The organism is Nonomuraea sp. NPDC049637 (genome assembly GCF_040675235.1).
In the GTDB taxonomy this organism is placed as follows: Bacteria; Actinomycetota; Actinomycetes; order Streptosporangiales; family Streptosporangiaceae; genus Nonomuraea.
The window spans coordinates 1-40516 of record NZ_JBFAOM010000066.1; the positions used below are offsets into that span (position 1 = coordinate 1).

Below are 40516 nucleotides of genomic sequence, written 5' to 3' on the forward strand. Positions count from 1 at the left end.
CCCGCGCGGGCGGGGTCACGGGCGGGGTCACGGGCGGGGTCACGGGCGGGGTCACGGGCGGGGTCACGGGCGGGGTCACGGGCGGGGTCACGGGCGGGGTCACAGCGGGCCGTCGGGCACCGAACGGGGCCAGACGGAGCCGTACCACCACATGATCCCGCCCATCACCACGAGCCCGGCCGCCGTGGCCAGCTTGCCCCACAGGTCGGACGGCGGCCCGGTGTACGGCAGCCGGCTGTGCCGCCGCTCCCGCCCCCAGGTGCAGTCGTTGCGCACCCGGGTGGAGTCGATCAGCGTGTCGGGATGGGTGTCGGTGACCGAGAACGCCTCGATCTCGCGGGTGGTGCCCCGGTCGATGCGGACCGTCCTGACCACCTGCTTGCGGGCCGGGATCGAGCCGGTCGCCACGCTCCTCGCGTCCACCCGCAGGTCGAACCGGGCGAGCTGGGGCGTCTGGTTGCGCAGCGTGACCCGTACGGACCCCGAACCGCACGCGAGCCGGTCGGTCGTCATCGTGAACGGATCACCCCGGTCCGGCAGTGGCCACGCCTGCGCGGACGACGGAAGCAGCAGGGCCGCGCCCACGGGAAGGGCGGCCAGGACGAGGCGTGTACCGATGCGCATGTGCTCCTCCCGAGCCCCGCAAGCGTGATCTTTGCCACAGATCGTGCCCATAAGTGCACAGAAAGTAACATGGCCGAGCCGGGGGAGCGGAAGCCCGTCACACCCATCATGATGGAGGTATGGCGGAAGCGATCTACGTCGGCGGTTTGTTGGTGGCGACGCCGCTTCTTGACGACCCCAACTTCCGGCGTAGCGTCGTGCTCATCCTGGAACACGACCACGACGGCGGCACGCTCGGCGTGGTGCTCAACCGGCCGAGCGACATCTCCGTCACACAGGTGCTGCCGGTCTGGGACCCGCTGGTGACCGGGCCGCCGGTGCTGTTCGAGGGCGGCCCCGTGCAGACCGACAGCGCCCTCGCCCTCGCGGCGGTCCCGAGCGGGGAGGAGCCGCTCGGCTGGCGCAGGCTGCACGCGGGCACCCCGGCCGTCTCCCGCCTGGGCACGGTCGACCTCGACGCGCCCCCCGAGATCCTCCAGGGCGAGATCGCGCAGATGCGGATCTTCGCCGGGTACGCCGGCTGGACCTCCGGCCAGCTGGAGAGCGAGATCGCCGAGGGCGCCTGGTACGTCGTCGACTCCGAGGCCGGCGACACCTTCCACGGCGACCCCGGCTCGCTCTGGCGGCACGTGCTGCGCCGCCAGCCGGGCGAGCTGGCCTTCGTGGCGACCTGCCCCGACGACCCCACGATGAACTAGGCCGCCGGGCGGGTGTCCCAGCCCGGCCGCAGCGACGCCTCGGCCAGCGCGACCGCCTCGGAGATGCGCGAGACGATCTCCGGCATGGTGGTCTCCCTGCGGGGGCACTCGAAGCCGATGCGCATGGTGGACATCGCGAACGCCACGATCAGGTACGTCAGCTGATCGTCCTCGGGGGCGACGCCCCTGCGGGCGGCGACGGCCTCGGCCAGCCGCATCTCCGTGACGGCGCCCCGGGCCACCGACTGTCCCACCAGATGTGGATATTTATCGAATAGTTGCCGCAGCTTCAGGAACCTCTCGGTGTCCTCCGGCGTTGACCCCTGCATGTCGTCCACCATGGCCCGCAGGCCGTGCATGAGCGACGTGAACGGGGGCTCGTCCGCGGGACGAGCGGCGAACTCCTCCAGCAGGATCTCCTCGCCGTGGTCGTGGAACCACAGCACGAGATGGTCCTTGCTGGTGAAGTAGCGGAAGAAGGTGCGGGGAGAGACTTCGACGACCCCCGCTATCTGCTCGATCGTGGTGGACTCGTATCCTTGTTCGAGGAACAGGTCGAGCGCCGCGTCGAGGAGCGCGAGGCGCGTCTTCTCCTTCTTGCGTTCCCGTAGACCCACAGCGGACACCCCTTCGCCACCTTTCTGTCACAGTGTGCCAGAAGTCATGCAGCGTCTTTTTAAAATCGTTTGTCATAAGTCATCGCCTGACATACCCTACCTGAGGCTTACGAGACCTATGCCGCAGTTGAGCGGTATGTGACTGAGGGGGACCTTATGGCTAACGCGAAGGCGGTCGTCGAACCGTCGTCGCCCGGCCTCGGTAAGACGGGGACAGGTGGCGGAAACCCGTGGCTGGTGCTGCTGGCGGTCAGCCTCGGCGTCATCATGGTGATGCTGGACGGCACGGTGGTGGGCATCGCCAACCCCGTCATCCAGGTGGAGTTGAAGGCGTCGCTGTCCGACCTGCAGTGGGTGACCAGCGGTTACCTGCTCGCGCTGGCGGTGTTCCTGATCACGGCGGGCAAGCTCGGCGACCTGTTCGGGCACAAGCGCGTCTTCCTGATCGGCGTGACCGGCTTCGCTCTGTCCTCGGTCGGCATCGGTCTCAGCCAGGAACTGGCCGACATCGTTCCCGGCATTTCGCCGGTCGGCGCGCTGATCGGCCTTCGGGTGCTGCAGGGCCTCTTCGGCGCGCTGCTCCAGCCGGCCGCCCTGGCCCTGCTGCGCGGCGCCTTCCCCGGTGAGAAGCTGAACCAGGCCATGGGGGCCTGGGGTGCGATCATCGGCCTGTCCAGCGCCGCCGGCCCGATCGTGGGCGGCGTGCTGGTGGAGAAGGTGAGCTGGGAGTCGGTCTTCTTCATCAACGCCCCGGTGGGCATCGTCGCGCTGATCATGGGCATCTTCCTGATCAAGGAGAACCGCGTCCAGACGTTCGCCAGGATCGACTGGCTCGGCGTGCTGCTGCTGTCCGGCGCGATGTTCTCGCTGGTCTGGACGATCATCAAGGCCCCCGAGTGGGGCTGGGGCGACTCGACGACGCTGACCTTCATCGGCGCCTTCGTGGTGCTCATCGCCGGGTTCATCTTCTGGCAGAGCAGGGCCAAGCAGCCGCTCGTGCCGCTGTCGCTGTTCAAGAACGCCTCGATCTCGATCGGCACCCTGCTGATGATGATGGTCGCGTTCGCCATGTTCGGCGCGATGTTCTTCCTGGGCTTCTTCTTCCAGGGCGTGCACGGCCTGACCCCGCTGGAGGCCGGTCTGCGCATGTTGCCGATGAGCGCGGGCATGATCGTGGCCTCGCCGCTGGCCGGCATGGCGATCGGCAAGCTCGGGCCGAAGATCACGATGGCCGCCGGTCTGCTGATCACCGCGTGCTCGATGTTCCTCATGTCGCGTCTCAGCATCGACGCCTCGTTCATCGAGAGCGGCCTGCCGTTCGTGCTGCTGGCCTTCGGTCTCTCGCCGGTGTTCGTCGGCGCGACCGAGATCATCGTGGGCAACGCGCCGGTCGAGCTGAGCGGCGTCGCGGGTGGCGTGCAGCAGTCGGCCATGCAGGTCGGCGGCGCGCTCGGCACCGCGATCCTGGGCGCCGTGATGGCCGGCGAGATCGCCGACACCCTGCCCGGCTACCTCGGCCCGGCGGCGCAGGCGATCCCGCCCGCGCAGCTCCCGCTGCTGGAGAAGGCCGCCGCGTTCGGCGCGGCGCCTCCCGGGCTGCCGCAGGTGGTCACCGACGCCGTGCACCACTCGTTCATGGACGGCATGCACCTCGCCTTCCTGGTCAGCACCGGTGTCGCGGTGCTGACGGCCCTGCTGACGCTGTTCGTCAAGGCCGGGCGGAAGAGCGAGGGCGCGCCGGTCCACATGGGCTGACCGCGTCCCGCCGGAACGGCCCCCGCCCAAGCGTGGCGGGGGCCGTTCCGCTGTCCGGGCCCGCGTGTGCGGGGGTGACGAATTGTCCGGGCCCGGTCATGCGGGGGTGACGGTCAGGACGACGCGGCCCGAGGTCTTGGTGGTGACCGTCAGGATGCGCCGCGCGGCGTTCCAGGCGGCGGTGCCGCCGTCCACCCGGGCGCCGTTCGGGAAGCCGCGTTCGGGCAGGTAGATCTCGGTGGGGCCGGTCTCGTTGGCGTCGAAGGTCACCTGGAGGCGGTTCTCGCCGTACGTGACGCTGACCGGGACGCCGCCGATCGCCCTCGGGTACGCCCGGACGTACGCGCCCGGCAACGCGGTGGCCTTGCCCTTCACGTCGTACGGCCCCCACGCGTCGGCGTCCCGCGACCAGTAGGCCATGCCGGTGCCCACCTCGTCGCTCACCCCCTGGACCTTCCGCACCAGGTCGGACGCGCCGGGCCGGGTCATGTCCAGCCCGAACTCGCCCAGCAGGACGGGCGCCTTCATACGCTCGGCCGTCCGTGCGACGTTGTCGCGCCACCAGCCCAGCGTGCGGTCGGTCCACTCCTTGGAGCCCGCGGCGTAGTCGTCCCCGAGGTCCAGCGGCAGCGGGTAGACGTGCGGGGCGAAGGCGATGCGCGGCGGCCCGCCGCGCGGGTCGTCGAAGCGCGGCAGCGACGACGGCAGCCCCCAGTTGACGCCCACGGCCTGCGGCTCCAGGAAGATCCAGCTGTCCTGGTCGACCGCCCTGATCCGGTCGATGCTCTTGCGGTAGAGGGTGGCCAGGGGGCCGGTCTCGAACGCCGCGCCCTGGACCGAGCCGCCCCACGGCTCGTTCATCAGGTCGTACCCGAGGACGCCCGGCACGTCCTTGAAGCGGGCCGCGACCGCCGCCCACGCCCTGGCGTAGTGGTCCATCAGCTCGGGGTGCTCGCCGGTGGTGTTCCAGAAGTGGTCGAAGGCCCGGATGACGCCGGGCTCCAGGTAGTACATCTCCCAGGTGAAGTGGTCGGTGGCCACCGGCAGGCCGTCGGTGTGGGTGGCCCAGCCGGGCGCGCCGTTGCCGGCGACGCCGGTGGGGGTGATGCCGTTGCCCCACAGGTCCTGGTGCATGTCGAGCATGACCTGGTAGCCGCGGTCGGAGTACCACCGCACCCGCTCACCCACCTTGTCCAGATATTTCGTGTCATAGGTGCCGGGGGAGGGCTCCACGGCCCGCCACTGGATGAGGAACCGCACGAAATTCGTGCCCATGTCCCGGTACTCGCGGTCGATGTCGTCCGGGGTCAGCTCGGGCAGGGCGTCGGGGGCGCCCTTGGCGCTGCCCGCCGTGTTGAAGCCGTGCAGGATCAGCGCCCGTCCCCGGTCGTCGGTGACATAGCGGGGCGTGGAGGGGGGAGCGTCCCTGGTCGCGGCGGCGACGGCGCCTCCGGCCAGCAGGACGAGCACGGCTGCCGTCGCGAGCAACCTGGCACGCTTCATCTGATCTCCGCGGATGCCGGGAAATGGGGTCTTCCATCAGAATCATGGACGCGGCTAGCCTGCCGAACATGAGCCTTGTTCGCAATAGCCTGCCGGCGATCGTCGCCTTCTTGATCGTCCTGGGGTTCGGTCTGTTCGGCTCGACCCTGGTCACGCGGGTCGGCTACCTGGCCGTGCCGTCCGCGGTCGGGGCCCCGTACGCGCTGCCGGGCCTGCGCGTCGTCCCCCTCGGCGAGACGACGTGGCTGCTCACGCTCGCCGACACGGTCCTGGCGCTCGCCCTGGTCGGCGCGGTCGCGGCCACGCGCGGCGGCTTCTGGCGCACCTGGGGCAGGTTCCTCGTCGCCGCGGTCGCGGTGAACCTGCTGCGCGCGGCGCTGCTCGCCACGGTCGCGCAGGCCGGGATCGGCGCCTATCTGGGCTATCTCGGCGGCGGCCTGGCCGTGGGGCTGATCTGGGGAATCGTGCTCGGCTGGCTTCCCGGGCTCGCCGCGCTGCCACGCCGGCGCGGAACGCGGGACCGCTCGCCGGCGGGCATAAACTCGATGGGGTGAGCACGAAGATCCTCCCAGAGCAGGAGACCACGCCGCGCACCTCGCACGGTGACGGCGACCACGAGCGCTTCGCCCACTACGCGGACAAGCACAAGATCACCGAGAGCATGGTGACGGGCACACCCATCCGCGCCCTGTGCGGCAAGATCTGGGTGCCCAGCCGGGACCCGAAGAAATACCCGGTCTGCCCGGAGTGCAAGGAGATCTACGAAGGTCTCCCGTCGGGCGGCGACGGGGGCGACGACAAGAAGCAGTGAGTGTTGCTGAAGCCCAATCCCCTCGGGTAAGGCTACGGTCGGTAATCTGACCAGCCCATAGCGTCACAGGGGGATTGCATGGCCCGGCGCGCGACCGCCGTCTCGTTGGCATGCCTGCTGGCGGCCGGGCTCGTCCCGCCGCCCCCGCTCGACGCCACGCCGACGTCGCGCTGCCCGTCGTCGGCCGCGCGCCTGACCGAGCATCTGACCGGGCGCCCGGCCCTGGGCCTGACCGCGCGCCCGGCTCCTGGTCCGACACCTCGCCTGTCCCCGGGCGAGCCGAGGGCGACCGGCCCGCGCTCGCCGCTCCCCGAGGACGTCGCCAAGGTCATGGCCGAGCTGAAGGTCCGGCTGCGCGGGGTGACCGTGCCCGCGCGCATCACCGTGCCGACCCGGGTGGTCGTCCTCACCGACGGCCGCCGCAAGGTCTCCGAGCAGGCGGTCAAGGCCCAGATCGACGTGCTCAACGCCGCCTACGCCGGCCGCAACGGAGGCGTCGACACCGGCGTGCGCTTCAGGCTGGAGTCCGTGTCCGTCAAGGAGAACGCCGGCTGGTTCACCGACCCCGTCGGCGCCGAGAAGGACATGAAGACCCGCCTGCACCAGGGCGGCGCCCAGACGCTCAACCTCTACATCGCCCAGCTCAGCGAGCTCATGCTGGGCTTCGCCAGCTACCCCTACTGGTACGCCGGCGCCCCCGCCCTCGACGGCGTCGTGATCGACTGGCGCAGCCTGCCCGGCGGCCCGATGACCAACTACGACAAGGGCTACACCGGCGTCCACGAGATCGGCCACTGGCTCGGCCTGTTCCACACCTTCGAGAACGGCTGCGACGAACCCGGCGACGGCATCGCCGACACCGCCCCCGAGGCCCGCGCGACCGAAGGCTGCCCCGAGGGCAAGGACACCTGCCCCCACGCCGGTTCGGACCCGATGCGCAACTACATGGACTACACCCACGACCGCTGCATGTCGGAGTTCACCCGGGGCCAGGCCGACCGCATGCACGAGATGTGGACGGCCTACCGACGCAGCGCAGATGCGTAGTTTGAGGCCAATTACGATGTGCAGGTGACAGCACCGAAGGCAATTGACGCTCCCGACACCTCACCTCCGATCCTCGGCCCCCAGTACCGCACCGCCACCTTGGGGATCCTTCTGGTGGTCACCCTGATCGCCTTCGAGGGCATGTCGGTCGGCGTCGTCATGCCGGCGGTCTCGCAGGACCTCGACGCGCTCAACCTCTACGGCATCAGCTTCTCGGCCTTCCTCATCGCCAGCCTGTTCGCCAACGTGGTCGCCGGGCTCTGGTCGGACCGGCGCGGCTACCCGCTGCCGTTCCTCGTCGGGGTGGTGCTGTTCGTCGCCGGGATGGCGCTGGCCGGCGCGGCCGGCGCCAAGGAGCTGTTCCTGGTGGCGCGGGCCGTCCAGGGGCTGGGGGCCGGTTGCTCGATCGTGGCGCTGTACGTGATGATCGCGCGGGTCTACCCGGCGGTCGTGCGGCCCAAGGTCTTCGCGGCGCTGTCGGCCGCCTGGGTCGTGCCCTCGATGGTCGGGCCGGCCGTGGCGGGGGCCGTCGCGAAGGAGTGGGGCTGGCGTTTCGTCTTCTACGGGATCATCCCGCTGGTGGTGCCCGCGCTGGTGATGCTCGTCCCCGCGCTCCGGATGGCCTCGCCGGGGGAGGCCGACGAGAGCCCGCGCGGGCCGCGTTCGCAGCCGCTGGCGATGACGCTGGCCGCCACCTCCGCCGCGGGCGGCGCGGGCGTGCTGCTGTGGGGCGTGGACGAGCTGCACAAGCAGCCGGTGATCGGCACGGCCGCCACGCTCGGCGGGCTGTGCTTCCTCGTCTACGGCCTCTACCGGCTGCTGCCGCCGGGCGCGCTGCGGTTCGGCCGCGGGCTGCCCACGACTGTGCTGCTGCGCGGGTTCTTCTCGGCCGCCTTCTTCGGGGTGAACTCCTTCATCCCGCTGGTGCTCACGTCGGTCAAGCTCTTCGACGCCAGGGCCGCCGGGATCGCGCTGACCACGGGCGCGCTCGGCTGGTCGGCGGGCTCGTTCCTGCAGAGCAGGCGGACCGCCGAGCCGCACCGGCGGATCAGGCTCGGGGCGGTGTGCGTCACGGCCGGGATCGTGATCGCGCTGTTCGCGGCGCTGCCCGCGGTGAGCGGCTGGATCGCGGTGCCGGCCTGGATCGCGGCCGGGTTCGGCATGGGCCTCGGCATGACCACGGTCAGCGTCACCGCGCTCAGGCAGTCGCCGGTCAGCGAGCAGGGCGCCAACTCCGCCGCGCTGTCGGTCACCGACATGCTGGGCTCGGCCCTGACCGTCGGCCTGGGCGGCGCGGTGATCAACTTCATCGGGCACGGCTCCGGGCAGATCGCCACCGGGTTCGTGGTGATCTCGGTCCTCATGGCGCTCATCGGGCTGGCCGCCACGTTCCTGGCCGCCCGCACCCGCTGATCGTGTGATTCTGCCCCTCCCGCCACAACGATCACGGATCGCCAGATCTTCGTCCCGAGGAGTGATAGGACAACGGGACGAGGAGGTGTCATGGAGGATGATCACCGGGTCTGGCCCCCCGCTTCCGGGCCCCGGCACCGCCGCACTCCTCCCCAGGACGCGGACTTCCCGGACGACCCCGACAGCGACGACGACCTCGACGACGGCAGCGCCGACGACGAGGAGGCCCCCTGGCCGCCGCGCCGGGGGCGCGACCCGTACGAGCGGCCGGCGTGGAACCCGCGGATCCGCAGGACCGTCCCGCCCGTCCCGCCGGCCGCCGACCCGCTGCCGCCCTCGGCCCGCCGCCACGCCACCCCCTCCGAGCCGCTGCCGCCCTCGGCCCGCCTCTACGGCACCCCCGCCGACCCCGGGCCGCTGGAGCAGGCGCCGCGGCGCGGACGGCGTCCGGCGGGCGTCCTGGTCGCCCTGGTGGCGGCGGCGGGGCTGGTCGCCGGGGTGAGCGCGGTGGCGTCCCGGCTCGGCGCGCCGCCGCCGGCGCCCGACCGGCTGAGCGACGCCGTGGCCGGCGTGACGCTGCGGCTGCCGCCCGGCTGGAGCGCCGGGACGGTCCCGCCCGTCACCGGCTTCACCTCGGTCGCCAGGGACGGCAACGGCGCGCTGGTCATGGCCAGGCGGGTCGCCGAGCCCGTGCCGAACGCCAGGAAGGCCGCGGGGGAGGCCGCCGAGCTGTACTCCAGGCTGCTGCTCAAGGGCGACAAGGTCACGGTCGTCGACGACCGCGACATCCCCCAGGGACACACCCGTGCCCTGCGCGCCGAGTACCAGGACGTCGTGAACCGGCCCGCGTTCCTGCGCGTGATGCTTCTCACTCGCGCGGGCCGCGCCGTGCTGCTCGTCGGCCTGCTCCAGCCCGAGGCGGCCACCGGCAGACAGGCGCTCGACGCGGTGATGACGAGCTTCAGATAAGCCACATAGCACGTAGGGAAGACCTTGGCCAGAATCCTCGGTGCACGGCACGTCTTGTCGGTGAGCCCGATTACTCTTGGGTCACTGTGAGAGAGCGAAGCACACGAACCCCAGAGGTGATGCGGTGAGCACCTTCGCCGCGTCCCACCTTTCGCCTTCCTATCCAGACCGCGCCGCGTGGGGCACCGCGCCCAAACTGCGCGCCTGGCAGCAGCAGGCGTTCGACCTGTACTTCAGGCGCGAGCCGCGTGACTTCCTCACCGTGGCCACCCCCGGCGCGGGCAAGACGACCTACGCCCTGCGCATCGCCAGCGAGCTGCTGGCCAACGGGGTGATCAGGGCCGTCACCATCGTCACGCCCACCGAGCACCTCAAGCGCCAGTGGGCCGACGCCGCCGCCCGGGTCGGCATCGGCATCGACCCGGAGTTCAAGAACAGCCAGGGCACCACCTCGCGCGACTACACCGGGGTGGCGGTGACCTACGCGCAGGTCGCGATGCACCCCGCGCTCCACCGCGCGCGCACCGAGGCCCGCAAGACGCTGGTCATCTTCGACGAGATCCACCACGCGGGCGACGCCAAGTCGTGGGGCGACGGCGTGCGCGAGGCGTTCGAGCCCGCCACCCGCCGGCTCCAGCTCACCGGCACGCCGTTCAGGTCCGACGACAACCCGATCCCGTTCGTCGGCTACGAGGAGGACGCCGAGGGCGTCAAGCGCAGCGTCTCCGACTTCTCCTACGGCTACGGCCCCGCGCTCGACGACGGCGTCGTCCGTCCGGTGATCTTCCTGGCCTACTCGGGCGAGATGAAGTGGCGCACCCGCGCGGGCGACGAGATCGCCGCGACGCTCGGCACCCCGCTCACCAAGGATCAGCTGTCCCAGGCGTGGCGGGCCGCGCTCGACCCCAAGGGCGACTGGATCCGCCAGGTCATGCAGGCCGCCGACCGCCGCCTGACCGAGGTCCGCCGGGGCGTGCCCGACGCGGGCGGCCTGGTGATCGCCACCGACCACGAGACCGCCCGCGCCTACGCCCGCCACCTGCGCAACATCACCGGCGAGGGCGCGACGGTGGTCCTGTCCGACGACCCGGGGGCGTCCAAGAAGATCAAGCAGTTCGCCGCCTCCCACGACCGGTGGCTGGTGGCCGTCCGCATGGTCTCCGAGGGGGTCGACATCCCGCGCCTGTGCGTGGGCGTCTACGCCACCTCGACTTCCACCCCGCTCTTCTTCGCCCAGGCCGTGGGCCGGTTCGTGCGCGCCCGCAAGCGCGGCGAGACCGCCTCGGTCTTCCTCCCCTCGGTGCCCACCCTCATGGGGCTGGCCAACGAGATGGAGGTCGAGCGCGACCACGTGCTCAACAAGAAGCCTCCGGAGGACGGCCTCGACGACAGCCTGCTGGAGCAGGCCAACCGGCAGAAGGACAACCCCGACGTCCTGGGCGACGAGCTGCCGTTCGAGACGATGGAGACCTCGGCCACCTTCGACCGCGTGCTCTTCGACGGCGGCGAGTTCGGCACCGGCGCGGAGATCGGCTCGGCCGAGGAGGAGGACTTCCTCGGCCTGCCCGGCCTCCTGGAGCCCGACCAGGTGGCCACCCTGCTCCGCAAGCGCCAGTCCGACCAGCAGGCCGCCAGGCGCAAGCAGGGCCCGGCCGAGCAGCCCAAGGAGACGCTCGCCCCGCACGAGCAGATCGCCGAGCTCAGGCGCGAGCTCAACGGCCTGGTCGGCGCCTGGAACCACCGCACGGGCCAGCCCCACGGCGTCATCCACGCCGAGCTGCGCCGCACGTGCGGCGGCCCGCCGATCGCGCAGGCCACGGCCGAGCAGATCCAGGAGCGCATCGACGCCATCCGCCGCTGGGCCACCCAGCGGCGCTAGCCGTGCCCCCTTCGCCGGTTCCCCGCGAACCGGCGAAGGGGCCCGGCGCGGGTCAGGCAGGGGACCCTGCACATTTGGACACAGAGCAGTGACCTTCCGTTAGAAGGCCGGCCAGAACGGCAACAACCCTCTTGGCCGTCTTGGGACACAAGAAGGATCTCGCCCATGTCGTCTGAGGCCCCCGGCAGGCCGACCCTCACCGTCGCTTCCGGCCTCTCCCGAAACGCCGTCATCATCCGGCTCGAAGGCGAGCTCGACGTCCACGCGATCCCGATCCTGCGCGAGCACCTGCGGCGCGTGTGGGAGCTTCCGGCCGAGCCGTTCCTGATCCTCGACCTCGGCGCGGTCGCCTTCTGCGACTCGATGGGCATGAACGAGCTCGTCGAGGTCATGCAGCGGTGCGAGTCGAGGGGCACCAGGCTGCTGCTCGCGGGGGTGCACGGGGTGATGGCGCGGGTGTTGTCGATCACGGGGCTGCGGCACGCGTTCGAGGTGTTCGCCCGGTTCGACGAGGCCCTGCGGCTGGCCGTGGCGACCCTCTAGGGCGCTCTAGAGGCCGGCGGGGGCCGGGATCCTCCTGCCGGAGCGGCCGTCCACCGGGATGTAGCGCTCCTTGCCCGGCAGCGGGACGGTCAGCGCGGCCCGGCCGTCCTTGACGCGGACGGGGAGGGTGCGCACGCCCTGATGGTCGCCGCTCAGCGGCCCCTCGTGCACCCACACCAGCAGCCGGCGGCCCTCGGGACGGGCGATCACCTTGGCCGTCGCGCACTCGCGCGGCGCCGCCGACCACGACAGCACGAGCTGCCGGCCCACCCTGGCCCACTGGGGGATCGGGGTGCGCTCGTCGCAGGCGGGCAGCGCGGGCACCGGCGGCATGTCGTGGGCCACGACGGCGGGGCCGCGGCCGGAGGGCACGTCGCCCATCGCGACCGTCGCGACCTCCAGCAACGCCAGCGTCACGACCGCCCCCACCCGCGCCCCCGGACGGCCCTTGACGAGCACCCAGAGGGCGAGAGGGGCGAGCAGCAGCCAGGCCACGCCCAGGGAGATGGCAAGCATGAGGAACCTCGCACAGGATGAAGAGATATGACTCTACGTACTACTTCGACTGCGGAGAGGTTAGGTCATCCTTGAATATCACATGACCGCAGGGTTGCGCACTGTGTACCGTCCGTGATCAGGTCCGGTCGCGTGCATCCCCAGGTCGTCCCGGGCGGGGCCGGTCAGCCCGCCTTGGGCGTGCCCTCCAGCGTGACGCCCGCAGCCTCCATCTGGGCCATGGCCGACTGCGTGGTCGCCGGGGAGACGCCCGCGGTGAGGTCGAGCAGCACCCGCACGGCCAGGCCGTTGGCCGCCGCGTCGAGCGCCGTCGCGCGCACGCAGTGGTCGGTGGCGATGCCCACCACGTCGACCTCGGTCACCCCGCGCTCGCGCAGCCAGTCGGCCAGCGGCGCGCCGTCGCCCGAGGCGCCCTCGAAGCCGCTGTAGGCCGCCGCGTGGGCGCCCTTGCTGAAGACCTCCTCCACCTCCGACACGTCGAAGGAGGGGTGGAAGTCGGCGCCGGGGGTGCCGGCCACGCAGTGGGCGGGCCAGGACGTGACGTAGTCGGGGGTGTCCGAGAAGTGGGTGCCGGGGTCGACGTGGTGGTCACGGGTGGCCACGACGTGGTCGTAGCCGTGCTCGCCGAGATGGCGGGTGATCGCGGCGGCCACCTCCGAGCCGCCTGCCACGGCCAGGCTGCCACCCTCGCAGAAGTCGTTCTGCACGTCGACGATGATCAACGCGGTGCCCATAAGAGCACGATACGTCAGACGAACTCCGTGGGGATCGCCGCGTACCCCCTCCCGAGGTGCAGCGCCTCCTGGGGGAGCAGCGCGACGGCCGCGGCGTGGCGGTCACGGGCGGCCGACAGGGGCTCCCGGCCGACGACCTCGCCGTCGCGCACCAGCTCGTGCAGCAGGGGGATGCCGCCGTCGGGGACGACGCCGCCGGTCGTGATCAGCTCGGTCTCGACGTGCCCGGCGTCGTCCAGCAGCCGGTACGCCTCCTTGCGCCCCCCGCGCGACGGCTTGCCCACCGACCGCTTGGCCACGGCCTCCAGGCGGCCCGCCCCGGTCTCCCGCGCCACCAGCTTGTACACCAGGGCCGCCGTGGGGACGCCGGACCCGGTCACCAGGGAGGTGCCCACGCCGTAGCCGTCCACCGGGGCGGCGGCGAGCGCGGCGATGGCGTACTCGTCGAGGTCGGAGGTGACCACGATGCGGGTGTCGAAGGCGCCGAGCGAGTCGAGCAGCTCGCGCACCTCCTGCGCGGCGGCGGCCAGGTCGCCGGAGTCGATGCGGACCGCGCCCAGCTTGTTGCCGGCCAGCTCGACCGCCGTGCGCACCGCCTGCGCCACGTCGTAGGTGTCCACCAGCAGGGTCGTGCCCACGCCGAGGGAGGCGATCTGGGCCTCGAACGCGTCCCGCTCGGAGTCGTGCAGCAGGGTGAAGGCGTGCGCGGCCGTGCCCGCCGTGGGGACGCCGTACACGTGGCCGGCCATGAGGTTGGAGGTGGAGGCGAACCCGGCGATGTAGGCGGCGCGGGCGGCGGCGACGGCGGCGTACTCGTGCGTGCGGCGCGAGCCCATCTCGATGAGCGGGCGGTTGCCGGCGGCGTTGGTCATGCGGGAGGCGGCCGAGGCGATGGCGCAGTCGTGGTTGAGTATCGACAGCGTCAGCGTCTCCAGCAGCACGGCCTCGGCGAAGGTGCCCTCGACGATCATGATCGGGGAGGCGGGGAAGTACAGGTCGCCCTCGCGGTAGCCGTAGACGTTCCCGGAAAACCGGTAATCGGCGAGAAACGCCAGAGTCGATTCGTCGACCACCTCCTGCTCGCGGAGAAAGGTGAGTTCTTCGTCACCGAAACGGAAGCGTTCGAGCTCGTCCAGGACGCGTCCGGTGCCGGCCACGACCCCGTACCGGCGGCCGCCCGGCAGGTGCCTGGCGAACACCTCGAAGACCGCCCGCCGGTGCGCCGCGCCGCTGCGCAGCGCCGCCTGGAGCATCGTCAGCTCATAGTGATCTGTGAGCAACGCAGTGCTCATGGTCATTCTCACGACTCGAAGACTACGACCCAGATAGGGCAGACTCGGGGATGTGGGTAGCACCGCTCCAATCACCGTCGAGCGTCCGTCATCGGACGTCCGGCCCGATCTGCCATGGGTGACCATCGTCTGGAACGACCCGGTCAACCTCATGTCCTACGTGACCTATGTCTTCCAAACCGTCTTCGGCTACACCAAGGAGAAGGCGGAGAGACTGATGCTGGACGTCCACCAAAAGGGCAAGGCGGTCGTGTCCAGTGGCACGCGCGAAGAGATGGAACGCGATGTGCAGATTCTTCACTCCTACGGCCTGTGGGCGACGGTCCAGCCGGATTCGGTCAAGTGAGGCGGCGGCGGTGAGTTCGGGGTTCTCGGCCGGGCGCGACGGCTCGGTCATCGCGCAGTTCGAGTCCGCGGAGGTCTCGCTGCTGCGCTCGCTCGTCTCGATGCTGCTCGGCCTGGTCGCGCCGGGGGAGACCAGCGACGATCCGCTGGAGCGGGCGCTCGGCATCGGGGCGGCCCAGGCGCCCACCGATCCGGTGCTGGCCCGGCTGTTCCCCTCGGCCTACGAGGACGAGCAGGAGGCCTCGGAGTTCCGCCGCTACACCGAGGCCACGCTGCGCGACGGCAAGCGCGCCGACGCCCAGACCGTCCTGGACACCGCCCGGCCGGGCGCCGCCGAGCTGACGCCGGAGCAGGCCCAGGCGTGGCTGCGCTCGCTCAACGACGTGCGCCTGACGCTCGGCACCAAGCTCGACGTGACCGAGGAGATCCACGACGAGATCGCCATGATGTCCGAGGACGACCCCCGCTACCCGGCCTACGTCACCTACGACTGGCTGACCTACCTCCAAGACAGCCTGGTCCGCGCCCTCTGGTAGCTTCCGGGCATGCTCACGATCTCGCAGGAACTGGTGGACAAGATCGTCGCGCACGCCCGGGCCGACCATCCCGACGAGGCGTGCGGGGTGATCGCCGGCCGCGACGGCGTGCCCGAGCGGTTCGTCCCGATGGAGAACGCCGAGCGTTCGCCCACCTTCTACCGGTTCGACTCCATGGAGCAACTGCGCGTCTGGCGGGAGATGGACGACCGCGACGAGGAGCCCGTCGTGATCTACCACTCCCACACCGCCACCGAGGCGTACCCGTCGCGCACCGACGTGTCCTACGCCTCCGAGCCGCAGGCCCACTACGTCCTGGTCTCGACCAGGGACGAGAACGAGGTCGAGTTCCGCTCCTACCGGATCCTCGACGGAGTGATCGAGGAGGAAGAGGTAAGATTCCTCCCATGATGGTCCGGCCGGTGCAGAGCTACCTCTTCGCGCACACCCCGGCCGTCGTCGTCTACGACTGTCGCTGATCTGGAATCCGTACCAAGCCATCGGTGTTGCCGCCGATGGGACGACGACCAGATAAGAGGAGAATGACCGCGATGGCCATCGAGGTTCGCATTCCCACCATCCTGCGCAACTACACCGACGGCGCCAAGGCCGTCGACGCCGAGGGCGCCACCCTCGACGAGCTGATCAGCAACCTTGAGTCGCGCCACCCCGGCATCAAGGACCGCCTGGTCGACCAGGGCAGCCTGCGCCGCTTCGTCAACGTCTACCTCAACGACGAAGACGTGCGCTTCCTCGGCGGCCTCGGCACCCCGGTGTCCGACGGCGACACCGTGACCGTGCTGCCCGCCGTCGCCGGCGGGTGACATGCGGTTCGACTCGCTGATCGACTCGGTCGGGCGCACGCCGCTCGTCGGGCTGCCCCGGCTGTCGCCCTCGCCCGAGGTGCGCGTCTGGGCCAAGCTCGAGGACCGCAACCCGACCGGGTCGATCAAGGACCGGCCCGCGCTGTGGATGATCGAGCAGGCCGAGAAGGACGGCCTGCTCACGCCCGGCTGCACGATCCTGGAGCCCACCAGCGGCAACACCGGCATCTCGCTGGCGATGTCGGCCAGGCTCAAGGGCTACCGGCTGGTCTGCGTGATGCCGGAGAACACCTCCGAGGAACGCCGTCAGCTCCTGCGCATGTGGGGCGCGGAGATCATCTCCTCGCCCGCCGCGGGCGGCTCCAACGAGGCCGTCCGGGTGGCCAAGGGCCTGGCCGCGGAGAACCCGTCCTGGGTGATGCTCTACCAGTACGGAAACCCGGCCAACTGGCGCTCCCACTACGAGACCACCGGCCCGGAGATCCTGGCCGACCTGCCCACGGTCACCCACTTCGTGGCCGGGCTCGGCACGACGGGCACGCTCATGGGCGTCGGCCGGTTCCTGCGGGAACGGGTGCCCGGCGTGCAGATCGTCGCCGCCGAGCCGCGCTACGGCGAGCTGGTCTACGGCCTGCGCAACGTCGACGAGGGCTTCATCCCCGAGCTGTACGACGAGTCGGTGCTGACCACCCGCTTCTCCGTCGGCTCGGCCGACGCGCTGCGGCGCACCCGCGAGCTGCTGGCCGCCGAGGGCATCTTCGCGGGCGTCTCGACCGGCGCCGCGCTGCACGCCGCGCTGGGCGTGGCCGCGAAGGCCGTCAAGGCGGGCGAGCGGGCCGACGTCGTCTTCGTGGTGGCCGACGGCGGCTGGAAGTACCTGTCCACGGGCGCCTACGACGGCACCCTGGAGGAGGCGGAAGAGCGCCTCGAAGGCCAGCTCTGGGCCTGAGGACATGAGGGAGGGGGGCGGCCGGAACGGCCGCCCCCCTTCTTTCGTGGTCAGTTGAACAGCACCCGCAGCGAGAAGTCCGCCTCGGTGGCGCTCTGCTTGCCGCTCAGCCCGACGGCCCGCAGGACCTGCACGTTGGCCTTCTCGTCGCCCTCCATGCTCTGCAGGTACAGGTGCTCGACCTTGTCGAGGTCCACGAAGAGCGCGAAGGTGGCCTCGCCGGCGTCGGGGATCGCGGTCTGGAACGTCTCGGAGTCGCCCAGCGTGCCCTCCTCGGCCAGCTTCTTGGCGTACTCCTCGCTCGTCGCCGCCGTGAAGACGCCGTCACCGGGCACCTTGGCGAGCTGCGGAGCGGGCTGCCCGCTGTCCGCCAGCGCCTTCTCGATCTTGCCGAGGACCGCCTGGGCCTTGGCCGGGTCGGTGACCACGCGCACGCCCGCCTTGATCTGGTCGCCGTCCAGGCCCTGGCTGTCCACCGCGACCGTGAAGTTCTTGCCGAGCACCGTGGCGAGGTCGCCGGGCAGGTCGAGGCCGAACTTGGTCTTGGCCTGGTCGAGCAGCTGCTGGACCTCGGCGCCGCCACTGGCCGCGGCCGACTTCTGGATCTGGGCCCACTGCTTGGTGATCATCTGGTCCAGGCCGGAGACCGACAGGGCCCCGGCGGTGCCGGCGGGCAGCGTGCCCAGTGCGGCGGGCTGGAGGTCGTCCGCGGTGACGCCCTTGGCGCCCCTGACCAGGCCGGCCAGCTCGACGTAGGCGCTGTCGAAGCGCAGCGCGCCGGCGAACCGGGCGTCCTTGATGGGCTCGATGCTCGCGGCCTGCTCGGCGGGGATGGGGGTGAGCTTGGCCAGCGCGCCCATGTCCGCCCAGAACGACAACACGCCCTGCTCGCCGACGTCGCCCATGTCGTCGTTGAACTCGCTGTTGTCGGCGAGGGTGGCCTCGCCCTTCGCGAACTTGTCGGCCAGCGCCTGGGTCGAGGACAGCAGCGCGTAGTCGTCGCGGAAGGCGATGCCGTACTTGTCGCCGTCCATGAGCTTGGCGATGCCCGCCTTGGCCTGCGCCTGGTCCTTGACCTGCACGGCGACCGCGAAGTCGGGCTCGGACCGGCCGGAGGGCACAGCGGCGAAACCGACCCTGCTGCCCAGCCACGGGTCCACGTCCTTGGCGAAGTCGACCTTCTTCTCGCCGGTTTCGTTGACCAGGTTGAACAGGGCCTGGCGCGGGTCCTCGCCGGTGAAGGAGCCCTTGGTGACCGTGAACTTCCTGGCGAGCTGGAACAGCGCCAGCTTCTGGTTCGCGGCCGGGTCGAGGTCGAGGCGGGCGTAGGCGATCGCGTTGGCGGGCAGGACCTCGTTCGGCTGCGTGCCGCCGCCGCCGATCGCGCCCACGGCCCACACCGCGCCGCCGCCGAGCAGCACCACCGCGAGCGCCGCCGCGCCGGCGATCAGCCAGCCCTTGCGGCTGCCCTTCTTCGCCGGTTGGGGCGGGCCGAATCCCTCGGGGCCCTGCTGCTGCCAACCTTGCTGCGCGTACTGGTCCTGCTGCTGCCAGCCCTGCTGGTGCTGCTGGGCGTAAGGGTCCTGCGGCGGCCAGGTCTGCTGCTGCTGTGGTTGCTGTTGCTGTTGCCAGCCCTGCTGGGCCTGGCCGCCGTACGGGGCGCCGTAGGCGGGTTGCTGGCCGTAGGCGGATTGAGGGCTGTAAGCCGGCTGCCCGTACGAAGCCCCCTGCCCCGGCTGGGGGGCCTGCTGACCATAGGGCTGCTGGTACGGCTGCTGCGGCTGGTACGGCTGCTCCTGCGGCTGGTCCCAGCCTCCTCGGTACGCCGTGGTGCGCTCAGGATCCTGGCCAGGTGGGGGATTATTCGCAGACATCACTCAACTCACAATGTGGACTTTTGACCACAGAGAAGGTAGCTGATGTTGCTAGATGGCCGCTTGCAATGTGCTGAAGTCGGGATTAGGCCCGGTTCAGCTCTTTTTTCAGCACATCGAGGTGGACTTCGCCGCCTGTCCAGTCCGTCACGCAGGCCCAGGGAACGAACGTGCACCCGGCGTACACCGTGCGTGCCAGCGTCTTGGACAGCCAGGGGGAGCGGCCCTGGCGGTCACGGGTGAGCCCGAGCAGGACGGGCGCCCGCCGTCCCGAGACGACCAGCCCGTAGACCGTCTGGCTCTGCTGGAGCCCGCCCCTGTGCTTGTGGGCGCGGATGTCGACGACGTGACCGACCCAGATCCCGTTGGAGTCCCACACCGACTGACCGATGAGTTCGGTGACAGTTGCCATGATCGAACTGTCCCATCCGGATGATGTTTCCGCAGGTAGGCGCGCTGATCTGGGAACGGCGTGGTGCGAACGCCGCAGCCCCGCGTAAAGTGGGGGACTACTAGAATATAGTTCCGTACGGTGAAGGCAGGGCGGGATGACCAAGTTCGACGAGGCCACACAGGCGATCAGGGTCGACGAGACCACCTATGACGTGTGCCTCGACCCCGGATACTCCATCGGCGGCCCGCTCAACGGCGGCTACCTGATGGCCGTGGTCCTGCGCGCCGCCGTGGACGCCTCGCCGTTCGAGCACCCGGTGAGCACCACCTCGCAGTTCCTCAGATCACCGGTCGCCGGCCCCGCCCAGGTCCGGGTCGAGCCGCTGAAGTCGGGCCGCACGGCCGCGTTCGCCCGGGCCACCCTCGTCCAGGACGGCGTGCCGAAGATCGAGAGCCTGATCACCACCGCCACCCTGACCGGCGCCGACCCCGTCTACACCGACGCGCCCTCGGTCGTCATGCCGTCCGTCGAGGAGTGCGTCAAGCTGCCCGACCCCAAGCCCGAGAACAACATGACCCTCAACGCCCAGATGGACATGCGCTTCGACCCGCCCACCATCGCCTGGCTGGCCGGCGAGCCGACGGGCAGGCCGGAGTCGCGGGCGTACTTCAGGATGGCCGAGCCGCAGGACGCCGACCCGTACGTGCTGGCCCTGGCCGTGGACGCGCTGCCGCCCGTGGTGTTCTCCGCCGGCGCCCGCGGCTGGGCGCCCACCGTCGAGCTCACCTGGCACCTGCGCGCCCTGCCCGCCCCCGGCTGGCTCACCCTGATCGGCAGCGGCCGGCTCATTTCGGACGGCTGGTTCGACGAGGAGGTCGAGGTCTGGGACTCCGCGGGCCGGCTCGTGGCCCAGTCGCGCCAGCTCGCCAGGGTCGGCAGGGGCTGATGTGAGCAACACGACAGTCGCGCCTTCATCAGGTGTGAGCATTCTTACGCGGTGTTGATCGAGCAGGTCGCCTACCCTCTAGAACGTGCCGGACGAGAGTATTGGGATCTTCGACAGCGGGGTGGGCGGCCTGACGGTCGCGCGCGCGATCATCGACCAGCTGCCCCACGAGTCGATCACCTACGTGGCCGACACGGCCCGCCAGCCGTACGGGCCGAAACCCATCGCGGAGCTGCGCGCCTACGCCCTTGAGGTGATGGACCACCTCGTCGAGCAGGACGTCAAGATGCTCGTCATCGCGTGCAACAGCGCCAGCGCCGCCGTCCTGCGCGACGCCCGCGAGCGCTACGACGTGCCGGTCGTCGAGGTGATCCAGCCCGCCACCAGGCGGGCGGTGCGCGCCACCCGCACCGGCCGGGTCGGCGTGATCGCCACCCAGGCCACCATCACGTCGCTGGCCTACCACGACGCCTTCACCGCGGCCCCCGACGTGCAGCTCACCGGCGTGGCCGCGCCCCGGCTGGTGGAGTACGTCGAGCGCGGGGAGACGATGAGCAAGGAGCTCATCGACGTCCTGCGCGACTACCTGGAGCCGATCAGGGCGGCCGGCTGCGACACGCTCATCCTCGGCTGCACCCACTACCCGCTGCTCACCGGCGCGATCTCCTACGTCGTCGGCGACGGGGTCACGCTGGTCTCCAGCGCCGACGAGACGGCCAAGGACGTCTACCGGATCCTGCACGACCGCGGACTGGCGGCGGGAGGCGAGGCCACCCCCCGGCACCGCTTCCGCGCCACCGGCGACTCCCACCTCTTCGCCCGCCTCGGCAGGCGGTTCCTGGGCCCGGAGATCGACGTGGTCGAAGTCGCGCCAGTGGGGGGTACTACCTTTAGCGGGAGGCCCACATGAAGGTGACCATCGTCGGCTGCTCGGGCAGCTACCCCGGCCCCGACAGCCCAGCGTCCTGCTACCTCGTCGAGGCCGAGGGGTTCAGGATGCTGCTCGACCTCGGCAACGGGTCGCTCGGCGCGCTCCAGCGCCATATCGGCCTCTACGACGTGGACGCCATCTGCCTGTCCCATCTGCACGCCGACCACTGCCTCGACGTCTGCGGTTACCACGTGGCCCGCACGTACGGGCCCGACGCGCCGTACCCGCCCGTGCCGGTCTACGCGCCGGAGGGGGCGCCGGCCCGGCTCGCGGCCGCGTACGGGATGCCGGACGAGCCCGGCCTGGAGACCGCCTTCGACTTCACGCCGCTGTCGCCCGGCTCGTTCGAGGTGGGGCCGTTCATCGTCACCGCCGGCCTGGTCAACCATCCGGTCGAGGCGTACGGGTTCCGGGTGGCCAGCGACGACGTGTGCGTGGCGTACTCGGGGGACACCGGGGAGTCGGCGGAGCTGGTCAAGCTGGCCGCGGGGGCCGACCTCTTGTTGTGCGAGGCTTCGTTCGTCGAGGGGCCCGACCTGCCGCCCGACCTGCACCTGACCGGCCGTCAGGCGGCCGAGCACGCGGCCAAGGCCAACGCGGGCAGGCTCGTGCTCACCCATCTGGTGCCGTGGAACGACAACGCCAGAGTGCTGCAGGACGCGTCGAGGGGCGGCTACGCCGGGCCGATCGAGCTGGCCCGCAGCGGCGCGGTCTACGACCTGGCCTGAGCGTCGTCGAAGTCGCGTAATCGGGGCAGCGGCGAGAACAGCAGCGGCACGAACGACACGACCCGGCCGATCATGAACACCCACAAGGCCGTCCGCACGCCGAACTGCTGGGCGACGATCCCGCCGAGCAGCGCGCCCAGCGGGACCGAGGCCCACGTCAACGACCGGAACGAGGCGTTGACCCGGCCCAGCAGCTGCTCGGGAACCGTCGTCTGCCGGTAGGTGACCTGGCCGACCGTGCCCAGCGTCGAGCTCCACGACAACGCGACCGAGGTGACGGCGAAGAACGCCACCCGCCAGTCGGCCTGGGTCATCGGCAGCAGCAGAGCGAAGGGCGCCGGCACAGTGAGGGAGAGCCAGGTGATCCTGGCCGTGCCGACCTTCCTGGCCAGCAGCGCGCCGAGCAGGCCCGCGGCCACGCCGCCGAACCCGCCGGACATGAGCAGCACGCCGATGAGAGCCGGCGCCAGGCCCACCTCCTCGGCCAGGAACAACACCGACAGGCCGAGCACGGCGCCGACCGTCAGGTTCGCCATCACCGAGGACGCGGCGAACATGCGCAGCAGGCGGTCGCGCCACACGTAGCGCAGGCCCACGCCGATGCCGCGCAGCAACGGCTCGGGCTCGCCCGTCGCCGGCGGCTTGTCCGGGGTCTTGATGCTGCTGAGGAACAGCGCCGACGTCAGCGAGCCCAGCGCGGTGGCGAGCATTGTGAACGGCGCGCCGACGAGCTGCACCAGCAGGCCGCCGACGCCCGGCCCGGCCAGGAAGCCGCCGGAGCGCACCACCTCCAGCTTGGAGTTGCCGTCGCCGAGCTGCCGCGCGCTCACCAGGCTGGGCAGGTACGTCTGGTCCGCGACGTCGTTGAACACCTGCGCCGCGCCCGCCAGGAAGGCGACCGCGAACATCATCCCGATCGACAGCACGCCCAGTTGCGCCGCCAGCGGAATGCTCGCCAGCAGCACGAACCTGGCCAGATCGGTGACCATCATCACGCGGCGCCGGCGCATCCGGTCGACCCACACCCCCGCGGGCAGGCCGAGGACGAGGAACGCGGCGGTCTGCAGCGCGGACAGCAGAGCCACCTGGGCCGGCTGCGCGTGCAGCGTGACGACCGCCACCAGCGGGAGGGCCACGCGCGAGATATTCGCTCCCAGTTCGTTCCCCACGTGCGACGTCAGGAACCGGAGGAAGTCAGGGTTTCGCAACACCCCCGTTGTCATTGCGTAAGGATCCATGTGTCGGACACATTTGGTCAAGAGTGTCGTGCCGCGGAGATAGGGTGATCTGCATGTCCCGACAGGATGGCCGCAACCCCGACCAGCTACGCCCCATCACCATCACCCGGCAGTGGCTGGCGCATGCCGAGGGTTCGGTCCTCGTCGAGTTCGGCGGCACGAGGGTGCTCTGCGCGGCGTCGGTGCAGGACAGCGTGCCGCGCTGGCGCAGAGGCAGCGGGCAGGGCTGGGTCACGGCCGAATACGCGATGCTGCCGCGGGCGACCAATACCCGTAATGATCGGGAATCGGTCCGCGGCAAAATCGGCGGGCGCACGCACGAGATTTCCCGGTTGATCGGAAGATCACTTCGCGCGTGCGTCGATTACAAGGCGCTGGGCGAAAACTCCATTGTGCTCGACTGCGACGTTCTGCAGGCCGACGGCGGTACCAGGACCGCCGCGATCACCGGCGCTTATGTAGCGCTCGCCGACGCCGTCGCCTGGATGAAGGCGCGCAAGATGTGCCCCGGAGACCCGCTGATCGGCTCGGTCGCGGCCGTCTCCGTCGGGGTCGTCGGCTCGGTCCCCATGCTCGACCTGTGCTACACCGAAGACGTCGCCGCCGAGACCGACATGAACGTCGTGATGACCGGCGAGGGCGCCTTCGTCGAGGTGCAGGGCACCGCCGAGGGCGTGCCCTTCGACCGCGCGGCCCTCGACCAGCTGCTCGACCTGGCCGCCGCCGGGTGCGAGGAGCTCACCCTGATCCAGCAGGAGGCGCTGGGCGCATGAAGATCGTGCTCGCCACCCGCAACCCGGGCAAGATCGCGGAGCTGCGGCGCATCCTCGCCGGGTTCGAGATCGTCGGCCTGGAGGAGTTCCCCGAGATCGGCGAGGTCGCCGAGACCGGCGTCACCTTCGAGGAGAACGCGCTGCTCAAGGCGCACGCCGTCGCCAAGGGCTCCGGGCTGCCGGCCGTGGCCGACGACTCCGGGCTCTGCGTCGACGTGCTCAACGGCATGCCCGGCGTCTTCTCGGCCCGCTGGTCCGGCCGTCACGGCGACGACCAGGCCAACCTCGACCTGCTGCTCGCCCAGCTCTCCGACGTGCCCGCCGAGAAGCTGTCGGCGCACTTCGCCTGCGCCGCGGCGCTCGCGCTGCCGTCCGGGGAGCACCGGGTGGTGGAGGGCACGCTGCCCGGCCACCTGATCACCACCCCGCGGGGCACCAACGGCTTCGGCTACGACCCGATCCTGGTCCCGCTCGGCCACGACCGCACCACCGCCGAGCTGTCTCCCGACGAGAAGGACGCCATCAGCCACCGGGGCCGCGCCTTCCGCGCGCTGGCGCCGATCGTGCGCGACATCGTCGGCTCGTAACCACCGCGTAAGAACCTGCTGACCGCGGGCGACGTAACGTCGTACCGTGCAGAAGAACGAGACCATGCCCGCCTGGGCCGGCGCCCTGGCGGGGCTCACGGCGGGCGCGCTGGCGCTGGGGATCGCGCAGCTCGTCGCCGGGTTCGCCGGTCCTGAGACCTTCCCGGTGGTCGCGGTGGGGGACGCCGCCGTCGACCTGACGCCGGCGCCGGTGAAGGACTTCGCGATCAACACGTTCGGGGAGAACGACAAGACCGTCCTCGTCGGGGGCGTGCTCGTGGTGCTCGCCGGGATCGCGGCCGTCATCGGGGTGCTGGCGCGGCGGCGGCTCGCGTACGGGTACGCGGGGCTGGCCCTGTTCGGGGTGGTGGGGGTGGCCGCGGTGCTCACCCGACCGGGGGCGGGGGCGGCGGACGTGCTGCCCACGGTGGCCGGGGTGTTGTGCGGGGGGCTGGCGCTGGGGTGGCTGCTCCGGCGCGCGGGCGGCGGCCAGGGTACGGCCGTGGCGGGTCCCGAGGTCGGCGGCACGGTCGCGGCCGGTGAGGCCGGTGGCGAGGCGGCGCCTTGGGGCGGCGGTGAGAGGGCCGTGTCCGAGGTCGGCGGGGGCAGCGGGGCGGGCTCCGAGGTCGGCCCGGATGGTGCGGGGGCCGTGGAGCGGCCTGCTGTGATGCGGGCCGGGGCGGGGGAGCGGGGCTTCGACCGGCGGCGGCTGATCACCGGGGTGGCGGGCGGGATCGTGGTGGCGGGGGCGTCGGCCGCGCTGGGCCGGCAGCTCGGCGGGCGGCGGGAGCTGGCCGCGACGCGGGTGAACCTGGCGCTGCCCAGGCCGGCGACGCCCGCCCGGCCCCTGCCCGCCGGTACGGACTTCCGCATCCCCGGCCTGTCCTCCTTCATCACGAAAAATCAGGACTTCTATAGGGTTGATACGGCGCTCGTCGTCCCCCAGGTGGACCCGCGTGCCTGGAAGCTTCGTATCCACGGCATGGTGGACAGACCGGTGGAGATCACCTACGCCGAGCTGCTGAACCTGCCGCTCACCGAGGCAGACATCACCCTCACCTGCGTCTCCAACGAGGTCGGCGGCCCGTACGTCGGCAACGCCCGCTGGCTGGGCGTACGCATGGCCGACCTGCTGCGCCGTGCCGGGCTCCAGCCGGGCGCCGACATGCTGCTGTCCACCTCCGACGACGGCTTCACCTGCGGCACACCCGTGGACGTCGTGATGGACGGCCGCGACGCCCTCTTCGCCGTCGCCATGAACGGCGAGGCGCTGCCGTTCGAGCACGGTTTCCCCGTACGCCAGGTCGTGCCCGGCCTGTACGGGTACGTGTCGGCCACCAAGTGGGTGGTGGACGTGAAGGTGACCCGGTTCGACCGGGACCAGGCGTACTGGACGCCACGCGGGTGGGCCGCCAAGGGGCCGATCAAGACCGAGTCGCGCATCGACGTCCCGAAGAGCGGCGCCTCGCTGAAGGCCGGGCGCACGACCATCGCCGGGGTGGCGTGGGCCCAGCACACCGGCGTGGACGCCGTCGAGGTGCGGGTCGATCGCGGCGAGTGGCGGCAGGCGCGGCTGGCCGCCGTGCCGGGGCCCGACACCTGGCGGCAGTGGGCGCTCGACTGGGACGCCACGCCCGGGGAGCACACGATCGAGGCGCGGGCCACGGACGCGGCGGGTCGCACCCAGACCGAACGGCAGGCGCCGCCCGCCCCCGACGGCGCCAGCGGGTGGCCGGCCGTGACCGTCCAGGTGGCCTGATTCGCGGACGTTTGCGCAGGTAAAGCCGTTCCCCCAGACGGATAATCTTCCCCACTTCCCCCTCTCGGACGCGACGGCGGCCCTACGATCGGTCGTCCAAGCAGGACAGGAGGCAGGACGTGGTCCGCGAACGCAAGTCGAGCGTCCGAGGGGTCCTTCCGGAGGGGCAGTACAACCCGGTGGTGGGGGAGGGGGTCCGGTGGCTCGACTACGAACGCGCCGCCGAGGACGTCCCCGGCGAAGAGCCCGCCACGACCGAGGCGTCCTCCTCCCGTGAGGGCTCGGCCCCCTTAACGCCCGCCGCCTCCAGCGTCCGCGACGAGGGGCCGCCGCCGCCCGGCCTCCGTACGCGGGCCCCTGCCCCTTCCCAGCCATCCCCCCAGCCCGCCGCAGCCCCCGCCGCTGGTGTGGCCTCCGCTCTCGACGTGCTCACCGGTCTCGCCACCCGCCCGGCCCCGGCCCGCACCGACACGCCGTACGGCCTGACGTTCAGCCTGAACACCGTCAACCGCCTCGCCGCCGCCCTCCCGGACGAACGGGAGGACGCACGTCCCGGCCTGCCGATCGACCGGAAGGCGCCGACGGGCGTGCCGGACGGCCCGGCGCCGCCTCCCGCCGAGCCGCCCGGCTCCGCCTCCGGCTCCGGCTCCGGCTCCGGCTCCGGCTCCGGTGGCGGTGGCGGTGGCGGTGGCGCTGGTGGTGGCGCGGCGACCGGCGGGCAGATCGCCGCAGAAGCGCCGAACGCCGACGTGCCGAACGCCGGGGAGGCGCACACCGGCACGTCCGGCCCCCCTGAGGGGCGTCCTGCCGCGCCCGACGACTGGCAGCTCCGGGAGCGGGAGGCCTCGCGCACGACGGCTCACCCGGCCCGCGATCCGCACGGAACCGCGCCCACGCCGGCCGCCCCGCGCGAGATCGGCCTGAACGGAACCGCCCCGCAAGCGGGCCCGGCACGCGGGAGCACCCTCCGGGCCCCGGACACGGGAAGCCTGCGTGCGTCCGGTTCGGACCAGGGGGGCCTGCGTGGGGCCGGTTCGGACCAGGGGGGTCTGCGTGGGGCCGGTTCGGACCAGGGGGGTCTGCGTGGGGCCGGTTCGGACGAGGGGAGCCTGCGTGGGGCCGGTTCGGACGAGGGGAGCCTGCGTGCGGTCGGTCCGGACAAGGGGAGCCTGACTGAGGTCCGTCCGGACAAGGGGAGCCTGAGTGAGGCCCGTCCGGGCAAGGGCAGGTCGCCTGGGGCCGGGCCGGACGCGCGGGAGCCCGGGGAGTTCCCGGGGGGCCCGGCCGGTGGGCCGGAGAGACCCGGGGGCGCGGTGACGCTCGGTTTCGGGGCGGCGGTCAGCGGGATGCGACGGCTGGAGTTCGGGGAGCGGGACGGGGCCCGCGGCGCGGACGGACGCCACCCGCTGGAGGCCCGGATCGACCGGGCGAGGAACCGTACCGCCGTCGACTGGTTCGAGGGCGAGCGGCGGCCGCCGAGGCTGGCCGACAGCCGGCCGTACGGGCTGCCCGGCGGGCTGGCACAGCCCGACCCGCAGGTGGAACGGGAGCTGAGGCAGGCGCTGGAGCCCGGCGCCCGGTTCCCCGACCCGCGCGGCACCTGGGTCCGGCTGATCAACGGCGGCGGCCCGGCGGACGACCCCTTCCGGGCCTCCAACGCCGCCGACTGCGCCCTGGCCGTGTTGTCCACCTGGCACGGCGAGCCCGCCACCGCCGCCCCCCGGCTCCCCGAGTACGACGGGATCGGCCGGCCGCTGCTCACCGGCGAGAGGGGCGGAGCGGCCCGGATCGAGCGGTGGACCGGCCAGCGGTTCCAGTACGCGGGCCAGGGGCGGCACGCCTATCCGATGATCGCCCGGCGGCTGCTGGAGGCCGGGCACGGCGCGAGCGCGGTCATCGTGGTGCGCTGGCCGGGCGGCGGGTCGCACGTCTGGAACGCGGTCAACTCCGGCAGCGAGGTGATCTGGATCGACGCCCAGCGCGGGCACATGTCGGTCGAGCCGCCGTACGCGACGGTGACGGGGGTGTTCTGCATGATCCTCGACCGGCAGGGGCGGCCGCGATGAACATGGACCAGGCCAGGGCGCTGGCGGAGGAGTACGTCAACGGGACGCGCCCGCCGGACGAGCCGCTGTCGGTGGGCCTGTACGGCTTCCACGACGGGTACGTCGCCTGGATCAGGGAGCTCGACCCCGACGACCCCACCACCCTGCCGGACACGATCGGCGGGGCGTGCATCGTGATCGACAAGTCGTCCGGTGAGGTCGTGGTGCGGCCGCTGCTGGATCCGGAGACCGTCGCCGAGCTCTGGCCCGGCCGCACCCCGCGCTGACCGCATGACGCACGGCAGGCCGGGCGCCGCCCCCATAGGGCGCCCGACCTGTCGTCGCGCACGCCCCCATGGGACGCCGGGCCTGCGGGCACGTTCGTGGCCGCGCGGCCTCGGCGTCCCCCACGACACCCGTCCCATGAGGCCGCGCAGCCCCTGCGCGTACCCTCTATCCTGATTTTTCGCTTTTATTCACTTTTATAAGGGATTAACCGGTAGCCAGCGAGCCGACGATCGACGCCCTGGCCGCCCGCCGGGCCGGCACCACGGCGGCCAGCACGCCCGCCAGCCCCGAGAGCACCACGAACAGCGCGATCTGTCCGAGCGGCGCGGAGAAGACCGCCCCCGGCAGCATCGCCCGTACCGCGGCCCAGCCGAACACGGCGCCGAGCACCACGCCGACCAGCGCCCCGATCAGGCCGAGCAGCAGCGCCTCGACCGAGAGCATCCGCCGCAGCTGCGGCCGGGTCAGCCCGAGCGCCCGCAGCAGCGCCGACTCCCTGGTGCGCTCGTGCACCGACAACGACAGGGTGTTGGCGATGCCCAGCAGCGAGATCAGGATCGCCAGCCCGAGCAGCCCGGTCACGATCATGAGCAGCATGTCCAGGGTCTCGTCGAACTGCCCGCGCACCTCGGTCGAGCTGGCCATCTGGACGGTGGGATGGGCCGCGATCGCGGCCCTGACCACCTGGCGGGCCTGGTCGGTCGCGACGCCGTCGCGGATGTTGATCATCACGCGGGAGTCGGGCACCCGGTCGTAGTAGGTGTCGAACGGCCGCTCGGCGACGGTGAGCGGCGGCAGGGTGGAGTTCGTCCCGGCGAGGACGGCGACCACCTTCAACGGCACCGACCCGGCCAGCTCGGTCTTCACCGTGACCGTGTCGCCGACCTTGACGCCCAGGGCGGAGGCCGCGTAGTCGAGCAGCGCGACCTGCCCGGCCGAAAGGCCCGCCATCGAGCCGGACAGCACCTCCGGCGTGACGGTCCCGTGGTAGGTGCCGATGTCGAAGCGCCGGTCGCCCACCTTGCCGGGGGTCTCGCGGATCTGCAGGACCGAGGCCAGCTCGGGCCGGCCGCGCAGCTTCTCGGCCACCGACCTGGGCACCCCGCTGTCCTGCACCTGGCCGGCCAGCATGTAGTCGACCGGGAACTGCTCGTCGAGCTTGTTCCACACGGTCAGCCTGGTGGAGGCGCTGAGCACCGAGATCAGCGTCATCAGCGTGACGCCGATGGTGAGCGCGACCGTGGTGGTCGCGGCGCGCCGGGGGTTGCGGGCGGAGTTGTCCAGGGCCAGGCGTCCGGGCACGCCGAACAGCTTGGCCGGGACCCAGCCCACCACCGCGCTCAGCGGCCCGACCAGCACCGGCCCGAGGATCAGCACGGCCAGGAAGACCAGCGCGCCGCCGGCCATCACGACGAACAGCGTGCTCGTCTCGCCCGCCGGCATTCCCGCCACGCCGAACGCGGTCAGACCCGCCCCGGCCAGCAGGAACAGCCCCGCGAACACCGAGCGCAGCAGGCCGGTGCGGAAGACCTGCTCCTCCGGCTGGGCGCGCAGCGCCGCGACCGGCGGCACGCGGGTGGCCGCCCGCGCGGGCAGCAGGGCCGCGAACAGGGTGACCACCAGGCCGACGGCCAGGCCGATCCCGATGGTGGCCGGCGTCAGCGCGACCGCCGCGTCCGTGGGCATGGGGGCGTCGAACGCGGCCAGCAGCGTCAGGGCGAGCACGGCGAGCCCGTACCCGGTGAGCAGGCCGAGCGCGGAGGCGAGCAGCCCGACCGCGACCGACTCCAGCACGATCGAGCCGAACACCTGCCCGCGGGTCGCGCCGATGCAGCGCAGCAGCGCCATCTCCCGGGTGCGCTGCGCGACCAGGATGGTGAAGGTGTTGTAGATGACCAGCGCGGCCACCATCATCGCCACCGCCCCGAACAGCAGCAGGCCGATGGTCAGCGTGCGCATCGACAGCCCGGCCGAGGCCGCCAGGTCGTCGGCCAGCTCCGCGCCGGACTTGACCTCGTACCCGTCACCGAGCGCCGCGGCCACGGCCTGCTTGAGCCCGGGGGCCGAGCCGGCGACGTCGATCTCGCGGTAGCCCTTGGCGCCGGTCATGCGCTGCGCGGTGGCCGCGGTGAAGCCGAGCGCGCCGGTGAAGGAGAGCTCCTGGTCCACCCCGGGGTCGAGCAGGCCGACCAGCCGGAACTGGTGGCGGGCCTGCTTGCGGTCCAGCACGGTGATCGTGTCGCCGAGCCGCAGGCCCTGCGACTTCGCGGTGTTCTTGTCCAGCACGGCCGCCTGGTCGTCGGTGCCCGGGCCGGTGCCCGCGACGATCGAGGTGCGGTCCAGCGGGCCGGGGACGATGGACAGGGCCGTGGTCGGGCTGCTGCCGACGGCCCTGCCGTCCTTGCCGAGCAGCGGCGCGGGGTCGCGGATCAGGCCCTGCGCCTCGGTCACGCCGGCGAGGGCGCGCACCTGTTCCAGGGCCTTCTCCGGCAGCACGCCGTCGCGCTCCTTGGGCAGGACGGCCACGTCCACCTTGTCGGCGGCGGCGGTGACGCGCTGGGAGAAGCCCGCCTGGATGGTGTCGTTCAGCACGAACGTGCCCGCGATGAAGCCCACCCCGAGCGTGATCGCCAGCGAGGTGAGCAGCAGCCTGAGCTTGTGCGCGCGCAGCCCGGCCAGCGCCGTCTTCAGCACCTCAGCCCTCCAGCTTCACGAGCGTGTCCAGGACGGCCTGCGGCGACGGCGAGGTGATCTCGGTGACCAGCTCGCCGTCGCGCAGGAACACCACCCGGTCGGCGTAGGCCGCCGCGACCGGGTCGTGGGTGACCATGACGATGGTCTGGCCGAGCTCGCGGACCGAGGTGCGCAGGAAGGACAGGATCTCCGAGCCGCTGCGCGAGTCCAGGTTGCCCGTGGGCTCGTCGGCGAAGATCACCTGCGGCTTGCTGATCAGGGCCCTGGCCACGGCCACGCGCTGCTGCTGGCCGCCGGACAGCTCGGCCGGCCGGTGCCCGAGCCGGTTCCGCAGCCCGACGGTGTCGATCACGCGGGCGAACAGCTCCTCCTCCGCCTGCCGGGCGGCGATGTCCAGGGGCAGCCTGATGTTCTGCTCGGCGGTCAGCGTGGGCAGCAGGTTGAACGCCTGGAAGATGAAGCCGATCCGCTCCCGGCGCAGCAGCGTGAGCTGCCGGTCGGCCAGACCGGTCAGCTCGACGTCGCCGATGTGCACCGTGCCCGAGGTGGCGGTGTCCAGGCCGGCCAGGCAGTGCATGAGCGTGGACTTCCCGGAGCCGGAAGGGCCCATGATCGCCGTGAAGGCGCCGGTGGCGAAGGCCACGTCCACTCCGCGAAGGGCGTGGACCTGGGCGTCGCCCTGGCCGTACACCTTGGTCAGGGCCTTGGCCACCACCGCGGGCGGTGCCGCGCGCCAGGACTCGGTGAGGGTCACTTTCACTCCTTGTCGCGATTTTTCGTCACGACCAACGGTAGGAGTGGAAATTTCAGGAACTGTGGGCCCTGAGGAGGGACTTCGTGTAGGACCTCAGACGACCCCCGTCAGCCTTTCGGCCGATGCGAGGGCACGACGAGCCCCGCCTCGTACGCGTACACGACCACCTGGGCCCGGTCCCGCAGCCCCAGCTTGGCCAGCACCCGGCCCAGATGCGTCTTGACCGTGGCCTCGGCGACCTCCAGGCGGTTCGCGATCTCCATGTTCGACAGGCCGCGGGCCACCATGAGCAGCACCTCACGCTCGCGCGGGGTCAGCTCGGTCGCCGCCGGCAGCTCCTCCACCGGCAACTGGGCGGCGAAGCGGTCCAGTATCCGGCGCAGCGTGCGCGGCGAGACCACGGCGTCGCCCGCGTGCACCTGCCTGATGGCGTTGACCAGGTCGGCGGGCGGCACGTCCTTCAGCAGGAACCCGGCCGCGCCCGCCTTGATCGCGGCCAGGGCGTACTCGTCGAGGTCGAACGTGGTCAGGATCAGCACCTTCGGGCCGTCGATGCGCCTGGTCGCCTCGACGCCGTCCATGCGCGGCATGCGGACGTCCATGAGCACGACGTCCACCTCGACGCGGTCCAGCAGCTCCAGGGCCGTGACGCCGTCGGCGGCCTCGGCCACCACGTCGATGTCGGGCTGGGCGCCGAGCACCATCCTGAACCCGGCCCGCAGCAGCTCCTGGTCGTCGACCAGCATCACCCTGATCATCACGCCGCCCTGGCCGTCGGGAGGCGGGCCAGCACCTGGAAGCCGCCGCCGGTCAGGGGGCCGGCCGAGACCGCGCCGCCGTACATGCCGACGCGTTCGCGCATGCCGATCAGGCCGTGCCCGTCGGGGCTGCGCGGCGCGGCGGCGCCCCGGCCGTCGTCGGTCACCCGGACGACCAGCTCGGGCCCGCCGTAGTCGATCTCGACCCGCGCGTGGACGTGCGGGCCGCCGTGCTTGAGCGCGTTCGTCAGCGCCTCCTGGACGATGCGGTAGACGGCGAGCTGCTGCCCTTCGGGCAGGTCGCCGGGCACGCCGCCGATCCGCAGGCTGGCCGGCACGCCGGCGCCGCGTACCAGCTCTTCGAGCTGGCCCAGGCCGGGTTGCGGGGTGTAGTCGGTGTCGTCGTCCTCGTTCTCGCGCAGCACGCCGACCATCCTGCGCATCTCGGCCAGGGCCGCCCGCCCGGTCTTGGAGATGTTCCGTACGGCCAGCCGGGCCTGCTCGGGGTCGCTGTCCAGGGCGAAGCCCGCGCCGTCGGCCTGCACCACCATCACGCTCACATTGTGCGCCACCACGTCGTGCAGCTCCCTGGCGATCCTCGTGCGCTCGGCCGCCGCGGCCATCCTGGCCTGCTGGTCGCGTTCGCGCTCGGCCCGCTCGGCGCGTTCCTCCAGCCCTTCCAGGTAGCGCCGGCGGGTGTTGGCGTACAGGCCGGCCAGCCAGATGGTGACGACGAAGATCGAGCCGCTGAAGAACATGCCGAAGGTGGCGACGGACCAGTTCACCAGCGCCAGGAAGATCCCCAGCTCGGCCACCAGCCCAGCGGCCAGCGCCCAGCGGAACGCGCACTCGGAGGCGACCGTCCACAGCGCCACCATGACCGCGAGGTTGGCGGGCAGCGGGTCGACGTGGGCCAGCCACTGCCCGAAGGAGGCCAGCGAGATCACCGCGTACGCGGCCAGCGGCCTGCGCCGCCACAGCAGCGGCGCGATCAGCAGCACCGAGAGCGCGACATATCCTGCCACGCCCAGGTACCGGCTGCCCCCCGCCGGGGTGAGCGAGGCGTAGGGGATCGCCAGAAGCAAGCTGAAGACGGCGAGGGGGGCGACCCGCAGGACGCTCACCAGCCCGCCGTGGCGCCTCGACCACGCCCGTACCCTGCCGAACACATCATCACGATATGTACGCCACGCCGGGAGTTTGTCCGTCTGGAGGGGGAAGTCCGCCTACGACCCAGGTCTTACATGGGTCTTACGGGGGACCAGGCATGGTGGTACACGGGAGCGCCCCTCGCGGGCGAGTAAAGGGAGATCGTGATGGCGGATCATGATCGAGACGCGGGTCGCGCGGTGAAGAGGAAGCACCGCGCGACCCGGCCCCCCGGACGGCGCGCCCCGCGCAGCCGCTGCGTGTGCGGGCGGGGGGACTCGAACCCCCACAGTGTCTCCACCAACAGGACCTAAACCTGCCGCGTATGCCATTTCGCCACGCCCGCGATCCCGCCGAGGCGGGCTGGGAACAGCTTAGCGCTCCGGCCGTGGCCGGGCAGCCTTCCGCGACGACCGCGGGCCCCTCGCACGCGGGGCCCGCGAGCCGGGTCAGACCAGGCCGAGCTTCTTCTTGAGCGAGGCCACGTGGCCGGTGGCCTTCACGTTGTAGAGCGCCTGCTCGATCTTGCCGTCGGCGTCGATGACGAACGTCGAGCGGATCACGCCGATCATCTCCTTGCCGTAGAGCTTCTTCGGGCCGTACGCGCCGTACGCCTGGTGGACGGCGAGCTCCGGGTCCGACAACAAGGGGAAGGTCAGGGCGTCGCGGGCGACGAACTTGGCCAGCTTCTCCGGCTTGTCCTTCGACACGCCGAGGACGACGAAACCTTCGCCGGTCAGCTGGCTGAGGTTGTCGCGGAAGTCGCAGGCCTGTTTGGTGCAGCCGGGCGTCATGGCGGCGGGGTAGAAATAGAGGATCACCCTCTTGCCGCGCAGGCTGTCGAGGGAGACGGTGCCGCCGTCGGCGGTGGGTAGCGTGAACTCGGGCGCGGCGTCGCCGGGCGCGAGCTTGGTCTCTGTCATGGGCCCTCCTGAGTTCCTCCGGCAAACCTACCGGCCCGGCCGCTGTGCCGTACGGCACGCCGACCTGACAGACTGATCACGACCAGAACGGACGGAGCTCGCGACGGACAACGTAGCGGGCGCGACCACGCGTACGGTCGAAAGGAGAGCCATGGCTGACACCGATCCCGACGAGTTGGAGCGGCGGATCGCGCGCACGCGCGCGGAGTTGGCGCAGACGGTCGACGCCATCGCCGACCGGGTGAGCCCCAAGCGGGTCGCCGAGCGTACGGTCGCCGATGTCAAGAGCCGGGCGGGCCACTTCGTGGCGTCCGTGGGGGACGCCCTCGGGGTGACCGCCCGCCCGGTCGACTACGGCGACAAGCCCGAAGGGGTGTGGGAGGACGAGCAGCCCAACCTGGCGCCGGTGCTCATCGGCGTCGGCGCGGTGCTGGTCGTCGGCGCCGCGATCGTGCTGTTCCGGCGCAGGCGCCGCCGGCGCTGACCGGGTGCCGGGGCCGGGGTCACAGGAACGTGCGGCCCTCGCCCCGGTACGTCGGCACCGACTCGGCGAGGGTGTCGCCGTCCACGAGGTGGAGGGTGTCGAAGCGCTCGCACATCTCGCCCGCCTTGGCGTGCCTGAACCACACCCGGTCCCCGACCCGCAGCTCCTGGGCCGCCTGGCCCAGCAGCGGGGTCTGCACCTCGCCGGCGCCCTCGTCCTGCGCGTACCGCAGGCCGGCGGGCAGGTACGGCTGCGGCAGCCGGCTCGGCCCGGGAGGGCCGGAGGCGAGGTAGCCGCCGCCCAGCACCGTCACCGTGTCCGGCCCGGGACGCCGGACGACCGGCAGCGCGAACAGGGCCGCCGGACGCCCGGTGAAACGCCGGTAGAAGTCGAACAGCCGCGGGTGGAAGAAGCCCGATCCGGCGGCGACCTCCGTGATCGCCTTCTCCCTGACCGTCGTCTCGATCGAGCCGGTGCCGCCGCCGTTGACGAACTCCAGGTCGGCGACCTGGCGCACGGCGTTCACGACGCGGCCGCGGCGGACGACCAGCTCGCGGGCCGAACGGGCCTGCATGACCCGGACGACGCGGGCGAAGGCGGCGTTGCCCGGCGGGGCGTCGCCGACCCCGGCGATCTGCGCCTCGTAGGCCATGAGCCCCACCAGGCGCAGCCCCGGCCGCTTGGCGATGGCCGTGGCCAGGTCGGCGGCCTCGTGGGGCTCGCGCACGGGGGAGCGGAGCGCGCCGGCCCGGAACTTGCCGCCGAGGGCGACGTAGCCGGCGTCCAGGTCGAGGGAGAGCCGCAGCTCGGCCCTGGGATGCACGCCCGACACGGCCTTGTCGACGAAGTCGAGCTGCTCGCGGGAGTCGACGGTGATCGCGATCTCGGCGGCGGCCCGCGGGTCGGCGGCCAGGGCGGCGAGCGCGTGCCGGTCGGCCGTGGGGTAGGCGACCAGGATGTCGGTGAAGCCCTGACCGGCCAGCCACAGGGCCTCGGGGAGGGTGAAGGCCATGATGCCGCGGAAGCCGTCCATGGCCAGGATGCGTTCGAGGACCGCGCGGCTGCGCACGGACTTGCTCGCCACCCGGATCGGCTTGCCGGCGGCGCGGCGTACCAGGTCGGCCGCGTTGGCCCGCATGGCCGCCAGGTCGAGGATCGCGAAGGGCGGTTCGAGCGCGGCGGTGGCGCGGTCGTAGCGCCGGCGGTCATCCATGTCAGCAGGGTAACGGCATATCGGGCGAATGAATATGAGTGGGGTTCATATTCATTGGTGGAGCGCGGGAGAGGTTCGCTTTCCTTGGTGCGGCCGTAATGATCGGGCAAATGGGCGGCGAGGGCGCGGTCGCGGTCCCCGCGCACCCATGTACGTCTGTCGTTGTGATGACCACGCTTCAGCAGATGGTGCCCGCAGCCATCACCGCCCAGCACCACACCGGGCTGCGCAGGGCGAGAAGGGCGCTCAGACCGGCGCGCACGCTGCCCGGCGCCCTCGTCGCGCTCGTGCTGGCCGCCATGCTCGGCGCGACGACCGCCGAGGTGGTGACGTCGCTGCTCGGCAAGCCGCTGGGCTGGGTCCCGGTGAACGAGGCGGTCGAGCTGGCCGGCGCGCGGACGTGGCCGCAGGTCTCCTCGGCCGCGCTGCTCACCGCCGCGGCCGGGCTGCTGATGCTGCTGCTCGCGATCGTGCCGGGACGGTCCAGGACGGTCCCGGTCGAGACGTCCGACCCGCTGATCGTCATCGGCATCACCCGCGCCGGGCTGCGCCGCACCCTGCGCGCGGCCGCCCAGAAGGTCAACGGCGTGGACCGGGCCCGGGTACGGCTGCGCCGGCGCACCATCGAGGTCACCGTCGTGACCGGGCCGGAGAGCTCGGGCGCGATGCTCCGGCAGGTCGGCACGGCGGTCGGCGACCGGCTGGCCGGCGTCGGCACGCTCGGCACCGGCGAGGTCGTCGTCCGGCTGCGCAGGAAGGGCGTGTGATGCGGCAGTACACGGGCAACCGCGTCGGCCTGGCGCTGGTCGGGCTCGCCCTGCTGGGCGTGGGCGGCTACGGCTGGCTGCGCGGCCGGGGCCTGCTCTTCGACCTGCCGCGCAACGCCAAGGTGCTGCCCGCCGAGTTCGCCCGCACGCTGGCCGCCGACCCCTGGACGTTGTGGCTGCTGGCCTTCGCCATGCTGATCCTGGCCATGCTCGCCGTGCGCTGGCTGCTGCTGAGCCTGGGCTGGGGCCGCCGGGGCGCGGCCAGCGGCACCGGCACGGCCATGCTGTGCGTGGGCCTCAAGGGCGTGGACGGCCTGGGCCGGGCAGCCGTACGGGTCGCCGACAACGGCCTGCGCGTCGCCCTGACCTGCCCCTCCGACGCGGACGTCGGCGCCGTGGTGACCAAGCTGGACCAGGACATCGTCGGCCGCATCCGCCGCGAGGTACGCGACGACGAGACGCCGGCGGTCGTCCGCGTCCACGTCCGCCGCCAACCGGCCGAGCGCCGCTGACCCGTCAACCGGCTGCTCGTAGCTGAAGGAAGAAGGCGCGACTCGGCGCCTTCGTCGTCGAATCCGATCGGGAGGTCGTCATTCACCGCATCATCGGCGCGTTCGCCGCCGCAACCCTCGCCCTCGCCCTCGCCCTCGCCGCGCCCGCCGCCCACGCGGCGACGGGCGACGGCTTCCCGCTGATCCCCTGCAAGATCGGGGAAGACGGCCAGATGGGGTGCGTGGGGGACCACCTGCCCGGCCTGCTGGCCCAGGCCCTCAGCCCCGCGGTCGGCCTGATCTGCGTGAACAGCCACACCACCACGGTCATCTGCCGCTCGTCCGCCTGACACCTGGCTCCCCGGCCCTCTCCTGCGGAGGGGCCGGGCGGGTCTACTCGTAGTGGTAGCGAGCCTGCAACACGACGATCTCGTCGTGTGCGACCAGGTACACCAGGCGATGCTCGTCGGTGATGCGCCGGGACCAGGCGCCCGCCAACGCGTACTTGAGCGGCTCGGGCTTGCCGATGCCCTCGTAGGGATCGCGCAGGACATCCTCGACGAGCCGGTTGATGCGCTTGAGCACCTGCCGGTCAGCCGTCTGCCAATGGACGTAGTCCTCCCAGCCTTGGCTGGTGAACGCCACCTTCACCGAGCAGCCTCGTCGCCCAGCAACTCGTGCCGCTCATGACGCCCTTGGACCGCTTCCTGATAGGACTCGATCAGCCGGCGGGCGTTGGCCGGGGAACGTAGCAGGTAGGCCGTCTCCTGCAGTGCTTCGTACTCCTCTGCGGCCACCAGGTAGGCGCTGCCGCTCTTGGAGACGATCTCCACGGCGGTGCGGTCGTTGTTGACCTCTTCGATGAGGGGGAACAGACGACGGCGAGCTTCGCTGGCGGTGATGGACATGATCGCCTCCTCCGAGTGGTACCACTTCACGGTACCACTCGGAGGGGAGTCAGCACTCGATGACGTTGACGGCCAGGCCGCCGCGGGAGGTCTCCTTGTACTTGTCGAGCATGTCGCGGCCGGTGTCGCGCATGGTCTTGATGGCCTTGTCCAGAGCCACGTAGTGGCGGCCGTCGCCGCGCAGGGCGATCCTGGCGGCGGTGATGGCCTTGTTGGAGGCCACCGCGTTGCGCTCGATGCACGGGATCTGCACCAGGCCGCCGATCGGGTCGCAGGTCAGCCCCAGGTTGTGCTCGATGCCGATCTCGGCGGCGTTCTCCACCTGCTCGGGGGTGCCGCCCATGACCTCGGTCAGCCCGGCCGAGGCCATCGAGCAGGCCGAGCCCACCTCGCCCTGGCAGCCGACCTCGGCGCCGGAGATCGAGGCGTTCTCCTTGAACAGCACGCCGATCGCGGCCGCCGTGAGCAGGAAACGCACCACGCCGTCGTCGTCGGCGCTCGGGACGAACTTGGTGTAGTACGTCAGCACGGCCGGGATGATGCCCGCGGCGCCGTTGGTGGGGGCGGTGACGATGCGGCCGCCGGCGGCGTTCTCCTCGTTGACGGCCAGGGCGAACAGCGCCACCCAGTCCATCGCCTGCAGCGGGTCCTTCTCGGCCGACTCGGCCTGCAGCCGCCGGTGGAGCTGGTTGGCCCGGCGCTTGACCTTCAGGCCGCCGGGCAGCACGCCCTCCTTGGTGATGCCGCGCCGCACGCACTCCGACATCACGCGCCACAGGTTGAGGATGCCCGCGCGGATCTCCTCCTCGGTGCGCCCGAACGCCTTCTCGTTCTCCAGCATCAGGGCGGAGATCGACAGGCCGGTGTTCGAGCAGTGCTTGAGCAGCTCCTCGCCCGAGGCGAACGGGTAGGGCAGGACGGTGTCGTCGGGCTTGATGCGGTCGGCGCCGGTGGCCTTCTCGTCCACGACGAAGCCGCCGCCGACGGAGAAGTAGACCTTCTCCCGCACGGTCCCGCCCTGCTCGTCGCGGGCGGTGAAGCGCATGCCGTTGGGGTGCTCGGGCAGGGAGATCTTGCGTTCGAAGACGAGGTCATGGCCCACGACGAAGGGGATCTCGTGCTCGCCGTAGAGCTTGACCGTGCCCGAGGCGCGCATCTCGGCCAGGCGGGCGTCGACGGAGTCGACGTCGACCAGCTCCGGCTTCTCACCGGACAGGCCGAGCAGCACCGCCTTGTCGCTGCCGTGGCCCTTGCCGGTCAGGCCGAGCGAGCCGTACAGGATGACCTCGACGCGGGCCACGCGGGGGAGCAGGCCGTCGTCGTGCAGCCCGCGGGCGAACTTGTGCGCGGCGGCCATCGGGCCGCCCGTGTGGGAGCTGGACGGTCCGATGCCGATCTTGAAGAGGTCGAAGACGCTGATCGCCATTGATGGGCGCCCTTCAGTTCAGGAAGTGCCGGGGCCCGCCGCGGGCCCCGGCGTTGGTGTCAGGACTCGCCTGAGGTGAGCGCCGTGTACTCCTCGGCGGACAGCAGGTCCTCCGCGTCGCCCTCCATGCGGACGCGGAACATCCAGCCGTCGCCGTACGGGTCGCTGTTGGCCAGCGACGGGTCGTCGGCCACGGCCGAGTTCACCTCGACGATCTCGCCGCCGACGGGCGCGTAGATCTCGCTCACCGACTTGGTGGACTCCACCTCGCCGACCGAGTCACCCGCCTCGACGGTCGAACCGACCTCGGGGAGCTGCACGAAGACGACGT

General features: G+C 71.7%; 44 protein-coding genes and 1 tRNA gene. 25 read left to right on the forward strand and 20 right to left on the reverse strand.

What is annotated here, in order from left to right; genetic code table 11:
- Positions 1-99 precede the first annotated feature (99 nt).
- Positions 100-624: a hypothetical protein gene (locus AB0J71_RS45755; protein ID WP_352326143.1), complete on the reverse strand. Its 525-nt coding sequence runs from the start codon at positions 622-624 to the stop codon at positions 100-102.
- 119 nt (positions 625-743) lie between these two features.
- Between AB0J71_RS45755 and AB0J71_RS45760 the strand changes: the two genes are divergently transcribed.
- The gene (locus tag AB0J71_RS45760) at positions 744-1322 is read left to right on the forward strand and encodes a YqgE/AlgH family protein (RefSeq protein WP_352326141.1); all 579 of its coding nucleotides are present in this window, start codon (positions 744-746) and stop codon (positions 1320-1322) included.
- Here the strand turns inward: AB0J71_RS45760 and AB0J71_RS45765 are convergent.
- Entirely contained in the window at positions 1319-1948 is a 630-nt protein-coding gene (locus AB0J71_RS45765; RefSeq protein WP_352326140.1) for a TetR family transcriptional regulator, read from the reverse strand. The two genes, AB0J71_RS45760 and AB0J71_RS45765, sit on opposite strands and share 4 nt — an antisense overlap.
- Positions 1949-2095: 147 nt before the next feature.
- On the opposite strand from AB0J71_RS45765, the gene AB0J71_RS45770 reads away from it, so the two are divergent.
- On the forward strand, positions 2096-3694 hold the full coding sequence (locus tag AB0J71_RS45770) for an MFS transporter (protein ID WP_352326139.1): 1599 nt from the start codon (positions 2096-2098) through the stop codon (positions 3692-3694).
- A 96-nt stretch (positions 3695-3790) separates the two neighbouring features.
- Here the strand turns inward: AB0J71_RS45770 and AB0J71_RS45775 are convergent, their stop codons facing one another.
- Entirely contained in the window at positions 3791-5197 is a 1407-nt protein-coding gene (locus AB0J71_RS45775) for a cellulase family glycosylhydrolase (RefSeq protein WP_364420481.1), read from the reverse strand.
- Between the two features lie 68 nt (positions 5198-5265).
- Here AB0J71_RS45775 and AB0J71_RS45780 point away from each other — a divergent pair, with 68 nt between their 5' ends.
- The 7 genes from AB0J71_RS45780 (at position 5266) to AB0J71_RS45810 (ending at position 11859) form a co-directional block, all read left to right on the forward strand.
- A complete protein-coding gene (locus AB0J71_RS45780; protein ID WP_364420483.1) occupies positions 5266-5751 on the forward strand; it encodes a hypothetical protein in 486 nt (161 codons plus the stop codon).
- Entirely contained in the window at positions 5748-6008 is a 261-nt protein-coding gene (locus tag AB0J71_RS45785; RefSeq protein ID WP_352326135.1) for a DUF3039 domain-containing protein, read from the forward strand. Before AB0J71_RS45780 ends, AB0J71_RS45785 begins: the two co-directional genes overlap by 4 nt.
- 78 nt (positions 6009-6086) lie before the next feature.
- On the forward strand, positions 6087-7055 hold the full coding sequence (locus tag AB0J71_RS45790; RefSeq protein ID WP_364420485.1) for a M43 family zinc metalloprotease: 969 nt from the start codon (positions 6087-6089) through the stop codon (positions 7053-7055).
- A gap of 24 nt (positions 7056-7079) precedes the next feature.
- A complete protein-coding gene (locus AB0J71_RS45795) occupies positions 7080-8468 on the forward strand; it encodes an MFS transporter (protein ID WP_352327695.1) in 1389 nt (462 codons plus the stop codon).
- Positions 8469-8558: 90 nt separating this feature from the next.
- Complete coding sequence (locus tag AB0J71_RS45800) at positions 8559-9437, forward strand: hypothetical protein (RefSeq protein WP_352327696.1); 879 nt, start codon at positions 8559-8561, stop codon at positions 9435-9437.
- A gap of 124 nt (positions 9438-9561) precedes the next feature.
- Positions 9562-11316 carry a DEAD/DEAH box helicase gene (locus AB0J71_RS45805; protein WP_352327697.1) on the forward strand — a complete coding sequence of 585 codons (1755 nt, stop codon included), beginning with the start codon at positions 9562-9564 and terminating at the stop codon, positions 11314-11316.
- A gap of 165 nt (positions 11317-11481) precedes the next feature.
- Positions 11482-11859 carry an STAS domain-containing protein gene (locus tag AB0J71_RS45810; RefSeq protein ID WP_364420487.1) on the forward strand — a complete coding sequence of 126 codons (378 nt, stop codon included), beginning with the start codon at positions 11482-11484 and terminating at the stop codon, positions 11857-11859.
- Positions 11860-11865: 6 nt separating this feature from the next.
- Here AB0J71_RS45810 and AB0J71_RS45815 read toward each other — a convergent pair whose 3' ends face one another.
- The 3 genes from AB0J71_RS45815 to AB0J71_RS45825 all read right to left on the reverse strand — a co-directional run bounded on the left by AB0J71_RS45815 (position 11866) and on the right by AB0J71_RS45825 (position 14407).
- Positions 11866-12375: a hypothetical protein gene (locus AB0J71_RS45815; RefSeq protein WP_352327699.1), complete on the reverse strand. Its 510-nt coding sequence runs from the start codon at positions 12373-12375 to the stop codon at positions 11866-11868.
- Positions 12376-12539: 164 nt separating this feature from the next.
- Positions 12540-13109, reverse strand: a complete 570-nt coding sequence (locus AB0J71_RS45820) for a nicotinamidase (protein ID WP_352327700.1) — start codon at positions 13107-13109, stop codon at positions 12540-12542.
- Positions 13110-13123: 14 nt separating this feature from the next.
- Positions 13124-14407: a nicotinate phosphoribosyltransferase gene (locus AB0J71_RS45825; RefSeq protein ID WP_352327701.1), complete on the reverse strand. Its 1284-nt coding sequence runs from the start codon at positions 14405-14407 to the stop codon at positions 13124-13126.
- Between the two features lie 46 nt (positions 14408-14453).
- On the opposite strand from AB0J71_RS45825, the gene clpS reads away from it, so the two are divergent.
- From clpS to AB0J71_RS45850, 5 genes are all read left to right on the forward strand, one after another.
- Complete coding sequence (gene clpS, locus AB0J71_RS45830; RefSeq protein ID WP_352327702.1) at positions 14454-14747, forward strand: ATP-dependent Clp protease adapter ClpS; 294 nt, start codon at positions 14454-14456, stop codon at positions 14745-14747.
- Positions 14748-14757: 10 nt separating this feature from the next.
- Positions 14758-15282 (forward strand): DUF2017 domain-containing protein, encoded by a 525-nt coding sequence (locus AB0J71_RS45835; RefSeq protein ID WP_352327703.1) that lies wholly within the window; start codon positions 14758-14760, stop codon positions 15280-15282.
- A 9-nt stretch (positions 15283-15291) separates the two neighbouring features.
- Positions 15292-15693, forward strand: coding sequence for a M67 family metallopeptidase (locus AB0J71_RS45840; protein ID WP_352327704.1), 402 nt, complete (start codon positions 15292-15294; stop codon positions 15691-15693).
- 140 nt (positions 15694-15833) lie between these two features.
- Entirely contained in the window at positions 15834-16106 is a 273-nt protein-coding gene (locus tag AB0J71_RS45845; protein ID WP_352327705.1) for a MoaD/ThiS family protein, read from the forward strand.
- A 1-nt stretch (position 16107) separates the two neighbouring features.
- Positions 16108-17055, forward strand: a complete 948-nt coding sequence (locus AB0J71_RS45850) for a cysteine synthase (RefSeq protein WP_352327706.1) — start codon at positions 16108-16110, stop codon at positions 17053-17055.
- A gap of 50 nt (positions 17056-17105) precedes the next feature.
- Here AB0J71_RS45850 and AB0J71_RS45855 read toward each other — a convergent pair whose 3' ends face one another.
- On the reverse strand, positions 17106-18929 hold the full coding sequence (locus tag AB0J71_RS45855; RefSeq protein ID WP_352326195.1) for a DUF3352 domain-containing protein: 1824 nt from the start codon (positions 18927-18929) through the stop codon (positions 17106-17108).
- A gap of 85 nt (positions 18930-19014) precedes the next feature.
- On the reverse strand, positions 19015-19341 hold the full coding sequence (locus AB0J71_RS45860; RefSeq protein WP_352326193.1) for a hypothetical protein: 327 nt from the start codon (positions 19339-19341) through the stop codon (positions 19015-19017).
- Between the two features lie 136 nt (positions 19342-19477).
- Between AB0J71_RS45860 and AB0J71_RS45865 the strand changes: the two genes are divergently transcribed.
- The 3 genes from AB0J71_RS45865 (at position 19478) to AB0J71_RS45875 (ending at position 21928) form a co-directional block, all read left to right on the forward strand.
- The gene (locus AB0J71_RS45865; RefSeq protein WP_352326191.1) at positions 19478-20269 is read left to right on the forward strand and encodes a thioesterase family protein; all 792 of its coding nucleotides are present in this window, start codon (positions 19478-19480) and stop codon (positions 20267-20269) included.
- An 85-nt stretch (positions 20270-20354) separates the two neighbouring features.
- The gene (gene murI, locus AB0J71_RS45870; RefSeq protein WP_352326190.1) at positions 20355-21179 is read left to right on the forward strand and encodes a glutamate racemase; all 825 of its coding nucleotides are present in this window, start codon (positions 20355-20357) and stop codon (positions 21177-21179) included.
- Positions 21176-21928 (forward strand): MBL fold metallo-hydrolase, encoded by a 753-nt coding sequence (locus AB0J71_RS45875; protein WP_352326189.1) that lies wholly within the window; start codon positions 21176-21178, stop codon positions 21926-21928. Before murI ends, AB0J71_RS45875 begins: the two co-directional genes overlap by 4 nt.
- Here the strand turns inward: AB0J71_RS45875 and AB0J71_RS45880 are convergent.
- Positions 21913-23166, reverse strand: a complete 1254-nt coding sequence (locus tag AB0J71_RS45880) for an MFS transporter (protein ID WP_364420490.1) — start codon at positions 23164-23166, stop codon at positions 21913-21915. The genes AB0J71_RS45875 and AB0J71_RS45880 overlap by 16 nt on opposite strands.
- A gap of 53 nt (positions 23167-23219) precedes the next feature.
- Here AB0J71_RS45880 and rph point away from each other — a divergent pair, with 53 nt between their 5' ends.
- From rph to AB0J71_RS45905, 5 genes are all read left to right on the forward strand, one after another.
- Positions 23220-23939 (forward strand): ribonuclease PH, encoded by a 720-nt coding sequence (gene rph / locus AB0J71_RS45885; RefSeq protein ID WP_352326186.1) that lies wholly within the window; start codon positions 23220-23222, stop codon positions 23937-23939.
- The gene (gene rdgB, locus AB0J71_RS45890) at positions 23936-24526 is read left to right on the forward strand and encodes an RdgB/HAM1 family non-canonical purine NTP pyrophosphatase (RefSeq protein WP_352326185.1); all 591 of its coding nucleotides are present in this window, start codon (positions 23936-23938) and stop codon (positions 24524-24526) included. The genes rph and rdgB overlap by 4 nt, the downstream gene beginning before the upstream one ends.
- Positions 24527-24572: 46 nt before the next feature.
- Complete coding sequence (locus AB0J71_RS45895; RefSeq protein ID WP_364420492.1) at positions 24573-26285, forward strand: molybdopterin-dependent oxidoreductase; 1713 nt, start codon at positions 24573-24575, stop codon at positions 26283-26285.
- 119 nt (positions 26286-26404) lie between these two features.
- The gene (locus AB0J71_RS45900) at positions 26405-28351 is read left to right on the forward strand and encodes a toxin glutamine deamidase domain-containing protein (RefSeq protein WP_364420494.1); all 1947 of its coding nucleotides are present in this window, start codon (positions 26405-26407) and stop codon (positions 28349-28351) included.
- Positions 28348-28617, forward strand: a complete 270-nt coding sequence (locus AB0J71_RS45905; RefSeq protein WP_352326181.1) for a hypothetical protein — start codon at positions 28348-28350, stop codon at positions 28615-28617. The genes AB0J71_RS45900 and AB0J71_RS45905 overlap by 4 nt, the downstream gene beginning before the upstream one ends.
- A gap of 205 nt (positions 28618-28822) precedes the next feature.
- On the opposite strand, the gene AB0J71_RS45910 is transcribed toward AB0J71_RS45905, so the two are convergent.
- The 6 genes from AB0J71_RS45910 to bcp form a co-directional block, all read right to left on the reverse strand.
- Positions 28823-31312 (reverse strand): FtsX-like permease family protein, encoded by a 2490-nt coding sequence (locus AB0J71_RS45910; protein WP_364420496.1) that lies wholly within the window; start codon positions 31310-31312, stop codon positions 28823-28825.
- Between the two features lies 1 nt (position 31313).
- Positions 31314-32066 carry an ABC transporter ATP-binding protein gene (locus AB0J71_RS45915; RefSeq protein ID WP_364420499.1) on the reverse strand — a complete coding sequence of 251 codons (753 nt, stop codon included), beginning with the start codon at positions 32064-32066 and terminating at the stop codon, positions 31314-31316.
- 107 nt (positions 32067-32173) lie between these two features.
- Complete coding sequence (locus AB0J71_RS45920; RefSeq protein ID WP_352326178.1) at positions 32174-32824, reverse strand: response regulator transcription factor; 651 nt, start codon at positions 32822-32824, stop codon at positions 32174-32176.
- Positions 32824-33993, reverse strand: a complete 1170-nt coding sequence (locus AB0J71_RS45925) for a sensor histidine kinase (protein WP_352326176.1) — start codon at positions 33991-33993, stop codon at positions 32824-32826. Before AB0J71_RS45925 ends, AB0J71_RS45920 begins: the two co-directional genes overlap by 1 nt.
- Before the next feature lie 243 nt (positions 33994-34236).
- A tRNA-Leu gene (locus tag AB0J71_RS45930) sits at positions 34237-34319 on the reverse strand.
- Between the two features lie 103 nt (positions 34320-34422).
- Positions 34423-34896, reverse strand: coding sequence for a thioredoxin-dependent thiol peroxidase (bcp, locus tag AB0J71_RS45935; protein ID WP_352329699.1), 474 nt, complete (start codon positions 34894-34896; stop codon positions 34423-34425).
- 151 nt (positions 34897-35047) lie between these two features.
- Between bcp and AB0J71_RS45940 the strand changes: the two genes are divergently transcribed.
- Entirely contained in the window at positions 35048-35380 is a 333-nt protein-coding gene (locus AB0J71_RS45940; protein WP_189648887.1) for a DUF3618 domain-containing protein, read from the forward strand.
- A gap of 19 nt (positions 35381-35399) precedes the next feature.
- On the opposite strand, the gene AB0J71_RS45945 is transcribed toward AB0J71_RS45940, so the two are convergent.
- On the reverse strand, positions 35400-36593 hold the full coding sequence (locus AB0J71_RS45945; RefSeq protein WP_364420501.1) for an amino acid deaminase/aldolase: 1194 nt from the start codon (positions 36591-36593) through the stop codon (positions 35400-35402).
- 185 nt (positions 36594-36778) lie between these two features.
- Here AB0J71_RS45945 and AB0J71_RS45950 point away from each other — a divergent pair, with 185 nt between their 5' ends.
- Both AB0J71_RS45950 and AB0J71_RS45955 read left to right on the forward strand, forming a co-directional pair.
- Entirely contained in the window at positions 36779-37360 is a 582-nt protein-coding gene (locus tag AB0J71_RS45950) for a DUF6286 domain-containing protein (protein WP_352329702.1), read from the forward strand.
- Complete coding sequence (locus AB0J71_RS45955) at positions 37360-37872, forward strand: hypothetical protein (protein ID WP_352329704.1); 513 nt, start codon at positions 37360-37362, stop codon at positions 37870-37872. The genes AB0J71_RS45950 and AB0J71_RS45955 overlap by 1 nt, the downstream gene beginning before the upstream one ends.
- A gap of 372 nt (positions 37873-38244) precedes the next feature.
- On the opposite strand, the gene AB0J71_RS45960 is transcribed toward AB0J71_RS45955, so the two are convergent.
- The 4 genes from AB0J71_RS45960 to AB0J71_RS45975 form a co-directional block, all read right to left on the reverse strand.
- Positions 38245-38502, reverse strand: coding sequence for a Txe/YoeB family addiction module toxin (locus AB0J71_RS45960; protein WP_352329705.1), 258 nt, complete (start codon positions 38500-38502; stop codon positions 38245-38247).
- The gene (locus AB0J71_RS45965; protein WP_352329707.1) at positions 38499-38759 is read right to left on the reverse strand and encodes a type II toxin-antitoxin system prevent-host-death family antitoxin; all 261 of its coding nucleotides are present in this window, start codon (positions 38757-38759) and stop codon (positions 38499-38501) included. The genes AB0J71_RS45960 and AB0J71_RS45965 overlap by 4 nt, the downstream gene beginning before the upstream one ends.
- Before the next feature lie 49 nt (positions 38760-38808).
- Positions 38809-40185 carry an L-serine ammonia-lyase gene (locus AB0J71_RS45970; protein WP_364420503.1) on the reverse strand — a complete coding sequence of 459 codons (1377 nt, stop codon included), beginning with the start codon at positions 40183-40185 and terminating at the stop codon, positions 38809-38811.
- Positions 40186-40244: 59 nt separating this feature from the next.
- Positions 40245-40516, reverse strand: a 272-nt coding sequence (locus AB0J71_RS45975) for a biotin/lipoyl-containing protein (RefSeq protein WP_364420505.1), incomplete at its 5' end; no start/stop codon positions are given.

What these genes read in the sequence shown, in the direction of transcription:
- AB0J71_RS45905 (WP_352326181.1), top strand. Translation starts at nt 28,348, where the DNA reads ATGAACATGGACCAGGCCAGGGCGCTGGCGGAGGAGTACGTCAACGGG.
- AB0J71_RS45880 (WP_364420490.1), bottom strand. Translation starts at nt 23,166, where the DNA reads ATGGATCCTTACGCAATGACAACGGGGGTGTTGCGAAACCCTGACTTC.
- bcp (WP_352329699.1), bottom strand. Translation starts at nt 34,896, where the DNA reads ATGACAGAGACCAAGCTCGCGCCCGGCGACGCCGCGCCCGAGTTCACG.
- AB0J71_RS45865 (WP_352326191.1), top strand. Translation starts at nt 19,478, where the DNA reads ATGACCAAGTTCGACGAGGCCACACAGGCGATCAGGGTCGACGAGACC.
- AB0J71_RS45955 (WP_352329704.1), top strand. Translation starts at nt 37,360, where the DNA reads ATGCGGCAGTACACGGGCAACCGCGTCGGCCTGGCGCTGGTCGGGCTC.
- AB0J71_RS45950 (WP_352329702.1), top strand. Translation starts at nt 36,779, where the DNA reads ATGGTGCCCGCAGCCATCACCGCCCAGCACCACACCGGGCTGCGCAGG.
- AB0J71_RS45840 (WP_352327704.1), top strand. Translation starts at nt 15,292, where the DNA reads ATGCTCACGATCTCGCAGGAACTGGTGGACAAGATCGTCGCGCACGCC.
- AB0J71_RS45820 (WP_352327700.1), bottom strand. Translation starts at nt 13,109, where the DNA reads ATGGGCACCGCGTTGATCATCGTCGACGTGCAGAACGACTTCTGCGAG.
- rph (WP_352326186.1), top strand. Translation starts at nt 23,220, where the DNA reads ATGTCCCGACAGGATGGCCGCAACCCCGACCAGCTACGCCCCATCACC.
- AB0J71_RS45790 (WP_364420485.1), top strand. Translation starts at nt 6,087, where the DNA reads ATGGCCCGGCGCGCGACCGCCGTCTCGTTGGCATGCCTGCTGGCGGCC.
- rdgB (WP_352326185.1), top strand. Translation starts at nt 23,936, where the DNA reads ATGAAGATCGTGCTCGCCACCCGCAACCCGGGCAAGATCGCGGAGCTG.
- AB0J71_RS45850 (WP_352327706.1), top strand. Translation starts at nt 16,108, where the DNA reads ATGCGGTTCGACTCGCTGATCGACTCGGTCGGGCGCACGCCGCTCGTC.
- AB0J71_RS45970 (WP_364420503.1), bottom strand. Translation starts at nt 40,185, where the DNA reads ATGGCGATCAGCGTCTTCGACCTCTTCAAGATCGGCATCGGACCGTCC.
- AB0J71_RS45775 (WP_364420481.1), bottom strand. Translation starts at nt 5,197, where the DNA reads ATGAAGCGTGCCAGGTTGCTCGCGACGGCAGCCGTGCTCGTCCTGCTG.
- AB0J71_RS45760 (WP_352326141.1), top strand. Translation starts at nt 744, where the DNA reads ATGGCGGAAGCGATCTACGTCGGCGGTTTGTTGGTGGCGACGCCGCTT.
- AB0J71_RS45945 (WP_364420501.1), bottom strand. Translation starts at nt 36,593, where the DNA reads ATGGATGACCGCCGGCGCTACGACCGCGCCACCGCCGCGCTCGAACCG.
- AB0J71_RS45825 (WP_352327701.1), bottom strand. Translation starts at nt 14,407, where the DNA reads ATGACCATGAGCACTGCGTTGCTCACAGATCACTATGAGCTGACGATG.
- AB0J71_RS45940 (WP_189648887.1), top strand. Translation starts at nt 35,048, where the DNA reads ATGGCTGACACCGATCCCGACGAGTTGGAGCGGCGGATCGCGCGCACG.
- AB0J71_RS45875 (WP_352326189.1), top strand. Translation starts at nt 21,176, where the DNA reads ATGAAGGTGACCATCGTCGGCTGCTCGGGCAGCTACCCCGGCCCCGAC.
- AB0J71_RS45815 (WP_352327699.1), bottom strand. Translation starts at nt 12,375, where the DNA reads ATGCTTGCCATCTCCCTGGGCGTGGCCTGGCTGCTGCTCGCCCCTCTC.
- AB0J71_RS45855 (WP_352326195.1), bottom strand. Translation starts at nt 18,929, where the DNA reads ATGTCTGCGAATAATCCCCCACCTGGCCAGGATCCTGAGCGCACCACG.
- AB0J71_RS45920 (WP_352326178.1), bottom strand. Translation starts at nt 32,824, where the DNA reads ATGATCAGGGTGATGCTGGTCGACGACCAGGAGCTGCTGCGGGCCGGG.
- AB0J71_RS45810 (WP_364420487.1), top strand. Translation starts at nt 11,482, where the DNA reads ATGTCGTCTGAGGCCCCCGGCAGGCCGACCCTCACCGTCGCTTCCGGC.
- AB0J71_RS45800 (WP_352327696.1), top strand. Translation starts at nt 8,559, where the DNA reads ATGGAGGATGATCACCGGGTCTGGCCCCCCGCTTCCGGGCCCCGGCAC.
- AB0J71_RS45770 (WP_352326139.1), top strand. Translation starts at nt 2,096, where the DNA reads ATGGCTAACGCGAAGGCGGTCGTCGAACCGTCGTCGCCCGGCCTCGGT.
- AB0J71_RS45860 (WP_352326193.1), bottom strand. Translation starts at nt 19,341, where the DNA reads ATGGCAACTGTCACCGAACTCATCGGTCAGTCGGTGTGGGACTCCAAC.
- AB0J71_RS45755 (WP_352326143.1), bottom strand. Translation starts at nt 624, where the DNA reads ATGCGCATCGGTACACGCCTCGTCCTGGCCGCCCTTCCCGTGGGCGCG.
- AB0J71_RS45845 (WP_352327705.1), top strand. Translation starts at nt 15,834, where the DNA reads ATGGCCATCGAGGTTCGCATTCCCACCATCCTGCGCAACTACACCGAC.
- AB0J71_RS45965 (WP_352329707.1), bottom strand. Translation starts at nt 38,759, where the DNA reads ATGTCCATCACCGCCAGCGAAGCTCGCCGTCGTCTGTTCCCCCTCATC.
- AB0J71_RS45780 (WP_364420483.1), top strand. Translation starts at nt 5,266, where the DNA reads ATGAGCCTTGTTCGCAATAGCCTGCCGGCGATCGTCGCCTTCTTGATC.